57 protein-coding genes and 2 tRNA genes (1 of these 59 cut by a window edge) are annotated in these 54,829 nt (G+C 74.4%); 34 read left to right on the forward strand and 25 right to left on the reverse strand.

Annotated elements, in window-relative coordinates; genetic code table 11:
* The first annotated feature begins 201 nt into the window (after positions 1-201).
* Positions 202-792, forward strand: coding sequence for a QsdR family transcriptional regulator (locus ACI79S_RS16420; RefSeq protein WP_456594508.1), 591 nt, complete (start codon positions 202-204; stop codon positions 790-792).
* 87 nt (positions 793-879) lie between these two features.
* Positions 880-1,362: a DUF4262 domain-containing protein gene (locus ACI79S_RS16425; RefSeq protein WP_456594509.1), complete on the forward strand. Its 483-nt coding sequence runs from the start codon at positions 880-882 to the stop codon at positions 1,360-1,362.
* A 3-nt stretch (positions 1,363-1,365) separates the two neighbouring features.
* Here ACI79S_RS16425 and bcp read toward each other — a convergent pair whose 3' ends face one another.
* From bcp to ACI79S_RS16440, 3 genes are read right to left on the reverse strand one after another with little or no spacing between them, the layout of a single operon-like run.
* Positions 1,366-1,854, reverse strand: coding sequence for a thioredoxin-dependent thiol peroxidase (gene bcp / locus ACI79S_RS16430; RefSeq protein ID WP_456594510.1), 489 nt, complete (start codon positions 1,852-1,854; stop codon positions 1,366-1,368).
* Between the two features lie 52 nt (positions 1,855-1,906).
* Positions 1,907-2,311, reverse strand: a complete 405-nt coding sequence (locus ACI79S_RS16435) for a YjbQ family protein (RefSeq protein WP_456594511.1) — start codon at positions 2,309-2,311, stop codon at positions 1,907-1,909.
* Complete coding sequence (locus tag ACI79S_RS16440) at positions 2,308-3,129, reverse strand: potassium channel family protein (RefSeq protein ID WP_456594512.1); 822 nt, start codon at positions 3,127-3,129, stop codon at positions 2,308-2,310. Before ACI79S_RS16440 ends, ACI79S_RS16435 begins: the two co-directional genes overlap by 4 nt.
* A 75-nt stretch (positions 3,130-3,204) precedes the next feature.
* Between ACI79S_RS16440 and rph the strand changes: the two genes are divergently transcribed.
* Together rph and rdgB are read left to right on the forward strand one after the other, a co-directional pair.
* Positions 3,205-3,942, forward strand: a complete 738-nt coding sequence (gene rph / locus ACI79S_RS16445) for a ribonuclease PH (RefSeq protein ID WP_456594513.1) — start codon at positions 3,205-3,207, stop codon at positions 3,940-3,942.
* Positions 3,939-4,550 carry an RdgB/HAM1 family non-canonical purine NTP pyrophosphatase gene (gene rdgB, locus ACI79S_RS16450; protein ID WP_456594514.1) on the forward strand — a complete coding sequence of 204 codons (612 nt, stop codon included), beginning with the start codon at positions 3,939-3,941 and terminating at the stop codon, positions 4,548-4,550. The genes rph and rdgB overlap by 4 nt, the downstream gene beginning before the upstream one ends.
* Positions 4,551-4,563: 13 nt before the next feature.
* Here rdgB and ACI79S_RS16455 read toward each other — a convergent pair whose 3' ends face one another.
* Entirely contained in the window at positions 4,564-4,794 is a 231-nt protein-coding gene (locus ACI79S_RS16455) for a hypothetical protein (RefSeq protein ID WP_456594515.1), read from the reverse strand.
* A 125-nt stretch (positions 4,795-4,919) separates the two neighbouring features.
* Between ACI79S_RS16455 and ACI79S_RS16460 the strand changes: the two genes are divergently transcribed.
* Both ACI79S_RS16460 and ACI79S_RS16465 read left to right on the forward strand, forming a co-directional pair.
* Positions 4,920-5,294, forward strand: a complete 375-nt coding sequence (locus ACI79S_RS16460) for a hypothetical protein (RefSeq protein ID WP_456594516.1) — start codon at positions 4,920-4,922, stop codon at positions 5,292-5,294.
* A gap of 100 nt (positions 5,295-5,394) precedes the next feature.
* Positions 5,395-6,315, forward strand: coding sequence for a DUF6910 family protein (locus ACI79S_RS16465; protein WP_456594517.1), 921 nt, complete (start codon positions 5,395-5,397; stop codon positions 6,313-6,315).
* A gap of 48 nt (positions 6,316-6,363) precedes the next feature.
* On the opposite strand, the gene ACI79S_RS16470 is transcribed toward ACI79S_RS16465, so the two are convergent.
* Positions 6,364-6,444: transfer RNA gene (locus tag ACI79S_RS16470), tRNA-Leu, on the reverse strand.
* 89 nt (positions 6,445-6,533) lie between these two features.
* On the opposite strand from ACI79S_RS16470, the gene ACI79S_RS16475 reads away from it, so the two are divergent.
* Positions 6,534-6,827: a DUF3618 domain-containing protein gene (locus tag ACI79S_RS16475; protein WP_456587497.1), complete on the forward strand. Its 294-nt coding sequence runs from the start codon at positions 6,534-6,536 to the stop codon at positions 6,825-6,827.
* Positions 6,828-6,905: 78 nt separating this feature from the next.
* Here the strand turns inward: ACI79S_RS16475 and ACI79S_RS16480 are convergent, their stop codons facing one another.
* On the reverse strand, positions 6,906-7,529 hold the full coding sequence (locus tag ACI79S_RS16480; protein ID WP_456594518.1) for a TetR/AcrR family transcriptional regulator: 624 nt from the start codon (positions 7,527-7,529) through the stop codon (positions 6,906-6,908).
* Positions 7,530-7,655: 126 nt separating this feature from the next.
* Between ACI79S_RS16480 and ACI79S_RS16485 the strand changes: the two genes are divergently transcribed.
* Positions 7,656-8,765, forward strand: coding sequence for an EAL domain-containing protein (locus tag ACI79S_RS16485; RefSeq protein WP_456594519.1), 1,110 nt, complete (start codon positions 7,656-7,658; stop codon positions 8,763-8,765).
* 12 nt (positions 8,766-8,777) lie between these two features.
* Here ACI79S_RS16485 and ACI79S_RS16490 read toward each other — a convergent pair whose 3' ends face one another.
* On the reverse strand, positions 8,778-9,383 hold the full coding sequence (locus tag ACI79S_RS16490; protein ID WP_456594520.1) for a histidine phosphatase family protein: 606 nt from the start codon (positions 9,381-9,383) through the stop codon (positions 8,778-8,780).
* Between the two features lie 61 nt (positions 9,384-9,444).
* Here ACI79S_RS16490 and ACI79S_RS16495 point away from each other — a divergent pair, with 61 nt between their 5' ends.
* The 4 genes from ACI79S_RS16495 to ACI79S_RS16510 all read left to right on the forward strand — a co-directional run bounded on the left by ACI79S_RS16495 (position 9,445) and on the right by ACI79S_RS16510 (position 13,855).
* On the forward strand, positions 9,445-10,299 hold the full coding sequence (locus ACI79S_RS16495; protein ID WP_456594521.1) for an aldo/keto reductase: 855 nt from the start codon (positions 9,445-9,447) through the stop codon (positions 10,297-10,299).
* A gap of 115 nt (positions 10,300-10,414) precedes the next feature.
* Positions 10,415-11,578, forward strand: coding sequence for an acyl-CoA dehydrogenase family protein (locus ACI79S_RS16500; protein ID WP_456594522.1), 1,164 nt, complete (start codon positions 10,415-10,417; stop codon positions 11,576-11,578).
* 103 nt (positions 11,579-11,681) lie between these two features.
* Entirely contained in the window at positions 11,682-12,314 is a 633-nt protein-coding gene (locus ACI79S_RS16505; protein WP_456594523.1) for a PaaI family thioesterase, read from the forward strand.
* Positions 12,315-12,379: 65 nt separating this feature from the next.
* Positions 12,380-13,855, forward strand: a complete 1,476-nt coding sequence (locus ACI79S_RS16510; RefSeq protein WP_456594524.1) for an AAA family ATPase — start codon at positions 12,380-12,382, stop codon at positions 13,853-13,855.
* A 1-nt stretch (position 13,856) separates the two neighbouring features.
* On the opposite strand, the gene ACI79S_RS16515 is transcribed toward ACI79S_RS16510, so the two are convergent.
* The 4 genes from ACI79S_RS16515 to ACI79S_RS16530 all read right to left on the reverse strand — a co-directional run bounded on the left by ACI79S_RS16515 (position 13,857) and on the right by ACI79S_RS16530 (position 17,669).
* Entirely contained in the window at positions 13,857-14,975 is a 1,119-nt protein-coding gene (locus ACI79S_RS16515; protein WP_456594525.1) for an NAD-dependent epimerase/dehydratase family protein, read from the reverse strand.
* 48 nt (positions 14,976-15,023) lie between these two features.
* Entirely contained in the window at positions 15,024-16,388 is a 1,365-nt protein-coding gene (locus ACI79S_RS16520; RefSeq protein ID WP_456594526.1) for an MFS transporter, read from the reverse strand.
* 91 nt (positions 16,389-16,479) lie between these two features.
* A complete protein-coding gene (locus ACI79S_RS16525) occupies positions 16,480-16,716 on the reverse strand; it encodes a hypothetical protein (RefSeq protein ID WP_456594527.1) in 237 nt (78 codons plus the stop codon).
* 125 nt (positions 16,717-16,841) lie between these two features.
* Positions 16,842-17,669: an alpha/beta fold hydrolase gene (locus ACI79S_RS16530; protein ID WP_456594528.1), complete on the reverse strand. Its 828-nt coding sequence runs from the start codon at positions 17,667-17,669 to the stop codon at positions 16,842-16,844.
* A 158-nt stretch (positions 17,670-17,827) separates the two neighbouring features.
* On the opposite strand from ACI79S_RS16530, the gene idi reads away from it, so the two are divergent.
* From idi to ACI79S_RS16545, 3 genes are all read left to right on the forward strand, one after another.
* Positions 17,828-18,364: an isopentenyl-diphosphate Delta-isomerase gene (gene idi, locus ACI79S_RS16535; RefSeq protein ID WP_456594529.1), complete on the forward strand. Its 537-nt coding sequence runs from the start codon at positions 17,828-17,830 to the stop codon at positions 18,362-18,364.
* Positions 18,365-18,473: 109 nt separating this feature from the next.
* Positions 18,474-19,247, forward strand: a complete 774-nt coding sequence (locus tag ACI79S_RS16540) for an SDR family NAD(P)-dependent oxidoreductase (protein ID WP_456594530.1) — start codon at positions 18,474-18,476, stop codon at positions 19,245-19,247.
* A 21-nt stretch (positions 19,248-19,268) separates the two neighbouring features.
* Positions 19,269-19,532: a hypothetical protein gene (locus ACI79S_RS16545; RefSeq protein WP_456594531.1), complete on the forward strand. Its 264-nt coding sequence runs from the start codon at positions 19,269-19,271 to the stop codon at positions 19,530-19,532.
* A gap of 11 nt (positions 19,533-19,543) precedes the next feature.
* Here ACI79S_RS16545 and ACI79S_RS16550 read toward each other — a convergent pair whose 3' ends face one another.
* The 3 genes from ACI79S_RS16550 to ACI79S_RS16560 are packed head-to-tail and all read right to left on the reverse strand — an operon-like array spanning position 19,544 to position 23,702.
* The gene (locus ACI79S_RS16550) at positions 19,544-21,910 is read right to left on the reverse strand and encodes a SpoIIE family protein phosphatase (RefSeq protein ID WP_456594532.1); all 2,367 of its coding nucleotides are present in this window, start codon (positions 21,908-21,910) and stop codon (positions 19,544-19,546) included.
* On the reverse strand, positions 21,907-22,542 hold the full coding sequence (locus tag ACI79S_RS16555; RefSeq protein ID WP_456594533.1) for a biliverdin-producing heme oxygenase: 636 nt from the start codon (positions 22,540-22,542) through the stop codon (positions 21,907-21,909). The genes ACI79S_RS16550 and ACI79S_RS16555 overlap by 4 nt, the downstream gene beginning before the upstream one ends.
* Before the next feature lie 29 nt (positions 22,543-22,571).
* Positions 22,572-23,702 (reverse strand): PucR family transcriptional regulator, encoded by a 1,131-nt coding sequence (locus tag ACI79S_RS16560; protein ID WP_456594534.1) that lies wholly within the window; start codon positions 23,700-23,702, stop codon positions 22,572-22,574.
* A 128-nt stretch (positions 23,703-23,830) separates the two neighbouring features.
* Between ACI79S_RS16560 and ACI79S_RS16565 the strand changes: the two genes are divergently transcribed.
* Positions 23,831-24,760: a proline dehydrogenase family protein gene (locus tag ACI79S_RS16565; protein WP_456594535.1), complete on the forward strand. Its 930-nt coding sequence runs from the start codon at positions 23,831-23,833 to the stop codon at positions 24,758-24,760.
* A 17-nt stretch (positions 24,761-24,777) separates the two neighbouring features.
* The gene (pruA, locus tag ACI79S_RS16570; RefSeq protein ID WP_456594536.1) at positions 24,778-26,403 is read left to right on the forward strand and encodes an L-glutamate gamma-semialdehyde dehydrogenase; all 1,626 of its coding nucleotides are present in this window, start codon (positions 24,778-24,780) and stop codon (positions 26,401-26,403) included.
* A 16-nt stretch (positions 26,404-26,419) separates the two neighbouring features.
* Here pruA and ACI79S_RS16575 read toward each other — a convergent pair whose 3' ends face one another.
* Positions 26,420-26,968 carry a DUF488 domain-containing protein gene (locus ACI79S_RS16575; protein ID WP_456594537.1) on the reverse strand — a complete coding sequence of 183 codons (549 nt, stop codon included), beginning with the start codon at positions 26,966-26,968 and terminating at the stop codon, positions 26,420-26,422.
* A 256-nt stretch (positions 26,969-27,224) separates the two neighbouring features.
* Between ACI79S_RS16575 and ACI79S_RS16580 the strand changes: the two genes are divergently transcribed.
* Positions 27,225-28,376, forward strand: a complete 1,152-nt coding sequence (locus ACI79S_RS16580) for an MFS transporter (RefSeq protein ID WP_456594538.1) — start codon at positions 27,225-27,227, stop codon at positions 28,374-28,376.
* A gap of 2 nt (positions 28,377-28,378) precedes the next feature.
* On the opposite strand, the gene ACI79S_RS16585 is transcribed toward ACI79S_RS16580, so the two are convergent.
* The 4 genes from ACI79S_RS16585 to ACI79S_RS16600 all read right to left on the reverse strand — a co-directional run bounded on the left by ACI79S_RS16585 (position 28,379) and on the right by ACI79S_RS16600 (position 31,839).
* Complete coding sequence (locus tag ACI79S_RS16585) at positions 28,379-28,720, reverse strand: hypothetical protein (protein WP_456594539.1); 342 nt, start codon at positions 28,718-28,720, stop codon at positions 28,379-28,381.
* Positions 28,721-28,853: 133 nt separating this feature from the next.
* On the reverse strand, positions 28,854-29,696 hold the full coding sequence (locus ACI79S_RS16590; protein WP_456594540.1) for an ABC transporter permease subunit: 843 nt from the start codon (positions 29,694-29,696) through the stop codon (positions 28,854-28,856).
* Complete coding sequence (locus ACI79S_RS16595) at positions 29,693-30,619, reverse strand: ABC transporter ATP-binding protein (RefSeq protein ID WP_456594541.1); 927 nt, start codon at positions 30,617-30,619, stop codon at positions 29,693-29,695. Before ACI79S_RS16595 ends, ACI79S_RS16590 begins: the two co-directional genes overlap by 4 nt.
* Complete coding sequence (locus ACI79S_RS16600) at positions 30,616-31,839, reverse strand: NAD(P)-binding domain-containing protein (RefSeq protein ID WP_456594542.1); 1,224 nt, start codon at positions 31,837-31,839, stop codon at positions 30,616-30,618. Before ACI79S_RS16600 ends, ACI79S_RS16595 begins: the two co-directional genes overlap by 4 nt.
* Positions 31,840-31,979: 140 nt before the next feature.
* On the opposite strand from ACI79S_RS16600, the gene ACI79S_RS16605 reads away from it, so the two are divergent.
* From ACI79S_RS16605 to ACI79S_RS16630, 6 genes are all read left to right on the forward strand, one after another.
* Positions 31,980-33,284: a hypothetical protein gene (locus ACI79S_RS16605; protein ID WP_456594543.1), complete on the forward strand. Its 1,305-nt coding sequence runs from the start codon at positions 31,980-31,982 to the stop codon at positions 33,282-33,284.
* A 352-nt stretch (positions 33,285-33,636) separates the two neighbouring features.
* Positions 33,637-34,431: an ABC transporter ATP-binding protein gene (locus ACI79S_RS16610; protein WP_456594544.1), complete on the forward strand. Its 795-nt coding sequence runs from the start codon at positions 33,637-33,639 to the stop codon at positions 34,429-34,431.
* The gene (locus ACI79S_RS16615) at positions 34,428-35,297 is read left to right on the forward strand and encodes an ABC transporter ATP-binding protein (protein WP_456594545.1); all 870 of its coding nucleotides are present in this window, start codon (positions 34,428-34,430) and stop codon (positions 35,295-35,297) included. The genes ACI79S_RS16610 and ACI79S_RS16615 overlap by 4 nt, the downstream gene beginning before the upstream one ends.
* The gene (locus ACI79S_RS16620) at positions 35,294-36,184 is read left to right on the forward strand and encodes a branched-chain amino acid ABC transporter permease (protein WP_456594546.1); all 891 of its coding nucleotides are present in this window, start codon (positions 35,294-35,296) and stop codon (positions 36,182-36,184) included. Before ACI79S_RS16615 ends, ACI79S_RS16620 begins: the two co-directional genes overlap by 4 nt.
* Positions 36,177-37,415 (forward strand): branched-chain amino acid ABC transporter permease, encoded by a 1,239-nt coding sequence (locus ACI79S_RS16625; protein ID WP_456594547.1) that lies wholly within the window; start codon positions 36,177-36,179, stop codon positions 37,413-37,415. Before ACI79S_RS16620 ends, ACI79S_RS16625 begins: the two co-directional genes overlap by 8 nt.
* Entirely contained in the window at positions 37,412-38,653 is a 1,242-nt protein-coding gene (locus ACI79S_RS16630; RefSeq protein WP_456594548.1) for an ABC transporter substrate-binding protein, read from the forward strand. Before ACI79S_RS16625 ends, ACI79S_RS16630 begins: the two co-directional genes overlap by 4 nt.
* Positions 38,654-38,708: 55 nt before the next feature.
* On the opposite strand, the gene ACI79S_RS16635 is transcribed toward ACI79S_RS16630, so the two are convergent.
* The 3 genes from ACI79S_RS16635 to ACI79S_RS16645 form a co-directional block, all read right to left on the reverse strand.
* Complete coding sequence (locus ACI79S_RS16635; RefSeq protein ID WP_456594549.1) at positions 38,709-39,866, reverse strand: MFS transporter; 1,158 nt, start codon at positions 39,864-39,866, stop codon at positions 38,709-38,711.
* Between the two features lie 92 nt (positions 39,867-39,958).
* Positions 39,959-41,083 carry an alpha/beta fold hydrolase gene (locus tag ACI79S_RS16640; RefSeq protein WP_456594550.1) on the reverse strand — a complete coding sequence of 375 codons (1,125 nt, stop codon included), beginning with the start codon at positions 41,081-41,083 and terminating at the stop codon, positions 39,959-39,961.
* 223 nt (positions 41,084-41,306) lie between these two features.
* Positions 41,307-41,382: transfer RNA gene (locus tag ACI79S_RS16645), tRNA-Lys, on the reverse strand.
* Between the two features lie 201 nt (positions 41,383-41,583).
* Here ACI79S_RS16645 and ACI79S_RS16650 point away from each other — a divergent pair.
* From ACI79S_RS16650 to ACI79S_RS16665, 4 genes are all read left to right on the forward strand, one after another.
* On the forward strand, positions 41,584-42,753 hold the full coding sequence (locus tag ACI79S_RS16650; RefSeq protein ID WP_456594551.1) for a L,D-transpeptidase: 1,170 nt from the start codon (positions 41,584-41,586) through the stop codon (positions 42,751-42,753).
* A gap of 64 nt (positions 42,754-42,817) precedes the next feature.
* On the forward strand, positions 42,818-43,219 hold the full coding sequence (locus ACI79S_RS16655; RefSeq protein WP_456594552.1) for a hypothetical protein: 402 nt from the start codon (positions 42,818-42,820) through the stop codon (positions 43,217-43,219).
* Between the two features lie 69 nt (positions 43,220-43,288).
* Positions 43,289-44,368 carry an exo-alpha-sialidase gene (locus ACI79S_RS16660; RefSeq protein ID WP_456594553.1) on the forward strand — a complete coding sequence of 360 codons (1,080 nt, stop codon included), beginning with the start codon at positions 43,289-43,291 and terminating at the stop codon, positions 44,366-44,368.
* Positions 44,365-44,664, forward strand: a complete 300-nt coding sequence (locus tag ACI79S_RS16665) for a ubiquitin-like small modifier protein 1 (RefSeq protein WP_456594554.1) — start codon at positions 44,365-44,367, stop codon at positions 44,662-44,664. The genes ACI79S_RS16660 and ACI79S_RS16665 overlap by 4 nt, the downstream gene beginning before the upstream one ends.
* Before the next feature lie 53 nt (positions 44,665-44,717).
* Here ACI79S_RS16665 and ACI79S_RS16670 read toward each other — a convergent pair whose 3' ends face one another.
* Positions 44,718-44,960, reverse strand: coding sequence for a hypothetical protein (locus tag ACI79S_RS16670; RefSeq protein ID WP_456594555.1), 243 nt, complete (start codon positions 44,958-44,960; stop codon positions 44,718-44,720).
* A gap of 175 nt (positions 44,961-45,135) precedes the next feature.
* Entirely contained in the window at positions 45,136-46,926 is a 1,791-nt protein-coding gene (locus ACI79S_RS16675; RefSeq protein WP_456594556.1) for an AMP-dependent synthetase/ligase, read from the reverse strand.
* A gap of 128 nt (positions 46,927-47,054) precedes the next feature.
* On the opposite strand from ACI79S_RS16675, the gene ACI79S_RS16680 reads away from it, so the two are divergent.
* The 5 genes from ACI79S_RS16680 (at position 47,055) to ACI79S_RS16700 (ending at position 53,025) form a co-directional block, all read left to right on the forward strand.
* Entirely contained in the window at positions 47,055-48,197 is a 1,143-nt protein-coding gene (locus ACI79S_RS16680) for an acyl-CoA dehydrogenase family protein (protein WP_456594557.1), read from the forward strand.
* A gap of 33 nt (positions 48,198-48,230) precedes the next feature.
* Positions 48,231-49,445 (forward strand): acetyl-CoA C-acetyltransferase, encoded by a 1,215-nt coding sequence (locus ACI79S_RS16685; protein ID WP_456594558.1) that lies wholly within the window; start codon positions 48,231-48,233, stop codon positions 49,443-49,445.
* Between the two features lie 11 nt (positions 49,446-49,456).
* Positions 49,457-51,619, forward strand: a complete 2,163-nt coding sequence (locus tag ACI79S_RS16690; protein ID WP_456594559.1) for a 3-hydroxyacyl-CoA dehydrogenase NAD-binding domain-containing protein — start codon at positions 49,457-49,459, stop codon at positions 51,617-51,619.
* A 100-nt stretch (positions 51,620-51,719) separates the two neighbouring features.
* Positions 51,720-52,352 carry a TetR/AcrR family transcriptional regulator gene (locus ACI79S_RS16695; RefSeq protein ID WP_456594560.1) on the forward strand — a complete coding sequence of 211 codons (633 nt, stop codon included), beginning with the start codon at positions 51,720-51,722 and terminating at the stop codon, positions 52,350-52,352.
* A 37-nt stretch (positions 52,353-52,389) separates the two neighbouring features.
* Positions 52,390-53,025 carry a trimeric intracellular cation channel family protein gene (locus ACI79S_RS16700; protein ID WP_456594561.1) on the forward strand — a complete coding sequence of 212 codons (636 nt, stop codon included), beginning with the start codon at positions 52,390-52,392 and terminating at the stop codon, positions 53,023-53,025.
* 12 nt (positions 53,026-53,037) lie between these two features.
* On the opposite strand, the gene ACI79S_RS16705 is transcribed toward ACI79S_RS16700, so the two are convergent.
* Entirely contained in the window at positions 53,038-54,177 is a 1,140-nt protein-coding gene (locus tag ACI79S_RS16705; RefSeq protein WP_456594562.1) for an acyl-CoA dehydrogenase family protein, read from the reverse strand.
* Positions 54,178-54,280: 103 nt separating this feature from the next.
* On the opposite strand from ACI79S_RS16705, the gene ACI79S_RS16710 reads away from it, so the two are divergent.
* Positions 54,281-54,829: the 5' portion of a TetR/AcrR family transcriptional regulator gene (locus ACI79S_RS16710; protein ID WP_456594563.1), read on the forward strand. The gene runs 63 nt beyond the window's last position; only the first 549 of its 612 coding nucleotides appear in the window; its start codon is at positions 54,281-54,283; the stop codon falls past the right edge of the window.

Genomic DNA, 54,829 nt, shown 5'->3' on the forward strand with positions numbered 1-54,829 from the left:
GCGCAACGCGATCTTCCTGGTGCGCGGGCGCCCCAGCGACCAGCTGCCGAGGCCGGGGCTGGAGCTGGGCGGCGTCGGGGGGGGGGGGGGGGGGGGGGCGGGCCTCATCGCGCCGAACAGCCCGACACCGACGTCGCGTCCAGCTCGACAGGGGGGTCCGACGACGCCGGGGCCCGCCCCTCCTGCCCTACGCTGCCAGCTGTGAGCGGCCTTCCCGAGGAGATCGTGCGTCACGCCGCGCGGACGCTGATGAGCGGCCGCCGGCTGGACACCGGCACCCTCGCGGCGGAGCTGGGCATCTCGCGGGCGACGTTGTTCCGCCGGGCCGGCAACCGCGACGCGATCCTCGGGGAGGCCCTGGCCTTCCTCGGCCGGCGGACCCTGCTGGCGATCGAGCGCGAGCACGATGCCCGTCCCGCCGCCTCCGGGCCGTCCACCCGGCTGCGCTCGCTGGCCGTCAGCGAGGACTTCCGCTACGCACTCAGCGCCGCCCTCCCGATCCGCCGCCTGCTCGACGAGGAGCCGGCGACGGCGATCCGGGTGCTCACCGACCCGCAGGGACGGGTCCAGCCGCGGGTGGTCGAGGCCTACACCGAGCTGTTCCAGCGCGACGTCGACGAGCACGGGCTGGAGCCGCAGATCGCCGTTCCGCTGCTCGCGCTCGCCGTGGTCCGCCTCGGGGAGTCCTTCCTGTACTCCGACGTGCTGGCGGCGCGGGCGCCCGATCTCAAGGCGGCGACGACGGTGCTCGACGCGCTGGTCACCAGCGTCTTCGGCCTCGACGCCCGCTGAACCCCGGTCGTCCCCAGGCGCGCTGCCCGTCCACAGCCCGAGCCGGCTGTGCCCGGGATGTCGGTGGCCGGCCGCACGCTCAGTCGCATGACGACCGATCCGCAGACGCTTGCCTGGCTCGACCAGGAGGACAGCCGGCTCGCGCAGACGATCCGAGCCCACCGCGTCGCCGTGCAGTACGTCATGCGCGGCGAGGAGTCCGACGAGCCGCCGTTCGGCTACACCGTCGGCCTGTTCGGGGTGGGCCATCCGGAGCTCGTCGTCGTCGGGGTGGACCACGAGACCGCCTCGGCCATGCTGAACACCGTGGCCGACCTGGTCCTCGCCGGGCGGGACCTGGTGCCGGGCGAGCTCCTCGTCCTCGACCGGGATCGCCGGCTCGCCGTCGAGGCGCTGCCCAACCCGGCCGACGTGCTCTTCTCGGCCAACCGCTTCTACCAGCGACCGGACGAGTTCTCGGTGCCCGCCTACCAGCTCACCTGGACCCACGACGGGGGCATCTTCCCGTGGGACCCCGGCTATCCCTGCCCGCCAGCGTGCCAGCCCCGGCCGGGGACGTGGCGGGCGTGAGGGTCAGTCGAGGCCGAGGTCGCGGCGCAGCTTGGCGACGTGCCCGGTGGCCTTGACGTTGTAGGACGCACGCTCGACCCGGCCCTCGGCATCGATCACGAACGTCGACCGGATCACGCCGACGACCTCCTTGCCGTACAGCTTCTTGGTGCCGTAGGCGCCGTAGGCCCGCATCACCTGCTTGTCCGGGTCGGACACCAGCGTGATGTCCAGGTGCTCCTTCTCGCGGAAGCGGGCCAGCTTCTCCACCGGGTCGGGCGAGATCCCGATGATCTCCAGCCCGGCTTCGGCGAGGTCGCCGGCGGCGGCGGTGAAGTCGACGGCCTGGGTGGTGCAGCCGGGGGTCAGCGCCGCCGGGTAGCAGTACACGATCACGCGTCGGCCCCGGAAGGAGGAGAGCGACACCGGGTTCCCGTCGGCGTCGGGCAACGTGAAGTCCGGCGCCGGGTCGCCGGGGGCCAGGCGGACGGGGGCGGCGTCGGTCTCGCTCATGCCGCGCATCCTGCCGTGTCCCGGGGGAAGGCCTGCAAGGGGGCGGCGGGGCTCACCCGGGCAGGAAGGAGAAGCGAACCTGCCGCTGAGGGTTGTCGGTGTTGGTGTCCACCAGGCAGATGCGCTGCCAGGTCCCCAGCATCAGCCGTCCCTCGAGGACCGGCACGCTGGCGTGCGGTGGGACGAACGCCGGCAGCACGTGGTCCCGGCCGTGCCCCGGGCTGCCGTGCCGGTGGCGCCAGCGGTCGTCGCGGGGGAGCAGCTGGTCCAGCTGGGCCAGCAGGTCGTCGTCGCTGCCCGAGCCGGTCTCCAGGATGGCCAGGCCGGCGGTGGCGTGCGGGACGAAGACGTGCAGCAGGCCGTCACCCTCCGCCTGCACGAAGTCGGCGCAGTCGTCGGTGAGGTCGACGACGACGGGGACGCCCCCGGTCCGGACGGCACGCAGCTCCGATCTCATGGCGGTGATCCTGCCCGGTGCGCCGGCCCGGCGTGCGGTGGAAGGGTGCCGCGGGTCCCCGGGGCGCCGCCGGAGCCGTCGCCGCGCGGTTCCGCCGAGAGGAGCGACCGCAGCCGGGCGACCTCCTCGGTGAGCGCCTGGAGGTCACGCCGCGTCACTGCTTCGGACTCCTCGCCCACCTGCTGCACGCGCTCGACCAGCCAGGAGGCGAAGGTCGCGGTGATGACACCGAGCAGGGCGATGCCGGTGAGCATGAGACCGGCGGCGACCACCCGTCCCTCGGCGGTCACCGGGTAGCGGTCGCCGTACCCGACAGTGGTGACGGTCGCGAAGGCCCACCACAGCGCCTCGCCGAAGCCGTCGATGTTCGCCTCCGGGTCGTCCCGCTCGGCATCGAGCACGGCCAGGGCGGCGACGAGCATCAACAGCATCGTGGCGCCCACCACGAAGACGGCGACCCGGCCGCGCAGCGAGCGCCCGGCGTGCCGGTTCAGCGCGTTGAGCAGGGTCACCAGACGCAGCAACCGCAGCGGCCGGAGGAGGGGCAGGACGATGACGGCGAGGTCGAACAGGTGGGTCCGGACGAACGTGCGCCGATGCTCCGACAGGGTGAGGCGGACCCCGTAGTCGACGGCGAACCACAGCCAGGTGAGCCAGGTGACCCAGCGGCAGACGGCGGGCCACGGTGCGGCGAGGTCGGGCTCGAGGATCGGCCAGGCGTAGGCCGCCAGGAACAGCAGCGCGGCGGCGGTGAGGATCCAGTCGGTGGACCGCTCCCAGCGCTCCCGTCGCGGATCGGTCAGGGAGCTCGCCGCCATGCCCGCCGACGCTAACGGGGCACCGCTCCGGGCATGCGCCGTGGTGGCCCCGGACGGGCACTACTGTCGGTGGCCGTGACCCGCCCCGACGGCCGTACGGCCGAGCAGCTCCGCCCGGTGACGATCACCCGCAACTGGCTGGATCACGCCGAGGGCTCGGTCCTCGTCGAGTTCGGCCGCACCCGCGTCCTCTGTGCGGCCAGCGTCACCGAGGGTGTGCCGCGGTGGCGCAAGGGCTCGGGCCTGGGGTGGGTGACAGCCGAGTACTCGATGCTGCCGCGCGCCACGCACACCCGCAGCGACCGCGAGTCGGTGAAGGGGAAGATCGGTGGCCGCACCCACGAGATCAGCCGGCTGATCGGCCGTTCGCTGCGCGCCGCCGTCGACCTCGGCGCGCTGGGGGAGAACAGCATCGCCATCGACTGCGACGTCCTGCAGGCCGACGGCGGCACCCGCACCGCGGCCATCACCGGCGCCTACGTCGCGCTGGCCGACGCTGTCTCCTGGCTCGGCGCGCGGAAGCGGCTCGCCCGGCCGACCGCCATCGTCCAGTCGGTCGCCGCGGTCAGCGTCGGCATCATCGACGGCGAACCACGGCTGGACCTCGCCTACGAGGAGGACGTGCGGGCCGGCACCGACATGAACGTGGTCTGCACCGGCGACGGCGGGTTCGTCGAGGTGCAGGGAACGGCGGAGGGCGCGGTCTTCGACCGTGCCGCGCTGGACGCGCTGCTCGACCTGGCGGTCGCCGGCTGCGCCGAGCTCACCCGCCTGCAGGCCACGGCGCTGTCGCTCCAGCCGGTGGTCCGATGAGCACCCGGCTCCTGCTGGCCACCCGCAACGCCGGCAAGCTCGCCGAGCTGCGGCGCCTGCTCGCGAGCGCGGTGCCCGGTGTCGAGGTGGTCGGGCTGCGCGACGTGGAGGAGTACCCCGAGGCGCCCGAGACCGGGGCGACCTTCGCGGAGAACGCCCTGCTCAAGGCCCGCGAGGCGGTCCGGTACACCGGCCTGCCGGCGGTGGCCGACGACTCCGGGCTCGCGGTGGATGCGCTGAACGGCATGCCCGGGGTGCTCTCGGCGCGCTGGTCGGGCCGGCACGGCGACGACGACGCCAACACCGCGCTGCTGCTCGGGCAGCTCGCCGACGTGCCGGACGAGCGGCGGGGGGCGGCGTTCGTCTGCGCGGCCGCGCTGGTCACGCCGGAGGGCGCCGAGCGGGTGCTGGAGCGGGAGTGGCGCGGGCGGGTGATCCGCGAGAAGCGGGGGAGCAACGGCTTCGGCTACGACCCGGTCTTCGTCCCGGAGGGGCTCGAGCTCACCTCGGCCGAGCTGGAACCTGCCGAGAAGGATGCCCGCAGCCACCGGGGCCAGGCGTTCGTGGCCCTGGTGCCGGTGCTGGGCGAGGTGCTGGCCGGGCGCTGAGCAGCCCGTCGGGTCAGTCCCGGCGCAGCGCGAAGCCGAGCCAGGCGAGGGAGTCCTGCTCCTCGGGCTCGGCGTGCCGGCCCTGGCGGAGCAGCTGTCCCTCGTCGGCCACCCGCGCCGGAACCTCGAACTCCGGGGCGCGGTGCCGGCCACGGGCGGGCGCGGCGGCGGGGGAGTGGACGACGGCAGCGCGCACCATGGCGGCCGGCAGCCAGGTCGTGGTCGGGGTGGCGCTGGACGTCATGCCCTCCCATCGGCCGGCACGCCGCCGGGCGAGAGGGGCACCGGGGGGACGCCACCCGGCTGGGTGAACGGCCCGCCCGGGTTCTGTGGCGCGGCGCACTCCCGCCGCCTCAGTAGCCTCCGGGCATGGAGCTCGTCCGTCTTCTCCTCGTCGTCGTCCACCTCCTCGGCCTCTCCCTGATCATCGGGCCGTTCCTGTTCCAGGTGAGCCGCAAGGCCGGGTTCGACACGACGCTGATGAAGATCGGTGCGCTCACCCAGCTGGTGAGCGGCCTGGCGCTGGTCGGCATCCGGGAGGCCGACGACCTCCCCGTCGACCACGCCAAGATCGGCGTCAAGCTCGTCGTCACGGTCCTGGCCGTGGTCACGGTGTTCCTGGCCGCGCGCAAGCAGCAGGCCGCCGACGCCGGCCGGGCCGCCCCGAAGTCCCCGCTGCCGTTCTTCCACGCCACCGGGGCGCTGGCGATCCTGAACGTCTTCATCGCCGTCCTCTGGACCTGACCGGGGCATCCGCCTGGCGCGCCGCCGGCCGGGTGGTCGGTCGGACGGGCAGCTGCCGACCCGGCGCGTGAGCGTCCGCCGCCCGGGGCACACCGGAGCGATGCAGGTCTTCGTGGACGCCGCCCGGACGCTGAGCTTCGCCGACGGCACCCCGGTGACCGCGGCCTCGGGCGTGGCCCCGCTCGGGGACGGCTGGCTCGTGGTGCAGGACGACTCGACGATCGCCGCCTGGCGCCGTCCCGGCGAGGTGGTGGCGGTGCCGGTGCTCCCACCCGTCGAGGGGCTGCGCACCTTCCGCGAGTCCGACGGCACCAAGCACCTCAAGCCCGACCTCGAGGTCGCCTGCCCCGCCGAGGTGGACGGGGAGCCCGCCGTGCTCCTGCTGGGCTCGGGTTCCTCGCCCCGGCGGATGCACGCGGTCCTCGTGCGGCTCGAGGACGGGCAGCCGGTGGTGCGCTCGGCCGAGCTGACCCCGGTGTACCGGCGCGTGGCCGAGCGACTGGGGCTGCCGATGGACCACGTGAACCTCGAGGGCGCGAGCCGCCACGGGGACGTCGTCCGGTGGTTCAACCGGGGCAACCTCTCCGCCGGCGTCCGCTCGGCGAGCGTCGACGTGCCGCTGCACGACCTGGTCGCCGCGGTCCTGGGCCGGGCCGAGCCCGCCGCCGTCCCGGTGGACCGGCCCCGCGAGTACGAGCTGGGCGAGGTCGAGGGCGTGGGCCTGGCGGTCACCGACGCGGTCGCGCTGCCCGACGGCCGGGTGCTGCTGAGCGCCGCCGCCGAGGACACCCCGAACGCGGTCGACGACGGGCCGGTGGTCGCCACCGCGATCGCGCTGCTGGACGGCGACACGGTGCAGGAGGTTGCGCCCATCCCCGAGGTGGACGGCCACGTGCACAAGGTCGAGGGCCTGGCGCTCTGCGGCGTCGAGGACGGCGTGGTGCGCCTGCTGGCCGTCGTGGACGACGACGACCCGGACACTCCGTCGGCCGAGCTGGACCTGCGCGTCGACCTGGGGTGAGCGCCGGCCCCGGCCGCCGTGGCGCGGCGGCTCGGCGCACCCTCCGAGTGCGGGAGAGGGGAGTCGAACCCCTACGCCCGAAGGCACCAGATCCTAAGTCTGGCGTGGCTGCCGTTACACCACTCCCGCGTCCTCTCCGGAGTCTAGGAGCACCCGTGCGGGTGCCCGGGGAGGACCGTCACCGCGCTGACCTGCGCCGCGTCTGGCAGGCTGTCGCCGTGCCCCGCGACCCACGACAGATCCAGCTCGAGATCGATGCGGCCCGCGAGTCGCTGGCCGCCACGCTGGACCAGATCGCCTACCGCAGCAGCCCCACGCGCCTGAAGGCCCAGGGCAAGGACGCCGTGCAGCGCTTCCTGCAGACGCCGGCCGGCCAGGCCACGATGGGCGCCGTCGGGCTCCTGGTCACGCTGGTGGTGGTGCAGAAGGTCCGGCACCGCAAGGCCGCGGCGCCGGCCAAGCGGAACCGCAGGCCCGTCGTAGAGAAGAAGGTCCAGTACCGCACGCGCTGACGCTCCCACCCCGACACGAGACCGGCCCGTCCCCCCGGGGGGACGGGCCGGTCTCGTGTCGGCGGGTTGCTGCGCCGGTCAGGCGCTGGTCGCCCGGTGGCGCACCAGGGGCAGGACGACGGTCTGCAGCACCTCGTCGGCGAAGGCCTCGTCGACCGGGCGCTGGGTGAGCAGCCAGCGCTGCACGAGGAGCGCGCTGATGGTCTCGGCGGCGACCGAGGTGCGGAACGACGGGTCGATCTCGCCGCGTGCCTCGGCGTTCTGCCACACCTGCTCGAAGGACTGCTGCCACACGGCCAGCGGGCCCTTCTCGAACGCCTCGGCCAGCGCCGGGTGGCGCGGCACGGTCGACAGCAGCGAGAGGGTGGCCGCACCCGTCGGGCCGTTCACGACGCCGACGAGGGAGTGCATGATCTCGCGCAGGTCACCCTCGAGGGAACCGGTGTCGGGGCTGTGCGCCTCGGCGCGGTTGAGGTCGGAGATCGTGTCGACGACCAGATCCTGCTTGGTGCGCCAGCGGCGGTAGATCGTCGCCTTGCCGACGCCGGCCTCGGCGGCGACCGCGTCCATGGTCAGCGCGCCGTAGCCCACGTCGGCGAGCAACCGGAGGATCGCCGCGCGGATCACGCCGTCCCGGCTGGGATCGCGCGGTCGGCCGCCGCGACTCGGGCGGGCGGCTTCAGCGGTGGGGAGAGCGGCCATGGGCAAACCTTAGACATTCAAGTTGTGAAGGAGCTGGGAGTCCCCTGCGAGTACCCCCGGAAGAGCGTTCCGATACCGCCGCGCGCCTGTCCCGTGCGCTCGTGCGCGTGAGTCACGCTGTCCTCCGTGGGAACCATCTGCGGCGGCGTCTGCGGGTGCCGCCAGAACTGGGAGGTGCCCGGGCGGGCGAGCCGTGCGCTGCTGGCGACGTCGATCGGGCACGTGCTGCCGCACGTGGCCCGCACCGCGAAGGCGCTGGGCCTCACCGTCTGCTCGGCGCCCCAGCTGGTCGACGTCGTCGACGACCGGGGTGGCCGGGGCCTGGAGCGGCTGTTCCAGAAGCTGGCGCGGGAGCTGACCGCCGCCGAGACCGAGGCGGTGCGGGTCGCCACCGACCCGCCGGACGACGGCGCCGCGCTGACCGCCCGGCTGCTGACCGCGCCCACGCTGGCCGTGGAGTTGGCACGCCGCGGCGTCACGGTCGAGGTCGACGTCCTGGCCGAGGCCGAGTTCTGGTCGGTGTACCAGCCGATCGTCTCGCTGGCCGACCGCTCCGTCGTCGCGCACGAGGCGCTGCTGCGCGGGCTGGTCGACGGCCGTGAGGTCGGCGGCGGGGACCTGTTCTTCGTGGCCGAGTCCGCCGGCTGGCTGCACCGGCTGGACCGCATCGGCCGGGAGTCCGCCATCGCGGGCGCGGTGCCGTGGCTGGGCGAGGACGACCTGTTCATCAACTTCAACCCCGCCTCGATCTACCGGCCGCAGGTCTGCCTGGCCAGCACCGAGCAGGTCGCGCACGACGCCGGCATCGACCCGCGCCGACTGGTCTTCGAGGTCGTCGAGTCGCACGCCATCGCCGACCGCGGGCACCTGGTGTCGGTGCTCGAGCACTACCGCTCGCTGGGGTGGCGCGTCGCGCTCGACGACGTCGGCGCCGGCTGGAACAGCCTGTCGCTGCTCGCCGCGGTCCGGCCCGACGTGGTGAAGCTGGACAAGGGACTGGTGCAGGAACTGCCCGACGACGGTGCCCGCGTGGTGCTGAAGGCGGTGACCGACCTGGCCCACCAGCTGGGGGCGGTGGTCGTGGCCGAGGGGATCGAGACCGAACGGCTGGCCGAGGAGGTGACCGCGCTGGGGGCGGACATGGGCCAGGGCTGGTTGTTCGGCCGGCCGGTGCGCCCCGAGCCACCCGCCGAGGAGCCCGAGGGCCGCTGGCAGCCGGTGGCGCGGTCCCGCTGACGCCGTCGTCGGTCAGCCCAGGGCCCAGCCGGTGAGCACGGGGCGGCCGTGCTCGTGCCCCAGGACGCCGTACCGGCCGGCGGGCAGCGCGAACAGCGCCCCGGCCTCGGGGTCCAGCCCGAGCCAGCGGGCGGTCAGGACCCGCAGCACGTGGCCGTGGGCGACGAGTGCGACGTCGCCGTCGGGAAGGCGGTCGCGGACGCGGTCGAGGACCCGGTCGACCCGGGCGCCGACGTCGGCCAGCGTCTCGCCGGGCACGTCGGCGTCGGCCGTGCCGTCCCGCCAGATCGACCACACCCGGCCCAGCTCCTCGCTGATCTCGGCGGTGGTGCGGCCCTCGTAGCCGCCGTAGTCCAGCTCGACCAGGTCGCCGTCGACCGCCGTGGCGGTCAGGCCGGCCAGCTCGGCGGTCCGGCGGGCCCGCTGCAGCGGGCTCACCCGCACCTCGGCGAACCGGCGGCGGCCCAGCGCCTCGCGCAGGGAGCGCGCCTGCTCCTCGCCCTCGGGCAGCAGCGGCAGGTCGGTGGCCCCGGTGTGCTGGCCGCTGCGGCTCCACTCGGTCTGGCCGTGCCGCAGCACGACGAGCTCCCCCACCTGGCCACCGACGATCTCGCCCACGTCGTCCATCGAACACGCCCGTCCGGGAACACGCGCGGCGGTTGCCGCGCTGCCCAGCCACATGACGACTGCGGAACTGAGCGACACCTTCTCCATCGGCGGCGACCTCCCGGTGCACCGCCTCGGATACGGCGCGATGCAGCTGCCCGGCCCCGGCGTCTGGGGCGAGCCGGCCGACCGCGCCGCCGCCGTCCGGGTCGTCCAGGCCGCCGTGGAGCAGGGCGTGGACTTCATCGACACCGCCGACTCCTACGGCCCCTTCGTCAGCGAGCAGATCATCGCCGAGGCCCTGCACCCTTACCCGGAGGACCTGGTCATCGCGACCAAGGCCGGGCTGACCCGCCAGGGGCCCCACATCTGGACGCCGGTGGGCCGCCCCGCCTACCTCAAGCAGCAGGTCGAGCTCTCGCTGCGGCACCTGGGGGTCGAGCGCATCGACCTGATCCAGCTGCACCGCATCGACGCCGAGGTGCCCCTGGCCGACCAGCTGGGCGCGTTCAAGGAGCTGCAGGACGAGGGCAAGGTCCGGCACATCGGCGTCTCCGAGGTGTCGGTGGAGCAGCTGCGGGCCGCGCGCGAGATCACCGAGATCGTCAGCGTGCAGAACCTCTACAACCTGACCACCCGCCAGAGCCAGGACGTCCTGGACTACGCCACGGCCGAGGGCATCGCCTTCATCCCGTGGTTCCCGATCGCCACCGGCGACCTGGCCGCCCCGGACAGCCCGGTGGCGGACATCGCCCGCGAGCTCGATGCCACCCCCTCCCAGGTGGCGCTGGCCTGGCTGCTGCAGAAGTCGCCGGTCATCCTGCCGATCCCGGGCACCAAGTCGGTCGACCACCTCACGGAGAACCTGGGCGCTACCCGGCTGACGCTCTCCCCCGAGGACATGACCCGCCTGGACGCCCTCGCCTGAGCCGCCCTGCGCGAACCATGCGAACTCGTGGCCATCGCCGCCTGATGGCCACGAGTTCGCATGGTTCGGCGCGGCTGGACCCCCGGCGTGAGGGGCGGCTGAGGCACGCGTCACCATGGCCTGCGTGGACGCCGAGGACTTCCGCCAGGTCAAGGACGCCGTTCGCCAGCTGATCCGCGAATCGGTGGTGCCCCGCGAGGAGCAGATCGAGGACGAGGACCGCATCCCCGACGACCTGCGCGCGCAGGCCGCGGAGATGGGCCTGTTCGGGTACGCGCTGCCCGAGGACTACGGCGGGCTCGGCGTCACGATGAGCGAGGACGTCGAGCTCGCGATGGAGTTCGGCTACACGACGCCGGCCTTCCGCTCCCTCTTCGGCACCAACAACGGCATCTCCGGCCAGGTGATCGCCAAGTTCGGCAGCGAGGAGCAGAAGAAGAAGTACCTGCCGCGCCTGTCGGCCGGTGAGCTCATCGGCTCCTTCGCGCTCACCGAGGCCGAGGCCGGCTCCGACCCCTCGGCGCTGCGCACGTCCGCCCACCGCGACGGCGACTCCTGGGTCATCAACGGGAGCAAGCGCTACATCACCAACGCCCCGATCGCCGACCTGTTCGTCGTCTTCGCCCGCACCGACCCGGAGCAGAAGGGCGGCCGGGGCATCTCCAGCTTCGTCGTCGAGACGACGACGCCGGGCGTCACCGTCGGACCCAAGGACGCGAAGATGGGCCAGGCCGGTGCCTGGACCAGCGAGGTGTACTTCGACGACGTGCGGGTGCCCGCCGACGCGCTGATCGGCGAGGAGGGCCGCGGCTACGCGAAGGCCCTCACCGTGCTCTCCCGCGGCCGGCTGCACATCGCCGCGCTCTGCGTCGGCATGGCGCAGCGGGTGCTCGACGAGTCGGTCGCCTACGCCGCCACCGCCAAGCAGGGCGGGGCGCCGATCGGCCGCTTCCAGCTGGTGCAGGCGATGCTCGCCGACATGCACGCCGAGCTGCTGGCCAGCCGGAGCATGGTGCGCGACGTCGCGGCCCGCTACGACTCCGGTGAGGACACCTCCGTCGGCCCGTCGTCGGCCAAGCTCTTCTGCACCGAGATGGTGGGCCGGGCCGTCGACAAGGCCGTGCAGGTGCACGGCGGCATGGGCTACCTGCGGACGACGCCGGTCGAGCGCTTCTACCGCGATGCCCGGCTGTTCCGGCTCTACGAGGGCACCAGCGAGGTGCAGCGGGTCATCATCGGCGGCGCGCTGCTGCGCGAGGCCGGCATGGCACGTGGGTGAAGGCCCCCGTCCTCCCCACCCTTCGCAGCCTCAGGGCGGGACCCGGGACGAAGCCGTTCCAGCACCTCACGGGGCCGACGAGCGGGGGGTCCGTCGCGAGGCCGTGGCGGAGCTCGGCGAGGCGCTGCGCGCGCTCGTCGACGCCGCCGTCCGCACCGAGGTGCCGGTCGACCGGCTGAGCGAGGCGACCCGGGCCGCACGCGAGCTGACCGCCCTGCTCTCGGAGGACCTGCGCGAGGTGCACGAGATCGCCTCGGTGGACGACCCGGAGACCGGCCAGCGGTGGTACAGCCCGGTGTACGGACCGGGCAGCCCGGTGGCCCCACCCATGGTGGTCGAGGACTTCCCGGCGGAGGGCCGCTGCGTCGGCCGGGTGACCGTCGGGAAGTCGCTCGAGGGGCCGCCCGGGCTGGTGCACGGCGGGGTCGTGGCCACTCTCCTCGACCACGTGCTGGCGCGCTCGGCCCGCGGCGCCGGTCACGGCGGCCTGACGGCGACCCTGACCGTCACCTACCGCCGGCCGGTGCACCTGGGCGTGCCGCTGGTGGTGACCGGCCAGCTCGTGTCGGTCGACGGCCGACGGGCCACCGCGACCGCCCGGCTGGTGGCCGAGGACGACCCGGCGACCACGCTGGCCGAGGGGGAGGCGCTCCTGGTCGCTCTCCGTGCCGAGCGGGCGTCGGAGGTCTTCGCGAAGACCGGGCGGTCCGTCGCCGCCTGGACCACCCGCGGCTGAAACCGGTTCGGGAACCGTCCGGTACCCGGTAGCGTCCGCCCTCCACCGATGCACCAGGAGGGCACGTGCGGCGCACCTACGTCAGCTACAGCGGCTCCTACCAGCCGCTCACCGCGCCGACCGTCACGGCTCCCGGCGAGCTGCGGCCGGAGCTGGCCGACGTCGGCCGGCTCGCCCGGCGCGGCGTGCGGGCGATGGTCGGCGCCGCTCGCGCGGGGGAGCGGCCGCAGCTCTCCCGGGTGCTGGCCGCGCACCTGGGTGACGCGGCCGAGGGGCTGGACGTGGTGGAGGAGACCTGGCCCGGCTACGACCACGTCAACGTCCAGGCCGGGGTCGACGCCTGGCTGACCGGGCCGGGGCGGACGCACGAGCTGGTCGGCGTGGCCGGGTTCCAGCACACCCACTTCGGCCTCGGCGACCTCCTGGGTCCCGACGGCGAGCACCCGCACGGCCCCCGGCCCGGCAACCCGGCCACGGTCAACCTCGCCTGCGGCCCCGACGGCGAGGTCCGGGCCTGCCAGCGGTGCGCGGTCTACCTGGTCACCGACCCCGACGGCAGCCGCGCCGCGCTGCTGCTGCGGGGTGCGGCGCCCGAGTACGGCGTGCCGCAGGTGTCGGTGCAGCTGGTGGGCACCGACCCGGCCGGCGTGGCGCGCGCCGCCGCCGAGATCCGGGCCGCGAGCATCGAGCACAACGTGTTCCGCGGACAGGTGCTCTCCTTCGGCCAGGAGGTGTTCGGGCACGGGCAGACGTTGCTGCAGTTCCACCGCCGGCCGGAGCTGCGGGCCGACCAGCTGATCCTGGCGCCGGCCACCCTCGCCGAGATCCAGCGGCAGGTGGTGGACGTCGCCCGGCACAAGGAGCGCCTTCTCGCGGCCGGCCAGCACCTCAAGCGCGGGGTGCTGCTCTACGGCCCGCCCGGCGTCGGCAAGACCCACACCGTCCGGTACCTGGTGAGCAGCCTGCGCGACACCACGGTGATCCAGCTCACCGGCAATGCGCTGCACCTGATCGCCGAGGCGTGCTCGGTGGCGCGGGCGCTGGCGCCGGCCATGCTCGTCGTGGAGGACGTCGACCTCATCGCCGAGGACCGCGGCATGCACCCGGGCCAGCACCCGCTGCTGTTCCAGCTGCTCGACGAGATGGACGGGCTCGCCGAGGACGCCGACGTCGTCTTCGTGCTCACCAGGAACCGGGCCGACCTGCTGGAGCCGGCGCTGGCCGCACGCCCGGGCCGGGTGGACCAGGCGGTCGCGCTGGAGCTGCCCGACGCCGCGGCCCGCCGGGCGCTGTTCCACCTCTACCGCGGGGCGCTGGAGGTGGACACCGGCGGCCTGGACGACGTCATCGCCCGGACCGAGGGTGTGACGGCGTCCTTCCTGAAGGAGTTGCTCCGCCGGGCCGCGCTGGTCGCGGCGGCGCGGACCCCGGACGGCGGCGGGCTCGCGGTGTCGGCGGGTGACCTGACCGCGGCGCTGGACGAGCTGCTCGACACCCGCAACGCGATGACCCGCACGCTGCTGGGCAGCCTCCCCGGCTGAGTCAGTTGGCACGTGGCCCGGGCGCGTTGGCCGGGTCGCCGGCCGGGTCCAGCTCCGGGCCGCCCGCCGGGCGCAGCAACGGCCCGGGCGCGCCCACACCGGTGCCGAGCGCGGCCACGAACTGCCGCAGCACGTCGTCGCCGGCGTGGAACGGGGCCCAGTCGAGCAGCTTGCGCGCCCGGGCGGTGTTCAGCGCGGGCGCCTGCGTGCCGATGTCCAGCCAGCCGGGCTCGGTGGGCACCACGTGCGCGGTGAACGCTGCGTGCAGCCCGGCGCGCACCGCGAACGCGGGGGTGGGGATCCGTACCGAGCCGAGGGCGCGGGCCAGCGCGTCGGCGTCCATCAGCGGTTCGGCCGCCAGGTTGAACGGGCCGGGGGCGCGGCGGTCGAGCATCCGCTCGAGGGCGTCGGCGACGTCGTCGGCGTGCACGAAGGCGACGGCCAGCGCGGGCAGGGGGAGCGGGAGCAGCCGGGCGACCGCGCCGGGCAGCATGCGGGCGGCCCCGAAGAGCAGCGGCCCCAGGAAGTAGCGGCCGATCTCGCTGCCGGCCTCCGGCTGCAGGACGAGGGTGGGCCGGACGACGGTCAGCGTGGTGTCCGGGTGCCGGCCGAACACCTCGCGGACCACCCGCTCGGCCTCGGACTTGTCGCGGCTGTACTGCGCGCTCGGGATCCCGGTCGTCGGCCAGTCCTCCGTCACCCGCTGCCCTCGCGCGCCGGCGGCGTAGGCGCCGATGGAGCTCATGTGCACGAACTGGCCGACCCCGGCGGCCGCCGCCGCGCGGGCCACCCGCCGGGTGCCCGCCACGTTCACCTCGCGCAGGCGGTCGGGCTGCCGGCCCGGCTGCAGCGCCCAGGCCAGGTGCACCACCGCGTCGGCTCCCTCGACGAACTCGGCGATCTCCGCCTCGCTCGCTGCCTCCCCCAGGTCGGCGGAGTGCCAGCGCACGCCGTCGTACGGGGCCGTCGCCGGCGGCCGGCGCCGGGCCAGTCCGCGGACCTCGGCCACGCCGGCCCTCGGGTCGGTGAGCCGACGCAGGAGGGCGGTGCCGACGTTGCCGCTGGCTCCGGTGACGGCGACGGTGCGGCCGCGCAGCTGGCCGGGGGAGAGGTTCGGCATGTCCTGCCGCTACCCGACCGGCCCCGCGCCAACCGGCGCGCCCCGCGATCAGGCGGGCGAGCGGACGGGGTCCGGCGAGGTGGCGCCGTCGTCGAGCGATCGGCCACGCAGCTCGGGGAGGGCCCACGCCGCGATCGCGGCCAGGACGAAGAAGCCGGCGAAGGTGCCGAACACCAGGCCGGTGCCCCCGGCGTCGACCAGCAGCGGCACGCACAGGGGCGCGGCGATGGAGGCCAGCCGGCCGAAGCCCGCGGCCGCGCCGGCGCCGGTCGCCCGCAGCGCCGTCGGGTAGATCTCCGGCGTCACCGCGTAGAGGGCACCCCAGGCGCCGAGGTTGAAGAACGACAGCACCATCCCGGTCACGAGCACCGCGGTGTCGCCGTCGGCGGCCGCGAACAGCCCGGCGCCCAGCGCGGAGCCCAGGAGGAAGGTGGCCAGCGTCGGGCGGCGCCCCCACTTCTCGATCAGGTAGGCCGCCACCGCGTACCCGGGGAGCTGGGCGAGGGTGATGTAGAGGGTGTACTCGAACGACCTGACCAGCGAGAACCCCTCGTTGAACAGCAGCGTCGGCAGCCAGATGAAGGCGCCGTAGTACGAGAAGTTGATGCTGAACCAGACGATCCAGAGCGCGGCCGTCCGGCGGGCGGTGCCGGCCGCCCAGAGCGCACGGACCCCCGGCGGGGCGGCCGGCGGTGCGGGGGGCGGCGACGCGACCGGCGCCACGTCCGCGGCGCGCTCGAACCGGCGGACCGTGGCCTCCGCCTCGTCGGTGCGGCCGCGCAGCTCGAGGAAGCGCACCGACTCGGGCAGCCCGCGGCGGACGACGACGGCGTAGAGGGCGGGCACGGCCCCGATCGCCAGCGCCCAGCGCCAGCCGTCATCGCCGGCGGGGACGACGAAGTAGCCGATGAGCGCGGCCAGCGTCCAGCCCACCGCCCAGAACGCCTCCAGCAGCACGACCACCCGGCCGCGCACCCGCGCCGGGGCGAACTCGCTGACCAGGGTGGAGGCGACCGGCAGCTCGGCGCCCAGCCCCAGGCCGATGAGGAAGCGGAAGACCAGCAGCGCCCCGACCGACCACGACAGCGCCGCGGCACCCGTGGCCACCCCGAAGACGAGCAGGGTCAGGGCGAAGACCTGGCGGCGACCGAAGCGGTCGGCCAGCAGACCGCCGAGCGTGGCGCCCAGCGCCATGCCCACGAAGCCGATCGACCCGATCCACGAGACCTCGCTGTTCGACAACCCCCACTGCGCGACGAGCGCGGTCATCACGAACGAGATCAGGCCGACGTCCATGGCGTCCAGCGCCCACCCGATGCCCGAGCCGACCACCAGCCGGCCGTGCTCGCGGGTGACGGGCAGCCGGTCGAGGCGCTCGGCCCGGGTGGCGGTGGTCCTCGGTTCGGCGGTCATCGCGGAGGAAACTACCCCGGGGCGCACGCGATCCGGGGCGGGGCGCCGCCGGTGCGGGCCCCGCCCCGGATCAGGACGGTCGTCGGATCGCTCAGCTGCTCAGGCGCGCCTTGAGCATGGCCTTGCCCTGCTCGCCACCCTTGCGGCTCTCGTTCTGCGCCTTGCGGAAGAACTCCGCGAGCTCCTGGTCACCGGCGCGCTCGGCGTCCTGGATGTAGCGCTCCAGGCGCAGCGCGTTGCTGAGGCTGGCCTCGGTGAACCAGATGAGGTTGTAGTCCTTGTCGGCGGTGCCGGTGACCTCACCGGTTTCCGTGGTCGACGTGGTCATCAGGTCGTCCCCTTCTCTCGGTGTCGGGTATCGGACCCCCCCGGGCTACCCCTGCACCCGGGGCGCCGAACGGGCCGAGGCCGAGTTTCGGGCCGCGGATCCGGACGGTGGAGCGGGATCGGCGCTCAGCCGCGCACGTGGGCGGTGACCAGCTCGGCGGTCCGCTCCGCGGCGAGCTCCGGGATCCAGTGCGGCACGTCGTCGAGGACCTCCAGCCGGTACGGCGCCTCGACGAAGCGCGCGGTGTCCTCGGTCGCGGCCCGGCCGAGGAAGGCGTCCCCGGTGCTCCACACGTGCAGCGTCGGGACGCGCACCCTCCCGACCGGGTCGCGCCCGCTCCACGGCAGCGCCCGGTACCAGTTGAGGGCCGCCGTCAGGGCGCCCGGTTCACGCATCCGCTGCGCGTACCGGTCCACGGCGTCCTCGGGCAGCCCGCCGCGCCGGAGCACCCTGCGCAGCGCGGCGCCGTCGCCGGCGAGCAGCAGCCGCTCCGGCAGCACGGGCAGCTGGAACACCCCGACGTAGGTCGAGCGCAGCGCCTGGTCGCTGCGCACCATCGCGTGGGCCATGGCGCCCGGGTGCGGCACGGAGAGCGCGGTCAGCGTGCGCACCCGGTCGGGGTGCCAGGCGCCGAGCGCCCAGCCGACGATGCCGCCCCAGTCGTGGCCCACGACGTGCGCGGCCTCCAGCCCGGCGGCATCGAGCAGGGCGAGGACGTCGCCCACCGTCTCGCGCAGCCGGTAGTCGGCCCGCCCCCGCGGCCGGGCCCGGGGCGAGTACCCGCGCTGGTCGGGCGCCAGGGTGCGCAGGCCGTGCTGGTGCAGCGCCGGTGCCACCCGGTCCCAGGCGGTGGAGTCCTGCGGGAAGCCGTGCAGGAGGACGACGGGGTCGCCGTCGGTCGGTCCGGCGTCCCGGACGTCGAAGATGAGGCCGTCACGGCGGAAGCTGTCCACGGGCGTTGCTGTGCCCACGGGACGCGGCGCCATGCCTGCGGAGCCGGACACGGGGGTGCCTTCGAGCGGTGGGGGCGCGCAGGCGGGACCGCAACGGGGCACGGCGTCGTCCGGAGGACGGCGGTGCGAGTGGCCGCGGGCTCCCCAGGAGGACGACAATGTGCACCGTGGAGGAGCTGATCGTCCTGGTGGACGACGAGGGTCAGGCGATCGGCACGCTGCCCAAGCCGCAGGTGCACCACGGCGAGACGCCGCTGCACCGCGCGTTCTCCGCCTACCTCTTCGCCGACGACGGCCGGCTGCTGATCACCCGCCGGGCGGACGACAAGGCGACGTTCCCGGGGATGTGGACCAACACCGTCTGCGGCCACCCGGGCCCCGGTGAGGACGACGCCGCCGCGATCGCCCGACGGGCGGGCTTCGAGCTGGGGCTCGGCGTCTCCGACATCCGCCCCGCGCTGCCGGCCTACCGGTACCGCGCGGAGTTCCGCGGGGTGGTGGAGAACGAGGTGTGCCCGGTCTACGTCGGGCGGTTCACCGGCTCGCCGGCGCCGGAGCCCACCGAGGTCGGGGCCTGGGAGCTGCTGGACTGGGCTGCGTTCCGCCGCCGGCAGGAGACCGAGGGCGACGCGTGGTCCCCGTGGTGCCGTGAGCAGGCGCGGCTGATCGAGGAAGCGGGCCACCACCGCATCTGACCGCGCCCGGAAGGCCGTGGCCGGCCACCCGTGCGGCCCGACCTGCGCTGCCGGCGGTCTTCGGCGAGGCTGTCGGCGACGGACGCGCACCGACGACCGAGGAGCTGCTGTGGAGGCGTCGTTGAAGGGCCGGGTCGCGCTGGTGACCGGCGGGGCGAGCGGCCTCGGGCGGGCGACCGCCCTGGCGCTGGCCGAGTCCGGCGCGCACGTGGTGATCGCCGACATCGACGCCGCGGGCAGCGAGGAGACACTCTCCCGGGTCAGCGCCGCCGGCGGCTCGGCCGAGGTGGTCGGCCTGGACGTCACCCAGGACGACAGCCGGCGCGCCGTCGTCGCCGACCTGTTCGACCGGCACGGCGACGCGTTCGACGTGCTGGTCAACGTCGCGGGCATCGACCGGCCGGGCTACATCACCGACATCGACCTCGCCGACTACCAGCGGGTGCAGGCGGTCAACTGCGAGGGCCCCGTCTTCCTGACCAGCGAGTTCACGAAGCGGGTGCAGCACCTCCCCGAGGGGCGCACCGCCGACGTCGTGCACGTGGTGTCGCTCTCGGCGATCACCTCGGGCAGCGGGGCGATCGCCTACAACGGCTCCAAGGCGGGGTTCCTCAACGCGACCCGCTGCATCCAGCGGGAGCTGCGGGAGAAGGCCGTGCGGCTGGACGACGGCACCGAGCGGCCGTTCCCGTGCCGGGTGCAGAGCGTCATCCCCGCCGCGATGGACACCCCGATGATGGAGCAGTGGGGGATCCCCGGGCACCTGATGATGCCGCCGTCGGCGGTGGCCGAGGCCATCCGCACCCTGCTGCTCCTGCACCCCGCGGCGTTCGTCCCCGAGATGCAGATCGTGCCCCGGCTCGAACCGAACTTCCCGCGCTGACCGACCATGAGGAACTGCCGCATGAGCGCTCCGGACGACCCGACGCCCGACACCGCGATGGCGTCGGGCTCCGACGCGGGCAGCCCCGGCGGGCGGCTGGGCCCTGGTGACCTGGCGCCCGACGAGGAGCGCCTGCTGGCCGCGCTGGAGCAGGGCCGCACCGCCGCCCCCGAGGACCCCGTCGACGTCGTGCGCGCGGCCGAGGACGAGCGCCCGCTGCCCTCGGAAGGTGGCCCACCCGACGACGGGCTGACGCCCCGCTTCACCGCCCCGGGCGGCGGCTGAGCGGGGCCGTCTCAGCCCGGCGGGGACTGCAGCCGGACGGCGACGAGCGCGACGTCGTCCTCCCCGCCCTCGGGCAGGAGCCGGTCGATGAGCGCGTCGCACATTTCGGTGACCGGCAGGTGGCGCAGCCCGGCGAGCGCCCGGCCGAGCAGCTCGACACCGTCGTCGAAGACCTGGTCACGGCGCTCGACCAGCCCGTCGGTGTAGAGCAGCACCGTGGACCCGCGGGCGACCACCGTCTCGTGCTCGGTGCGGACCGAGGAGGGGTCCACGCCGAGGAGCAGGCCGGGGCGGTCGGGCACCAGCAGCTGCTGCGTGCCGTCGGGTGCGACCAGCAGCGGCGGGAGGTGCCCGGCGCTGGCCCAGCGCAGCCGCGTGCCGGCGTCGGCCGAGCCCGCCGGGCGGTCGAGCCGCCCGACCAGCACGGTGGCCAAGGCGCCGAGGTCCAGCCCCTCGATCGCCGCGTCCAGCCGGGAGAGCACCACCGCGGGCCCGGCCGCGTTGTCGTAGGCGATGCCGCGCAGCAGGCCGCGCAGCTGCGCCATCGTCGCCGCGGCCTCGGTGTCGTGGCCCACCACGTCGCCGATGACCAGCACCGTGGAGCCGTCGGGCTGCTCGAAGACGTCGTACCAGTCGCCCCCGACCTGGGCTTCCCGCGCGGCCGGGACGTAGCGCACCGCCACCTCCAGGTGGTCGGGCTCGGGCGGGTCCGACAGCAGGCTGCGCTGCAGCGTCTCGGCGGCGCGCACGATGCTGCGGGACCGCGCGTACAGGGCCTCCAGCAGATGGGTGCGCAGCTCGGCGGCCTCGCTGGTCTCCTGCGCGGTCCACGGTTCGGACCGGCCGCGGACGGTCTCGCGCCAGCGGTCGAAGGACTTGCGCGGGCTGAGCCGGACGTCGTCGCCCTCCCGCTCGGCGATCGCCTTGTTGTGCGGGTCGCCGCCCCAGTCGATGTGGTGCACCGCCTCACCGCGGAACCACAGGACGTACTGGCCCTCCGGCAGCGGCAGCACCAGCACCCCGCACGCCGGGTCGACCGCGCCGACCTCCGGCGCGGCGGTGGCGAGCGCGTCGGTGGCCACGACGTCCTCGCCGCGGGCGGCGGCCCAGGCGGCGATGCCGTCGGCCAGCCCCGGCCGCAGCGCGGCACCGGCGCTGCCCCGGGTGCCCTGCAGGTTCAGCACGACCCCGTCGGCGTCCAGCAGGTCCAGCAGGCTGGGGGAGCCCAGCACGGTCTCGGCGAGCGGGCGCTCCTCGTCCATCGCCGCGGCGGTCAGCCAGGCCAGGGTGGAGCGCACCTGCAGGGCCCGCTCGAAGTCGTCCTCCTGCGCCCGGTCGACCAGCCGCACCGAGAGCGTGGAGCCGAGGAACTCCGCCGCGGCCCGGGTCGCGTACGGCGGGGCGTGCGGACCGCTGTAGTGGTGGCAGGCGATGAGCCCCCACAGCCGTTCGCCGTTCAGCAGGGAGATCGACATCGAGGCGTGGACGCCCATGTTCTGCAGGTACTCGACGTGGATGGGGGAGACGCTGCGCAGGGTCGAGTAGGTGAGGTCCAGCGGGCGGCCGTTCACCGGGTGGTCGGCCGGCCGGAGGGGGACGGGCGTGTAGCCGACGTCGGAGATCAGCCGGATCCAGTTCTTCTCGTACAGGGCGCGCGCCTGCGCGGGGATGTCGCTGGCCGGGTAGTGCAGCCCCAGGAAGGAGTTGAGCCCCGGGGCCCTGGCCTCGGCCACCACCTCGCCGTTGTAGTCGGCGTCGTAGCGGTAGACCATCACCCGGTCGAAGCCGGTCAGCGCCCGCACGGCCCGGGCGGTGATGTCGTACAGCTCCTCCAGCGTGGAGGCCCGGTTGAGCTCGCCGACGGTGCCGCGCACGGCCTGGTAGGTGTTCGGGAAGGAGAACGGCCGCGGGCCGCGGGCCGGCTCCAGCTCGACGAGGAGGCTGGTGACCGGCGCCGGCTCCTCGGAGACGGCGACGGGCTCGCCGTCCGCCGCGCGGAGGGGCTCGGGGTCGATCACCGTCCGGTGCAGGAGGGCGTCCACGGGCACCGGCTCGCCGCCGACGTCGAGGACGACCTCGACCGGGTTCCGCTCGCGCAGGTCGCCGAAGGCGCTCGCCGAGCGGACCACCGCGGCGGCCGGCGCCGCGCCGATGACCTCGGCCAGCGGCCGGCCCAGCGCCTGCCGCCAGTCCACACCCGTGAGGTCGGCCAGGTTCTCCGACACCTGCTGCACGATCCAGTCGGGGTCCCGCACGGCGATCAGCACACCCCGCGGCTGGATGCTGCCCGGGACGTGGATGGGTTCGCGCTCGCAGTTGGTGAGGTCCACCGGGTCGCCCGGGCTCAGGAACCCGGCCCCGCGCTCGAGGTCGGTCACCCCTGGGTCGCCCGCTCCCGGGCAGCGGGCCGGCACCACTGGGCGAGCACGCGGAACGTCTCGCGCGCCGTGGCGACGACCCGGTCGGCGTCCCCGCCCGCGTCCACGTGCGCCCGTGTCACCCGGCGGTAGCCGGCCCACATCGCCCCCGTGTCCTGGCCGTAGGGCGAGAAGGCGCGGATGCGGACGCCGGCCAGGCGGGGCAGCGCCGCGAGGTGCCGGTCGATGAACGTGCCGCCGAGGGTCGAGCCCTCGAGCACGTAGAGCCGGCCCAGGGCCTCGTCGGTGCCGGTGACAGCCGGCAGCTCCGGCGCCCCGGCGGGCACCGGGGCGCCCAGCGCCGCGAGGTCCGCGGCGAACAGCGCCGCCCGGCGGCGGCGGACCCAGTCCACGGTCGCCGCGTCCGCGGGGTGGTGGGTGGCCCAGGTGTCGAGGCCCCGCTCGGCCGCCGTCCAGAAGCCGTGCATCAGGCCCAGGACGTGCGCCAGCCGCTCCCGGTCGAGCTCCGGGTCCAGCAGCTCCAGGGTGTCCTCGAGGAGTTGGTGCTCCTCGGCCGTGCCGGTGCGCAACGCGCGCAGCACGTCGTGCCCGCCGCGGGGATCCACCGGCGCAACCATCTCTCCCGCAGCCATCGCCTGCGAGCGTAGGTGACCGGCGGCGTTCACGGGCGGGCCGGCCGCGGACCGCCGGACAGCCGGGCCGCGCGCAGCCCGGCGTGCAGCAGCAGCCGGGCGTCGCCGTCGGCGAGGTCCAGACCGGTCAGCGCCGCGATCCGGCCCAGCCGGTAGTACAGCGTCTGCCGGTGGATGTGCAGCGACTCCGCCGTCCGGGAGGCGCTGCCGGCGCAGTCGAGGAAGGTCTCGGCCGTCGTGGTGAGCACCCGGTCGGCGAGCAGCGGCGCCAGCAGCGGGTCGGGGCCCGGCAGCGCCGTGACCGCCCGCCACCCGCCGAGCTCGCCCCAGTGGGCGACCGGGAAGAACCGGTCGACGGCCGCGGCGACCCGCGCCGCGGCCCGGGCCTCGCCCCACTGACCGGGCAGGTCCTCGGCGCCGCGGCGGGCCGACGAGATGCCGGCTGTGCTGCCCGCCGGGAGGGTGGCCAGCGTCGCGGCGGCGAGCGCGCCGGCCGGGCGGAGGTCCGTCGGCGCGGGGAGGGGGACCAGGACGGCGATGCCGTCGTCGACGACCGCGGCCACCGCACCGGCCGCCGGCAACTGCCGCTGCGGCAGCGGGCTGCCGTCCGCGGAGGTGAGGGCGACCAGCACCTGGGCTCCCTCACCGGTCAACCGGTCGCCGAGCCGTCGGGCGGCCTGCGCCTTGGCCGCCGGGCGGCCGGTCAGCGCGTCGGCGAGCTCCGGCCCCAGGTCGTCGGCCGGCCGGCCCGCCAGCACGCGACCTGCCGCGGCGGCCAGGTCCAGGGCTCGGCGCAGCGCCGGATCGGCGACGTCCCCGGGGTCGGTCCGGCCGTCGTCCAGGAGCCAGAGGTACCCCCGGGTGCGACCTTCGTGGCGGACGGGGATCACCAGCCGGGTGAGAACGCCGGCGGCGGGATCGGCCGGCGTCCGCAGCGGGTGGGTGGCCGACGCGATGCCGAAGTCCTCGAACCAGCGCCGGGTCTCGGGGGCCGAGCCGCGGGTGAGGATCGACCGGGTGCGGACGGCGTCCATGGGCTCGGCGCCGCTGTCGTCGTGCGCGCAGAAGGCCAGCAGCGTGAACGCGGCGTCCTCCAGGGTGGCGGGGGCACCGAGCACCCGCGACACCTCGTCGACCAGCTCCTGCAGCTCGTCCCGCACCGCCGTCCCTCCTCTCGTACAGCTGTATGAGAGCAGACCGGGAAATCCGGACATCTGTCCCCTGGTCGGGAGGGGGCTGCGTGCCTAGCGTTCGGGGTGCTGGCGTCGTCCGCTCCCGGGGAGGTCCCGTGCTGCTCTCCAAGGCCCTGCTGGCCGCCTCCCGACGGCCGGCCCTGCGCCGGGCGGTCACCGGAACGCCGGCCACCCGCCGGGTGGTCGACCGGTTCGTCGCCGGTGAATCGCTGGACGACGCGCTCGCCGCCGTCCGCGCCCTGTCGGCCGACGGGATCGCGGTCACCCTGGACCACCTGGGCGAGGACGTCACCTCCCGCGCCGAGGCCGAGCGCTCCCGCGACGCCTACCTGGCTGCCCTCGACGGGCTGGCCGGCCTCGGCCTGGGTGACCGCGCCGAGGTGACGGTGAAGCTGTCGGCGTTCGGCCGGGCGCTGAGCGGCGGCGACGAGATCGCCCTGGACCTGGTGCGCCCGGTGGTCGAGGCGGCCACCGTGATCGGCACGACGGTCACCCTCGACATGGAGGACTCCCGGACGGTCGACTCGACGCTCGCCGCCCTCGCCGAGCTGCGCAAGGAGCACCCCGCCACCGGTGTTGCCCTGCAGGCGATGCTGTTCCGCACCGAGGACGACGCCAAGGCCCTCGCCGTCACCGGCTCGCGCGTGCGCCTGGTGAAGGGGGCCTACGACGAGCCGCCCGCCGTCGCGCACCAGAGGAAGAAGGACGTCGACGCCGCCTACGCGCGCTGCCTGGAGATCCTCATGGCCGGCCCGGGGTACCCGATGGTCGGGTCGCACGACCCGGCGATGATCGCCCGCGCCCACGAGCTCGCGGCGCAGCACTCGCGGGCCGCGGACTCCTGGGAGGTGCAGATGCTCTACGGCATCCGCCCCGACGAGCAGCGCCGGTTGGCCGCCGCCGGCACCCGCGTCCGCGCCTACGTCCCCTACGGCGCCGACTGGTACGGCTACTTCATGCGCCGGCTGGCCGAGCGCCCCGCCAACGTCGCCTTCTTCCTCCGCTCCCTGGCCACCCGCTCCTGAACCCGAGAGGTCTCCTCATGGACGCCGTCACCCGAGTCCCGGCCCCGGCGAACGAGCCGGTGCTCACCTACGCCCCCGGCACGCCCGAGCGCGAGGAGCTGCAGCGGCGCCTCGCCGAGCTGGCCGCCGCGCCGGTGGAGCTGACCGGCACCATCGGCGGCCGGCAGCGCATGGCCGGCGGCAACCGGTTCGACGTCGTGCAGCCGCACCGGCACGCCGCCGTGCTGGGCACCTCCGCGCACAGCACGCACGGCGACGCGCAGGAGGCGATCCGCTGCGCCAAGGAGGCCGCGCCCGGGTGGCAGGACCTCTCCTTCGACGACCGCGCCGCGGTGTTCCTGAAGGCCGCCGACCTGCTGGCCGGGCCGTGGCGGCAGACGCTGAACGCCGCCACGATGCTGGGCCAGAGCAAGACCGCGCAGCAGGCCGAGATCGACAGCGCGTGCGAGCTCGTGGACTTCTGGCGCTTCAACGTGCACTTCGCCCGCGAGATCCTCGCCGAGCAGCCGCAGTCCTCGCCCGGCGTCTGGAACCGCACCGACCACCGCCCGCTCGAGGGCTTCGTCTACGCGGTCACGCCGTTCAACTTCACCGCGATCGCGGGCAACCTGCCGACGGCGCCGGCGCTCATGGGCAGCACCGTGGTGTGGAAGCCCGCGCCCACCCAGCAGTTCGCCGCGCATTTCCTCATGCGGCTGCTGGAGGAGGCGGGCCTGCCCCCGGGCGTGATCAACATGCTGCCGGGTGACGGGGTCGCCGTCTCCGAGGTGGCCCTGGTCGACCGCGACCTCGCCGGCATCCACTTCACCGGGTCCACGCCGGTGTTCCAGCACCTGTGGCGCACGGTCGGCGAGAACATCGCGGGCTACCGCGGTTACCCGCGGATCGTGGGGGAGACCGGCGGCAAGGACTTCGTCGTCGCCCACCCGTCGGCCGACGTCGACGTGCTGCGCACCGCGCTGGTCCGTGGTGCCTTCGAGTACCAGGGGCAGAAGTGCTCGGCGGCGTCCCGGGCCTACGTGCCCCGCTCGGTGTGGGCGCGGCTGAAGGACGACCTCGTGGCGACCACCGAGTCGCTGCCGATGGGCGACGTCACCGATTTCTCGAACTTCATGGGCGCGGTCATCGACCGGAGGTCCTTCTCGAAGCTCTCCGGGGTGCTGGACCGGGTGGACGACGACCCGGCGCTGTCGATCGTCGCCGGCGGCACCGCCGACGACTCCGAGGGCTTCTTCGTGCGGCCCACGATCATCGAGGGCACCGACCCGGGCCACGAGGTCTTCACCACCGAGTACTTCGGCCCGGTGCTGGCGGTCCACGTGTACGACGACGCCGACTACGACGCGGTGCTGACCCAGATGGAGTCGGCCGCGCCCTACGCGCTCACCGGTGCGGTCATCGCGCAGGACCGGGTGGCGATCGCCCATGCGCAGAAGTTCCTGCGGCACGCGGCGGGCAACTTCTACGTCAACGACAAGCCGACCGGCGCCGTCGTCGGGCAGCAGCCCTTCGGCGGGGGGCGGGCGTCGGGCACCAACGACAAGGCCGGGGCGAAGCAGAACCTGATGCGCTGGACGTCGAGCCGGTCGATCAAGGAGACGTTCGCGCCCCCGACCGACCACCGCTACCCGTACATGGGCTGAGGCCCGGCCGTGTTGATCAGGTGACCTGATCAACATCGCGAGCGGCGGGCCAGTGGACGCGGCCGTCGTCGCCCAGGAGCGCGCCGTCCGACGGGCGGTGGGGGCTCACCCTGCCGTCGGGCATGAGGTGCCCCACGGCCACACCCCGGCCCAGGACGGCGACGTCGGCGACCAGCCGCCGGTGGCAGCGCCACCACACGTACTCGCTGCACATCACCGCCACCGTGGCGTCCGCCGCCGCGGCGAGCACCTCGTCCAGCGCGGCAGCGAACTCCGGCGTCCGGGTGTACCCGGCGTAGGCGGCGAACTGCGCGACGGTCCACCACCCGTCGGCGACCGGCTCGCCGCGCGGCAACCGCCGGCGGCCGCCGAGGCGCTCCTCCCAGCGGTAGCCGATCCCCTCCTCGGGCAGCCACTGCGCGAGGGCCTCCCGCCGCACGTCGAGGTTGGTCCGGCTGCCGGGGAACCGGCGCACGTCGACGAGCAGCTCCACGCCCGCTCCGCCGAGGCGGGTGGCCAGCGCGGTGCGGTCGTCGGACCCGTGGCCCACGGTCAGCAGCGGCATGCCCTCCTCCCTACCCGGGCGCGGGGGGGGGGGGGGGGGGGGGGGGGGGGGGGGGGGGGGGGGGGGGGGGGGGGGGGGGGGGGGGGGGGGGCGGGGGGCCGGGGCCCGCGCCGGCGCCCCCCCCCGCCCCCCCCCCCCCCCCCCCCCCCCCCCCCCCCCCCCCCCCCCCCCCCCCCCCCCCCCCCCCCCCCGGCCCGGCATGCTCGTCGCGCACGGGAACGGTGGACGGAGCGGTGTGAGCGGGGAAGCAGTGGAGGTGCCGACCGCCTTGTGGCGGTCGCGCGGGGTCCGGTCGCTGGTCGGGGTCACGGCGCTGGGGTTCGTGAGCTACTTCCTCACGCTGGCCTCGCTGCCCGCGTACGCCGTGGCCGGCGGCGCCCCGGAGAGCACGGCCGGGGTGGTGACCGCGGTCTTCCTCGTCGTCACCATCGCGGTGCAGTCGGTCGTCCCCGCGTTCGTGAACCGCTTCGGCACCGGCCCGGTGTTCGTGGCGGGGCTGCTCGCGCTCGGGGTGCCGGCGCCCTTCTACGTCCTCGACGACGGCGTCGCCTGGATCTCGGCCCTGTCCGCCGTGCGCGGAGCCGGGTTCGCGGTCATCACCGTGCTCGGCGCCACCCTGTCGGCCCGGGTCGCCCCGCCGGAGCGGCGCGGGGAGTCCATCGGCCTGTACGGGCTGGCCATCGCGCTGCCCAACATGGCCGCGGTCCCCGCCGGGGTCGCCCTGGTGCTCGGCGGGCACGTCGGCGTGCTCTCCTGGCTGGCGGCGTCGCCGGTGCTCGGCCTGTTCTTCCTCCCCGCGCTGCTGCGGTCGGTGGTCAGCCGCGAGGAGCCCGCCTCCGCCGGCAACGCCCGTGCCGCCGTGCGCGCCGCGCTGGCCCCGTCGGTGGTGCTGCTCGTGGTGACGACGGCCGGCGGTGGGTTCGTGACGTTCCTGCCGATCGACCGCCCCGACGGGCTGGTGGCCACCGCCGCACTGCTGCTGTGGGGGCTGGCCGGTGCGGTGACGCGCTGGCGGGCCGGCGTGCTCGCCGACCGCCTGGGCACCGCGTTGCTGCTCCCGCTGTCGGTGCTGGTCGCCGGGGTGGGTCTCGCGGTGGCGGGTGCGGGGCTGTGGTGGGGCACGGCGTGGGTGCTGCTGGGCGCGGCGCTGTTCGGCGCCGGCTTCGGCGGGGTGCAGAACCTCACCCTGCTGCGGGCCTTCGCGCGCGCCGGGGAACGCGGGACGACGGCGGCGAGCGCGCTGTGGAACGCCTCCTTCGACGCGGGGACGGCGGCCGGGGCGCTGCTGCTCGGCTTCGCGTACGGCGCCGCCGGCCTGCCCTGGACCTTCGTGCTGTCGGCGGTCGCCCTGGCCGCGGTGCTCCCGCTGGCGCGGCTGGCCGCCCGCCCGGTGCCGGCCCGCGCCTGACGTCAGCGCTGCCGGGCGGCGGCGTGCAGCGAGCGGATGAAGAGGATCTCCTCCGCAGAGCGCCGCAGCCAGGTGCGCAGACCGTCGGGGTCGTCGCGGTTCGCGTCGCGGATCTGGCCGAGCCGCAGCTGACGGGTGCTGGCCTGCGCGCGTTGCGCCGTGGGCAGCGCCCGGCCCTCGGCGCGGGCGATCGCGGTGAGCCCGGCGCCCACGAACACCAGGTCGCGGATCTGGTCCAGGCCGGCGAGCAGCCGCTCGGCGGCGGCGTCGTCGCCCGCGGTCAGGGCGGTCAGGAGTTCGTCGGCGCGGCGGCGGCCCTCGGCGGCCGGGTCGGGCGTGGTCACCGCACCACTGTGCCCCGGCCGGGCGGGCCGGGGCACAGCGGGTGTGGACGACTGCACCGGTTCCGCATGCTTGACGGCCCCCTTCCGGGTACCGCCCCGAGCCTGCGAGGGGTGGGGGGAAGGGGATCCTCTCTCAGGCGTCGCGGCGGCGCAGCACCAGGTAGCCGGCCAGGAGCACGGCGGCCACCTCGGCGCAGAACACGGCGAAACCGGTCCAGGGCTCGAGCAGGTTCGGGTTGAACGACACCGGCGTGGCGACGACGGAGCCGGCGTTGCCCGGCATCAGCTTGGTCGCCCACTCGCCCCAGGCGCCCGGCAGGAGCACGACCATGTTGCCGACGACCAGCAGCAGGGCCAGCACGATCGACAGCGCCGCGGCGGTGTGCCGGACGAGCAGCCCGACGGCGGCGGCGAAGAGACCGATGCCGGCCATGTAGAGACCGCTGCCGAACAGGGAGCGGAGCACGCCGTCGTCGCTGAGGGCCAGGCCGATGCCCTCCTGCTCCAGGAACCAGTTGCCGCCCAGGTAGCCGAGCACGGCGGTGACCGTGCCGACGACGAACAGCGTGGCGGTGAGGACCAGCGCCTTCGCCGCGAGCACCCGCCCGCGGCGCGGCGTCGCGGTCAGCGTCGCGCGGATCATCCCGGTGCCGTACTCGCTGGTGACCACGAGCGCGCCGAGCACGATGGCGGTGATCTGCGCGACCGTCATGCCCCAGGTGATGAACGAGCCGGCGGCCTCGCCCGCTGTGCCGTCCGCGAGCTCCTCGGCGCTGACGGCGGAGACCAGCACGGTCAGCCCGGCCCCGAGCACCACCAGGGCGACGATCGACCAGGCGGTGGAGCGCACCGACCAGAACTTGATCCACTCCGCCTGCAGGGTGTGCGCGAAGCCGGGACGCCGGACGCCGGGCACGTGCCGGTTCGGGTCGAGGGCGACGGTGTCGGTCATGGGGGCGCTCGCGGTGCGGGTCATCGGGGGGCTCCGGCCGGGGTCTGCTCGCGCGCGGCGTACTCGACGCTCGCGGCGGTGAGGGTCATGAAGGCGTCCTCGAGGGAGGAGCTGACGAGGGTGAGCTCGTGCAGGAGGTGCCCCCGCCGGCCGACCAGCTCGCCGATGGCGGCGGCGTCGCGGCCCTGCACCCGCAGCTCGTCGTCGACGGCGGTGACGTCCAGGCCGTCGCGGCGCAGCAGCTCGGCCACCTCGGCCCGCTGGGGGCTGCGCACCCGCACGTAGGAGGCCGCGTGCTCGGCGATGAAGTCGGGCATCGAGCAGTCGGCCAGCACCCGGCCCCGCCCGATGACCACGAGGTGGTCGGCGGTGAGCGCCATCTCGCTCATCAGGTGGCTGGACAGGAAGACGGTGCGGCCCTCGGCGGCCAGCTGACGGGTCAGCGTGCGCACCCAGCGGATGCCCTCGGGGTCCAGGCCGTTGACCGGCTCGTCGAGCACGACGACGGGCGGGTCGCCCAGCAGGGCGACGGCGATGCCGAGGCGCTGGCCCATGCCGAGGGAGAAGCGGCCCACCCGCTGCCCGGCGACGTCGGTGAGGCCGACGAGGTCGAGCACCTCGTCGACGCGCCGGACCGGCAGCCCGTTGCTCGCCGCCATCCAGCGCAGGTGGTCGCGGGCGGAGCGCCCGGGGTGCAGGGCGCGGGCCTCCAGCAGCGCGCCGACCTGCCGCAGCGGCGCGGGGAAGTCGACGTAGCTGCGGCCGTGCACGGTGATGCTGCCGGCGGTGGGCCGGTCCAGACCGAGCAGCATGCGCATGGTCGTGGACTTGCCGGCGCCGTTGGGGCCGAGGAAGCCGGTGACCCGGCCCGGCTGCACGGTGAAGGAGATGCCGTCGACGGCGGTGCGGTCGCCGTACTTCTTGGTCAGACCCCGCGCCTCGATCATCGCGGGCCTCCGGGGAGCGATCGGGAAGTCATGCCCTGGAGCCTGGCGGCGGGACGGGCCCGGGAACATCGGGGAGCGCCCTGATCCGACCCCGAACCGTCCCCCAGGGGATCAGGCGGTGCGGGGGAGGGGGTCCCGGGGCGCAGCTCGCGGCGCAGGGCCCGGGCAGCGGCCTGGCCCGCGCGGTTCGCGCCGATCGTGCTCGCCGAGGGGCCGTAGCCGACCAGGTGCACCCGCGGCTCGCCGACGACCTGGGTGCCGTGCAGCCGGAAGCCCTCTCCGGGGCCGCGGAGCTGCAGGGGCGCGAGGTGCCCGACGGCCGCGCGGAAGCCGGTGGCCCACAGGATGACGTCGGCGCGGACGACGCGGCCCGGCTGCCCGTCGACGGGGTCCCAGGCCACGCCGTCGGCGGTGATCCGGTCGAACACCGGCAGCCGGTCGAGCACGCCCCGCTCGAGCCCGTCGCGGAGGTAGGGGGTGGAGGTCACCAGCCCGGTGAGCCCGACGACGCTGCCCGGGCGGCGGCCCTCCCGGACGGCCCGTTCGACCTCGGCGACGACGGCGCGGCCGGCGTCCTCGTCGAACGGACCCTCGCGCCAGACCGGTGGCCGGCGGGTGACCCAGGTCGTGGAGGTGACCCGGGAGATCTCGACCAGCAGCTGGGTGGCCGACGCGCCGCCGCCGACCACCACGACGTGCTGGCCGCGGAACTCCTCGGCGCTGCGGTAGTCGACGGTGTGCAGCTGGCGCCCGCGGAAGGTCTCCTGGCCGGGGTAGCGCGGGACGAACGGCCGGGTCCAGGTGCCGGTGGCGTTGACGACGGCGCGCGCGGTCCAGGTGCCCCGGTCGGTCTCCACGGCGAAGCGGCCGTCGTCGCCCCGGCGGACGGCGGTGACGCGCACCGGCCGCACCACGGGGAGGTCGAACCGGCGCTCGTACTCCGCGAAGTAGGTGGGCACCGACTCGACGGCGGGGGTGCGCTCGTCCGCCGGGCGGAACGGCAGGCCGGGCAGGTCGTGCACCCGGTGCGTCGTGCCGAGGGTGAGCGACGGCCAGCGGTGCCGCCAGGCGCCACCGGGGCCCGGCTCGCCGTCGAGCACCACGAACCCGGTGCCCCGCTCGAAGCCCTGGCGGGCCAGCGCCCAGGCGGTGGAGAGCCCGGCCTGCCCCGCGCCGATCACGACGACGTCGACGTCGTCCCGGTGGTGGGCGGTGGTCACGCCCACGACAACCGGCCGCCCTCGCTGCTGCTTCCCCCTCCGGCGCACCGGCGAACGACACCCGCCGGTATCCGTTCCACATAAACCGACCGGCCGGTATGGTGCGCCTGCTCACACCCACCGACGACGGGAGAGTGCACATGACCACGGCCGTGGCAGGCGACCGTTCCTCCGGTGCGCCGGCCGGCGATCCGGAGCCGTGGTTCGTCTCCGTCGAGATCCAGGTTCGGCCATCGGCCGCGCGGCCGGAGTTCGCGGCAGGCGAGCGGTTGGACGCGGCGGGCGTGGCCCTGCTCGAGCGGGCGCGGTTCCGGGGCCTGCGGACGGCGGTGCTGACGGCGGACCGGTGCTCCTACGGGGAGGAGCTCGACTGGCTGGTGGATCGCTGGGTCGACTGCGACACCGGTGACGCCCGGGCCGTCGCGGCCGCGGTGCGCTCGCTGCCCGGGGAGGTCGCCGTCCTCACCGGCTCGGCGCCCGGCGCCGTCCGGCCGGCGGCCGTCGCCGCCCGGGCGCTGGGGCTGCGGGGCCCGCACCCGAGGTCGCCCGTGGTGACCGGGGACGCGGTGGCCCTGCGCACGGCTCTCGCCGCGGCGGGCGTCGCCGACGGGCGGTGGGCGGAGGTGCGCGCCGGCGACCCGGAGCTCACGTCGCCGGTGGGGTACCCCTGCACCGTCGAGCCGGTGGACGGTGCCGGTGCGCGGCTCGGTCCGGTGCACGACGACGGCGAGCTGCGGGTCCTCGCCGCCCGGGCCTGCTGCCCGCGCGGTGGGCGGTCGGCGCCCCGGCTGGTGATCGGTGAGCACGTGGCGGGGGACCGGTACGCCGCCGACGGGCACGTGGACCGGGGCGTCCCGACCGTGCACGCGTGGAGCGAGGTGCTCACCACGCCGCCGCCGCACTCCGCCGGCCTGCTGCTCACCGCGACCGCGCGGCCGCCGTCGGCGGAGGCCGTCGCCTTCGTCGGCGCCGTGCTCGCCGCGGCCGGCTACGACCTGGGCCCCTTCCACCTGGAGTTCGTGCTCGGCCCGTCGGGACCGCGGCTGGCCGGGCTGGTCCCGCGGCTCGCCGACGCGGGGTCCCACGCCTGCGTGGACCAGGTGAGCGGGATCGACGGCGCGGACCTCGCGGTGGCCCGCCTTCTCGGCCGGCAGGGACCGGCGCGCCAGCGGGCGGCCGCGGCCAGCACGCAGCTCTTCCTCGGCTCGCACGCCGCCGGGCGGGTTCGCGCGGTCTCCGGTCTGCCGGACGTGGGCTGCATCCCGGGGCTCGTCGTCGCGGAGGTGTTCGCCGACGTGGGCGGCACCGCGGAGCCCGCGACCTGCGGCCGGGCGCACCTCGGCCACGTCGTGACCGTCGGGGACACGCCCGAGCAGTCGCGCCGCCGGGCGGCGGCCGCGCTCGACGCGATCCGCGTGGAGATCGAGGAGCTGCAGCCGGTCTAGCCGGTCTAGCCGGTCTAGCCGGTCGGTCCGCGTCCACCGCCCTCGCCCGGCCTGGACGGCGGGCCGGAACGGTGGCCCCGGCTTCCTGACCGGCCGTTGGCGCGGGCTGTCGGGCAGCGTCCGAGGATGCCTGGGCGGAGTCCGGGCAACCCGTGATCGATCCGTGATCTTTGTGGCACCCGTCACAGGGTGTTTCATGCCTAGAGTCCCGGCCTGTGTGCCAGATCACTTTCCCGCCGCCTCTCCTCCCGCGGTCGCGTTCCCGAGCGGGCGGCCCGGTGACGGACGCTCGCCCGCCGCTCGGCCGGCCCCGCCCGCTCCCGCACGGCCGGGCCGCGGCAGGGGGCCGCCCGTGCTGAGCATCGACGCCCTGCACGTCACCTACGGCGGGGCCGTCCAGGCCGTGCGCGGGGTGACCATGGAGGTGCCCGACGGCAGGGTGGTCGCCGTCCTGGGCAGCAACGGCGCCGGGAAGACGACGTTGCTGCGGACCATCTCGGGCACGCTGCGCCTGCACCGCGGCCGGGTGGAGTCGGGGAGCGTGCGGTTCGACGGGGCCGACCTCGTGTCCAAGGACCCGGCCCAGGCCGTCCGGCTCGGGCTGGTGCAGGTGCCCGAGGGGCGGCGCATCTTCGGCCGGCTGACGGTGGAGGAGAACCTGCGGGCCGGCGGCATGGGGAACAGGGACAAGGCGGCCAAGGCCAAGGCGCAGGACCGCGTCTACGACCTGTTCCCGGTGCTCAAGGAGCGCAGCTCGCAGCGGGGCGCGCTGCTCTCCGGCGGCGAGCAGCAGATGCTCGCCATCGGGCGGGCGCTGATGGCCAGCCCGAAGCTGCTCCTGCTCGACGAGCCGTCGCTCGGGTTGGCGCCGCGCATCATCGGCCAGATCGGCGAGGTGATCGGCGAGATCAACCGCCAGGGGACCTCCGTGCTGCTGGTCGAGCAGAACGCGACGATGGCGCTCGGGGTCGCCGATCTCGCCTACGTGCTCGACGTCGGGGAGGTCTCCCTCTCCGGTGACGCGCGGCAGCTGGCCCAGACCGACGAGGTGCAGCGGCTGTACCTGGGCCACGACGGGGGTGGCGACGACGCGGCCCCGGCCCGGCGCGTGAGCTCCGGCAAGAAGCTCTCCCGGTGGACGGCATGACCGCGGCACCCGACGTCGGGTCGGGGACCCGGTCGGACATCCCGCCGGTCGAGGTCGACGGCGTCAGCGTCCGCTTCGGGGCGATCAACGCCCTGTCGGACGTCTCGTTCACCGTCGCCCCCGGCACGATCCACGCGATCATCGGGCCCAACGGCGCGGGCAAGTCGACGATGTTCAACGTCCTGTCCGGGGTCTACCGGGCCAACGAGGGCCAGGTGCGCTTCGGCGAGCACCGGCTGGACCAGATGCGGCCGTACAAGATCGCCGGCATCGGTGTGGCCCGCGCGTTCCAGAACATCGCGCTGTCGGGCACCCAGTCGGTGGCGGAGAACCTGATGCTCGGCCGCCACCACCTGACCAAGGCCGGCTTCCTGGCGGCCGGCCTGCGGCTCCCGCGGGCCACCCGCGAGGGCAAGGTGCACGGCGCGCGCGTCGCCGAGATCGCCGAGTTCATGGACCTCGGCGAGAAGCTGCACACGCCCGTCGGGGTGCTCTCCTACGGCGACCAGAAGCGGGTGGAGGTGGCCCGGGCCCTGTGCACCGAGCCGCGGCTGCTGCTCCTGGACGAGCCGGTCGCCGGCATGAACGCCGAGGAGACCGATCGCATGGCCGAGGCGATCCTCGAGATCCGTGCGGCGCTGGGCATCTCCGTCGTCCTGGTCGAGCACGACATGGGGATGGTCATGTCCCTGGCCGATTGCGTCACCGTGCTCGACTTCGGCCGGCGCATCGCCGACGGCACGCCGGCGCAGGTGCAGTCCGACCCCGAGGTCATCCGTGCCTACCTCGGCTCCGGTGACGAGGAGAGCCCCTCGGAAGCCGCCGCCCACCACCACTCCTCCGACGACCCTGGGGCGACCTCGTGACCCAGTTCCTCTCCCTGCTCCTCAACGGGATCTCCCTCGGCGCCCTGTACGCCCTGATCGCCCTCGGCTTCGTGATCATCTTCAAGGCCAGCGAGGTGGTCAGCTTCACCCACGGGTCCCTGCTGCTGCTGGGCGCCTACTCCATCGCGCGGCTGTCCGACACGATCGGCTTCCTGCCGGCCGTGCTCGTGGGGATCCTGATCACGGCCGTGGCGGCGATCGTCATCGAGCGCCTGATCATCAACCGGTTGCGCGGGGCCGCGGTGATCAGCCTGGCCATCGTGACCATCGGCGTCGACATCATCCTGCTCACCGAGCTCATCCGCCGGCTCGGCTCCGACATCCTCAACGTGCCGCACCCGTGGGGCGGGGAGTCGTTCCGGATCGGTGACGTCGGGCTCGCGCAGAACCGGCTGATCGCGTTCGTCGTGGCCGCCGTCCTCATCGCGCTCTTCTTCGTGGCGTTCAAGTACTCGAACTGGGGCATCGCGATGCGGGCCTCGGCGGAGGACGGCGAGACGGCGGCCCTGATGGGCATCCGGCAGGGGCGGGTCTCCGCGCTGGCCTGGGTGGTCGCCGGTGTGCTCGCCGCGGTCGCGGCGCTGTTCCTGGTCGGTTCACCGACCCCGGGCGTCACCCCGACCGCCTACGCCGTCGCGCTGCGGGCGTTCCCGGCGGCGATCCTCGGGGGCCTGGACTCCACCGGCGGCGCTCTCGTGGGCGGCCTGCTGATCGGCATCGCCGAGGCCATGGCCGCCGGCTACCAGGACCAGCTGCTCTTCCTCGGCCGCGGGTTCAGCGCCGTCGTCCCCTTCATCGTGATGATCGCGGTCCTCATGTTCCGTCCGTCCGGCCTGTTCGGGACGAAGGAGCTGACCCGTGTCTGAGTCGACGATGACGGCGGCGACCGGGGCGCACCCCTCGGGGGTCGGCCCGACGGCGTCGGCCGGCTCCGGCCGGTCCGGGGCGCGGTCCTGGCTGCGCCCCCTGCTGCTGGTCGCGTTCCTCCTGGTGATGCTGGCGCTGCCGCTGTACGTGGAGGAGTTCTGGCTGCGCACCGGGTTCGCCGCCTTCGGCGCGATCGTGGGCGCGATCGGCCTGAACCTGCTGGTGGGCAACAGCGGCCAGCTCTCCCTCGCCCACGCCTTCTTCCTCGCGGTCGGGGCGGTCAGCTACGTCTACGTCTCGGGTGAGCCGGGCGGACTCGGTGTGGCCGAGCTCGGCGGGCTGGGCCTCCCCCCGGTCGTCGGGATGATCGTGGGCGTCCTCCTCGCGGGGCTCGCCGGGCTGCTCTTCAGCCCGCTCGCCGCCCGGCTGCGCGGCATCTACCTCGGCGTCGCGTCGCTGGCGCTGGTGTTCATCGGCATCCACGTGCTCAACAGCTGGACCGAGGTCACCGGTGGCTTCAACGGGCGGGCGGCACCGGACTTCTCGCTGTTCGGCTTCACCTTCGCCAACCGGGATCCCGAGCTCTACGTGCTCGGCGTGCCGTTCCGGGAGGCCGAGCGGTTGTGGTACCTCGGGCTCGCCCTGGCCCTGGGGGCCTACCTGTTCGCCCGCAACCTGCTGCGCAGCCGGCCGGGCCGGGCCCTGCAGACGCTGCGGGACAGCGAGGTCGCGGCGTCGGTGATGGGCGTCAACGTCCAGGGCTACAAGGCGCGGATCTTCCTCGCCAGCTCGATGTACGCCGGGCTGGCCGGGGTGATGTACGCGCTCTCCATCGGCAGCATCGCGCCGGAGTCCTTCGGCCTGGAGCTGTCCATCCTCTACCTCGCCATGATCGTCCTGGGCGGGCTCGGCTCGGTGAACGGAGCCGTGCTCGGGGCGATCTTCGTGAGCGCGTTGCCGCTGGTCTTCCAGCGGTACGCCGACCTGATCCCCTTCGTGGGCCGGGACGAGGGGCTGGCTGCCGGTGAGGCGGCCCGGTTCCTGTTCGGCGCGGCCATCGTGCTGGTGATCCTCTTCGAGCCCGCCGGCCTCGCCGGTATCGCCCGCCGCATCTCCGGCCGGGTCCGCCGCCGACCGGGCGGACGGATCACCCAGCACCCACCCGACACGCCCAGCCGTTCCAGCGAGCCCACCCCCTCCGACCCACCAGCCCAAGGGAGCACCACGTGAGACTCAGCAAGCGTTCGACCGGCGCCACGATGCTGGCCGCCACCTTCGTCCTGGCCGCCACCGGCTGCAGCACCAAGGCGCCGGAGAGCTCCGGGGGCGGTGGCGGGGCCGCTGCCGGCGACGTCGCCACCGACGTCGGGGTCGAGGGGGAGACGATCAACCTCGGTGTGCTCACCGACCTGACCGGTGTCTTCGCCGCGCTGGGCAACGACATCACCAACGCCAACAGCCTGTTCTGGGAGAACAACCAGGTCTGCGACACCTACGACGTCCAGCTCGAGATCCAGGACACCGGGTACGTCCCGCAGCAGGGCGTCGCGCTCTACAGCGGGATGCAGGACAACATCCTGGCGATGCAGCAGACGATCGGGTCGCCGATCAACACCGCGCTGGCACCGGAGTACGAGTCCGACCAGATCGTGAACTTCCCCTCCGCCTGGTCGAAGACGCTGACCGAGATCCCGGGGACGGGGGTGGTGGGCGCCACCTACGACGTCGAGATCGCCAACGGCTACGACTACCTGTTCCGCGAGGGCCTGCTGAACGAGGGGGACACGGTCGGCCACATCTACTTCGAGGGCGAGTACGGCGCCAACGGGCTGGAGGGCACCCGGGCCGTCGCCGAGGAGACGGGCCTGGAGGTGATCGAGGCGCAGATCAAGGCGACCGACCAGGACATGAGCGCGCAGATCACCCAGTTCCGGTCGGCCGGGGTCGACCTGATCGCGCTCACCGTGGCCCCGGGGCAGACGGCCTCGGTCGCGACGGTCGCCGCGGCGCAGGGGCTGGACGTCCCCATCCTGGGCAGCAACCCGGTCTTCGCGCCGGGGCTGCTCCAGGGTCCGGCCGCCGAGTGGCTGAAGACCCACCTCTACGTGGCCTCGCCGGTGTCCTCCTTCGACGCCCACCCGGAGCTGCTCCAGCAGTACCAGGAGGCCTACCCCGACGCCGTTCCGAGCCTCGGTGTCGTCGTCGGCTTCGGCATGAGCGAGATCATGAAGCAGGTGCTCGACCAGGCGTGCGAGGACGGCGACCTCACCCGTGAGGGCGTCCTCAACGCGTTCAACGAGCTCGAGGAGGTCGACACCGGCGGCCTCGTCGTCCCGATCCGCGGCTTCGAGGTCGGTCAGTCCCCGAGCCTGGAGAGCTTCATCCTCCAGCCGGCCGACGTGCCCGGGGGCGCCTCCGTCCTGGAGGAGGCCTTCGAGGGCGAGTTCGCGGCGGGGATCGCCGGCTGACCCTCGGCGCCACCGACGGCGCCCCCTTCCTCGCGGAGGGGGCGCCGTCGCGCGCTCACAGCCGTCGCGCTCGGGCGACCGGGAGGAGGCGGAGGGCGAGCAGCGCGGTGACCGCGGCCGCCACGGTCAGCGGCAGGGCCGCCGACGTCGCCCGCGCGGCCACAGCCATGACGAACGGCGCGGCGAAGCCGACGTAGGCGCAGGCCAGGAACAGCGAGGTCAGGGCGCCCAGCCGGGCCGGTGGGGCCAGTCGCGCGGTCAGCGTCAGCCCGGCGGCCAGGCACAGCCCGCCGCCGGCACCCAGCAGCGGGGCGGCGGCGACCAACCAGGGCAGCGCGCCCGTCTCGGCGAACGACGCGGCGCAGCCGAACCCGAGCGTGCCGAGCACGGTGCCGGCGACGGCCGTCCACCGCCCCAGCCGGCGCTGCAGCCCGGCGACGACCGTGCCGGCGCCCAGTGTCACGCCGGCCAGCACGCCGGTGACCGCGACGCCGCCGTAGGGCAGCTCCACCAGCAGCGGGACGGCGTTGATGACCGTGGACGGGAACGCGTAGACGCACACCGCGACCGGGGCCAGCACGGTCGCCACCAGGGCGCCGTCCCCCGGCCGGATCAGCGGCGCGGCCGGTGCCCTCTCGGTCCCGGTGGGGCGAGCGTCGAGCAGCTCGACCGTCTCCGGCAGCCGGAGGGCGAAGGCCAGACCCACCGCGACGAGCACGGTGTGCAGGAGGTACGGAAGCACGGTCGGCGCCGGGGCGTACTGGCCGAGCAGCCCGCTGGTCAGCGGACCCAGCGAGAACCCGGCGGTCATGGCGAAGGCGGCCCGCCGTCCACCCGCCCCTTCCCCGGAGGCCACCGACAGCTCGCCCACCCACGCGCTGCCGACGCTGAAGACGATGCCGCTGACGACGCCCTGCAGGAACCGGGCGCCGAACAGCAGCGCCAGCGAGTCGCCCGCCGCCGCGAAGGCGAGCGACGCCAGTGCGGAGAGGACGATGCCGGGGATCGCGACCCGGCGGCGGCCCAGCCGGTCGGACAGCGGACCGGCCAGCAGGAGGGCGGGGACGAGCCCGGCGGCGTAGCAGCCGAAGAGCGCGGTGAGCACCTCGGCCGAGAGGCCCAGCCGCTCCTGGTAGACCAGCAGCAGCGGGGTGGGGACGTTGGTGCCCGCTGCCACCGCGAAGAGCGCGAACACGGCGCGCTTCCAGATCACCGGCGAACCCTACGGCTCACCGCCGTCCGACCCGCATCCGGCGCGAGCGGAGGAACTCGGCTGCCGACGACCGGCGCTGCGCGGATCGCGCTTCAGGCGGGGAGCCGCCGGTCGAGTTCCCGCACGAGCTCGACGAACCGGTCGGGGTCCTCGAAGTGGAATCCGTGGCCGGTGTCCACCCGCTCGATGGTGCACTGCGCGATCGGCTCGCCGGCCCGGGCGGCGTCGTCGTCGGTCATGGCGCCCTCGAGGATGCCGTCGTCGGTGATCCGCCAGTTCGCGTGCACGAGGATCGCCGGTTGCCCGATCGCGGCCAGGGTCGCGGCCTGGTCGAAGCCGGCCTGCCAGTGGCAGGTGTAGAAGGCGTCGGCGAACGCGGGGTCGAACCGGTGCAGGTGCGCGAATCCCTCGTTGATGACGGGTGGCAGGAACGGGATCCTCAGTCGTTCGCCGGGGTGCCGCCGGCGGTATCTCTGCGCGTACCCGACGAGGCGGTCGCGGCCCCTGCCGAAGTAGCCGGTCCAGGTGTTGTGGGCCATGTAGTAGCTCACGAAGTCGTCCTCGTCGTCCTGGTGGAGGAAGTCGTGCGCAGGGCGGAAGAGGTCGACGAAGGCGAAGTGCTGCGCCATCCGGTCGGGGTCGGAGGAGAAGAACGGCGGGTCCTCGAAGAGGATCCCGCGCACGAGGTCGGGACGGTTCGCCGCCAGCCACGCCGCGAGCAGCCCGCCGGAGGAGTGGCCGCTGAGCAGGACCGGCCCCCCGATGACCCGGTCGACGAAGCGGGCGAGGTCGCGGCCGATGGTGTGCACGTCGTACCCGCCGGGGGTGCGGTCGGACCCGCCGTGGCCCACGACGTCGACCGCGTGGACGTGGAACTGCTCCGCGAGGGCGGGCAGGACCCGTGCGTAGCTCTCCCAGGCCGAGCCCTGGCCGTGCAGCAGGAGCAGCGGCGGGCCGGCGTCCGGCCCCTCGGCGACGTTGAGCCCCGGACCGTCGGGCAGGTCGTGCCGGGTCACCCGGATGCCGGACCGCAGGGCCCACCTGCGATCCCGGGCGTCGTACGTCACGTTGTTCCACCGGTAGACGCCGTAGACCGTCGCGAGCGCCGCGGCGAGTCCGGGGGCGACCGCCCGGGCCACGTGGCCGGCTCGTCGCGCGCGCGGTCCTGCCCGGCGCCGGCCGGCCGGAACTCCTCGATTGACCTGGTCACCGGGCATGTCGGCCACGCTAGCCCGCGCCGGAGGGGCGGCGAAGGGGCCGGCGCGGCTCCTCCCAGGCTCTGGCGGGAGAGCGAGTGCGCCACCGGGTACCGCGTCGCTCCCGGGCGCGAGGCGAACCGCTCGCGACCTGCGCAGACCCTCGGCGGGCGGAGGGCGGGAAGGCCTCGGGAACGACGAAGCGGCGATACCCGGAGGCATCGCCGCTGGTCAGTGCTGGTCGTGGTGCGCCATCAGGGACTCGAACCCCGAACCCGCTGATTAAGAGTCAGCTGCTCTGCCAATTGAGCTAATGGCGCGGTGTGCCCGGCTGCCGGGCACGAGAGAGAACGATACCAGCGCCGGGCGGCTGCCCGGTGGCGGGGGCAGGTGCTCTTCGCCACGCCGGTGTCCAACACCACGCTCCGCTGTCGTCCCCGCGTGGACACTGGAGGGGAGTGCTCCTGTCCGGACCCGGGTGGGACAGAAGGGGGTCGGACGAGGTGCGACGGACAGCCACGATGATCGCGACCGGGGCGCTGGTCGCCCTGGCCGGCTGCGGCGGCCCGGGCGTCGGTGAGAACGGCGGGGCCGGTGCGCCGACCGCCGCGCCCGAGCCGGCGACGGTCGAGCTCGCGGTCGCCGACGGGGCGGTGGACGTCTCGCCCGTGGTCCCGCTCGAGGTCTCCGTGAGCGGTGGCGAGCTCGTCGAGGTCGCCGTCACCGACGCGGCCGGCACCTCCGTGCCGGGCTCCGTCGTCGAGGAGGAGCCGGACGACGGCACCGTCGTCTGGGAGCCGGCGACGCCGCTGGCCTACGGCACCGGCTACACGCTGACCGCGACGGCCACCAACGCGGACGAGGAGCCGACGCGGGCCACCTCCGGGTTCACCACCGTGGACCCGGAGACGGTCGTGACGCCCGGGGTCGGCCCCCTGGACGGCCAGACCGTCGGCGTCGGCATGCCGATCCGCGTCTACTTCGCCGAGCCGGTGACCGACAAGGCCGCCGTCGAGCGCAACCTCGTGGTCACGAGCACGGCGCCCACCGACGGTGTCTGGAGCTGGTTCGGCGACAGCGAGGTGCACTTCCGCCCGTCGGCGTACTGGCCCGAGAACATCGACGTCACCCTCGACGCGAACCTGTACGGCGTCGACTTCGGCGACGGCGTCTGGGGGGAGAAGGACCGCAGCGTCAGCTTCTCCATCGGCGAGCGGCACGTCTCGGTCGCCGACGCCGCGACGCACACGATGGAGGTCTACGACGGCGACGAACTGGTGCAGACCTTCCCGATGAGCGCCGGCGGCCCCGAGTTCCCCAGCCGGAACGGCCCGCACGTGGTCACCGAGCTCAACCGCAACCGGGTCATGGACTCCAGCACCTACGGCACACCGGTCGACAGCCCGAACGGCTACCGCACGCCGGTCGAGTACGCGGTCCGGCTCAACGACAACGGGGAGTTCGTGCACGCCGCACCGTGGTCGATCGCCCAGCAGGGCAACGAGAACGTCTCCCACGGCTGCATCAACCTCTCCACCGAACGGGCCGCGTGGTTCTTCCACTTCTCCCAGCCCGGCGACGTCGTCGAGATCCAGAACTCGATCGGCCCGACGCTCTCGGCCGCAGACGGCGCCATCTACGACTGGGCGATCCCGTGGGAGGAGTGGCGGGCCGGTAGCGCGCTGACGTAGCGCCCCGCGTTTCCCCGAAACCCCCCGGGGGCACCACGACGACGCGTCCGAGGAGGGGGTCGTCGTGGAGCCGTGGCAGATCGTGGTGCTGGTCGTCGTCGTGCTGCTCGTGCTGGCGGGAGTGGCGTTCGCGCTCACCCGGCGGTCGCGGACGACCGGGGCGCGCAAGCGGGCGGAGCAGCGCGAGGAGGCCCGCGACCACCTGCGGGAGGCCGAGATCCGCAGCGCCCGCGCCGAGAAGGAGCAGGCCCTCGCCGAGGAGCAGGCGGCCCGCGCCCGCCGGGAGTTCGCCGAGGTGCAGGAGCGGGCCGCGCTCGCCGAGCAGGAGGCCCGGCAGCGGGCGGCCCGCGCCGACGAGGACCGCGCCGCCGCCGAGCAGCTGCGCGCGCAGGCGCAGCGCCTCGCGCCCGACGTCGTCTCGGACGGGCAGCAGCCGCACCCGGAGGGTGGCGCCACGCGCCGCTGAGCACCGACCGCTCAGTTCCCGCCCCTTCGACGGTCCTATCCCCGAGGACCGTCGAACCGGAGGGATGCCATGACCGACCTGCTGGCCATCGGGACACGCAAGGGGCTGTGGCTGGCCCGCAGTGACGACGACCGGCGGACGTGGAACCTGGACGGCCCGCACCTGCTGGCCCAGGAGGTGGCGGCGGTGTCGGTGGACACCCGCCGCCCCGCGCCGCGGCTGCTGGCAGGGGTCCAGTACGGCCACTGGGGGCCCACCGTCACCTGGTCGGACGACCTGGGGGGCAGCTGGCAGGAGACCGACCACGGGGCCATCCGCTTCCCCGAGGACACCGGCGCTGCGCTCGGCCGGGTGTGGCAGCTGCGGCCGGACTCCGGCGACCGCCCCGACCTGGTCTGGGCCGGCTGCGAGCCGCAGTCGCTGTGGCGCAGCACCGACGGCGGCTGCAGCTTCTCGCTGGTGCGCGGGCTGTGGGACCACCCCCACCGGCCCACCTGGGAGCCCGGGGCGGGCGGCGGCGCGGTGCACACCGTGCTGCCCGACCCCGGCACCGACCGGGTGACCGTCGCGATGAGCACCGGCGGCGTCTACGTCAGCGACGACGGCGCGACCGGGTGGACGCCGCACAACCGGGGGATCAGCGCGGTCTTCCTGCCCGAGCCGCCGGAGTACGGGCAGTGCGTGCACAAGGTCGCCGTCGATGCGGGGAACCCCGCGCGCATGTACGCGCAGAACCACTTCGGGGTCTTCCGCACCGACGACGGCGGCGGGTCGTGGACCTCCATCGCCGACGGGCTGCCGGCCGACTTCGGCTTCCCGATCGCCGCCTCGCCCACCGTGCCCGGCACCGCCTGGGTCGTCCCGCTGGTCGCCGACGTGCAGCGCGTGCCACCGGACGGCCGGCTCCGCGTGCACCGCACCCGCGACGCCGGCGCCAGCTGGACCGAGGTCGGCGCCGGGCTGCCCGACGGCTCCTGGACCGCGGTGCTGCGCGACGCGTTCTGCACCGACGACCACGAGACCACCGGCCTCTACGTCGGCACCCGCGACGGCTGCGTCTACGCCAGCGCCGACGAAGGGGAGTCGTTCACCCTGGTGGCCGAGCACCTGCCCGACGTGCTCGTCGTGCGGGTGGCCCGGCTGCCGTGACGGGGGGCGGCGTGCACGTGGAGGTGGTGCTGCCCGGCTCGCTGGCCGACCTCGCCGGGGGCAGCCGGCACCTGCAGGTCGACCCGGCAGGCGCCACGCTCGCCGCGGTGCTGGACGCCGTGGCCGCCCGGCACCCGGTGCTCGGCCGGCGGATCCGGGACGAGGCCGGCGCGGTGCGGCGGTTCGTCAACGTCTACGTCGACGGTGAGGACGTGCGCTGGCAGGGCGGCCTGGCGACGGCGGTCCGCGACGGCGCGGTCGTGCAGGTGCTGCCCTCGGTCGCGGGCGGCTGTTGAAGGACCCCTGCCCCCCACCCCCGCAAGCTCGTGGCGGGACCCTGCAGGGGGCCTCAGAGGGCGGCGAGGGCGGCGCAGTTCGGGCAGAGCTGCGCCTCGTCGTAGCCCTCCGGCGGCCAGGGCAGCTGCTCGTCGATGGAGACGTAGGCGCCGCACAGCGCCTTGCGGCTCTGCCCGTTCACCCGGCCGATCGTCGCGTGCGCCGGACCGATCTGCCGGGGGGTGAGCCCCTCGGCGCCGAAGGAGCCGACCATGACGACCGCGTGTGCCGTGCCGTACGCGTAGACGCTCGTCATGCGCCCAGAGTCCGAGCCCGCCGCCGGTTGCGCCACCACCTCCGGGCACGTGTCGGCCGCACCCGTCACACCGGTCCCACCCGTTCCGAATCGGCCGGGCGGGCGGCCTTGGCGGGCCTCCGGACGCCCGCGTGCCCCCGGTCCGCGGGGACCGGGGGCACGTGGGCAGGCCGGCTCAGGAGGCGTAGATCTTCTCCACCTCCGCGGCGAACTCCTTCATGACCACCGAGCGCTTGAGCTTCAGCGAGGGCGTCAACTGACCGCCCTCCACGGTCCACTCGACCGGCAGGACCGCGAAGGACCTGATCGACTCGGCCCTCGACACCTGCTTGTTCGCCGCGTCCACGGCCGCCTGGATCTCGGCCATGACCTCCGGGTCGTCGACCAGCTCGGCCAGCGGCGTGCCGGTGGGGCGTCCCTTCGACTCCAGCCACCCGGGCAGCGCCTCGGCGTCCAGGGTGATCAGGCAGCCGATGAACGGCCGGTTGTCGCCGACCACGATGCACTGGCTGACCAGCGGGTGGGCGCGGATCTTGTCCTCGAGCACGGCGGGCGAGACGTTCTTCCCTCCGGAGGTCACGATCAGCTCCTTGATCCGGCCGGTGATCGTCACGTAGCCCTCGTCGTCGATCACGCCGACGTCGCCGGTGGCGAACCAGCCGTCGCGCATCGACTCGGCGGTGGCCTCCGGGTTGTGCCAGTAGCCGCGGAACACCTGCGGTCCGCGGACGAGGATCTCGCCGAGGTCGTCGATGCGCACCGCCGAACCCGGGGCGGGCCGGCCGACGGTGCCGACCTTGAGGGCATCGGGTCCGCTGACCGTGGCCGGCCCGGTGGTCTCGGTGAGCCCGTACCCCTCGAGGATGGTGACGCCGATGCCGCGGAAGAAGTGGCCGAGGCGCTCGCCCAGCGGCGCGCCGCCGGAGAGGGCGTACTCCACCTGGCCGCCCATCGCCGCCCGCAGCTTGCCGTAGACGAGCCGGTCGAACAGCGCGTGCTGCAGCTTCACCCCGAGCGCGGGACCGCCGGCGTCCTGCCCCTTCGACCAGGCGACGGCGACCCGCTCGGCCCGGTCGAAGATCGCGCCCTTGCCGCCGGCGTGCGCCTTCTGCCGGGCGCCGTTGTAGACCTTCTCGAAGACGCGGGGGACGGCGACGAGGAAGGTCGGCCGGAAGCTGCCCAGGTCGGCCAGCAGCGAGGCGAGGTCGGGGGTGTGCCCGAGGCGCGCGCCGTTCTGGATGCAGCTGACCTCGATGATCCGCGCGAAGACGTGCGCCAGCGGCAGGAAGAGCAGCGAGCTCGCGTCCTCGGCGCGCATCGCCGGGATCACCGCGGGGGCGAGCTCCGCGACGTAGAGCAGGTTGCCGTGGGTGAGCTCGCAGCCCTTGGGCCGCCCGGTGGTCCCCGACGTGTAGATGATCGTGGCGAGCGTGTCGGTGGTGAGCGTGGCGCGGCGCGCGGCCAGTTCCTCCTCCGGCACCTCACCGGCGCGGGCGGCGACGGCGGCCAGGTCGCCGGCGTCGACGGTCCACACCTCACGCAGGTCGGGCAGGTCGGCCCGCACCGACTCCACCAGGGCCCGGTGCGCGACGGTCTCGACGACGACGGCGACCGCCCCGGAGTCCGACAGGATCCACTGGGCCTGCTCGGCCGAGGAGGTCTCGTAGATCGGGACGCCGACCCCGCCGGCGGTCCAGACGGCGTAGTCGGCCAGCGTCCACTCGTAGCTGGTCCGGCCGAGGATGCCGACCCGGTCGCCCGGTCCGACGCCGGCCGCGATCATCCCGCGGGCCAGCGCTGCGACCTGCTCGGCGAACTCGCGGCTGGTGACCGGCACCCAGGTGCCGCCGACGTTGCGGCTGAGGGCGACGCGGTCGGGGTTCTCGCGGGCGTGGGTGGTCACCGCGTCGGGCAGTGCGGCGGTGGCCGGGATGTCGAAGGTGGTGGGGCTGGAGTACTCCTGCACGGGTGGGCTCCTCGGGATGACGACACGACACTGTGACGTGGCTCGCGAACATACAGAACGAGTGGTCTGTATGTTCAGGTTTCCGGCGCGGTGACCGCCGGAGATCGGCGAACTTCCCGGAGGTCGGTGTGCAGTCAGCGCTCTACGAGGCCGAGCACGAGTCGTTCCGCGCGATGCTGCGCGACTTCCTCGCCAAGGAGGTCACCCCGCACCACGACGAGTGGGAGGAGGCCGGCGTCGTCGACCGCTCGGTCTGGCTGCGGGCCGGCGAGCAGGGCCTGCTGGGCATGGACGTGCCCGAGGAGTTCGGCGGAGGCGGGGTCAAGGACTTCCGCTACAACGCGATCCTCTCCGCCGAGGTCAGCCGGGCCGGGGCCAGCGGCCTCGGCTTCACGCTGCAGAACGACGTCGTCGCGCCGTACCTGATCGGGCTCACCACCGACGAGCAGAAGCGGCGCTGGCTGCCCGGGCTCGTCAGCGGCGAGATCATCACCGCGATCGCCATGACCGAGCCGGGCGCGGGGTCGGACCTGCAGGGCCTGCGCACCACGGCCCGCCGGGACGGCGAGGAGTGGGTGCTCAACGGGTCGAAGACCTTCATCACCAACGGCATCAACGCCGACCTGGTCATCGTCGTCGCCCGCACCGATCCCGACGCCGGCGCCCGTGGCTTCTCGCTGCTCGTGGTCGAGCGGGGCATGCCGGGCTTCGAGCGCGGCCGGAACCTGGACAAGATCGGGCTCAAGGCGCAGGACACCGCCGAACTGTTCTTCGAGGACGTGCGCGTGCCGGCGGCCAACCTGCTCGGCACCGAGGGGCACGGCTTCTTCCACCTCATGGAGAACCTGCCGCAGGAGCGCCTCTCCATCGCCGCGGGCGCCGTCGCCTCGGCCCGCATCGTGCTCGACCTGACGGTCCAGTACTGCAAGGACCGGACGGCGTTCGGCAAGCCGATCGGTTCCTTCCAGAACACCCGCTTCGAGCTCGCCGAGATGCACACCGAGGTGTCGATCGCCGAGACCTACCTCGAGAAGGCGATCCTCGAGCACAACGCCGGTCGGTTCACCGTCGAGGACGCGGCGATGGCCAAGTGGTGGACGACGGAGCTGCAGAAGCGCGTCGTCGACCGCTGCCTGCAGCTGCACGGCGGCTACGGCTACATGCTCGAGTACCCGGTGGCCAAGGCCTTCCTCGACTCGCGCATCCAGACGATCTACGGCGGGACGACCGAGATCATGAAGGAGATCGTCGGCCGCTCCCTCGGCGTCTGAACCACATCCCCGCACGCACCCGAGAGGACGAGCATGAGCACCGAGGCGTTCATCTACGACGCCGTGCGCACCCCGCGCGGCAAGGGCAAGAAGACCGGTGGGCTGCACTCGGTCAAGCCGATCAGCCTGACCACCGGCCTGGTCGACGCCGTCCGCGAGCGCAACCCGCAGCTGGACCCGGCGCTGGTGGACGACATCGTGCTGGGGGTCGTCTCGCCGGTGGGGGAGCAGGGGGCGGTGATCGCCCGCACCGCCGCGCTGGCGGCGGGCCTGCCGGACACGGTGGCCGGCGTGCAGATCAACCGGTTCTGCGCCAGCGGCCTGGAGGCGGTCAACCTGGCCGCCCAGAAGGTCCGGTCCGGCTTCGAGGACCTGGTGTTCGCCGGCGGCGTCGAGTCGATGTCCCGGGTGCCGATGGGTTCCGACGGCGGCGCCTGGCCGATGGACCCCGAGACCGCGGCGCGCACCGGCTTCGTGCCGCAGGGCATCGGCGCGGACCTGATCGCCACCCTGGCCGGCTGGAGTCGGGAGGACGTCGACGCCTACGCCGCCGAGTCCCACGCCCGCGCGGCCAAGGCGTGGTCCAACGGGTACTTCGACCGCTCGGTGGTCCCGGTGACGGACCGGAACGGCACCGTCGTCCTCGACGCCGACGAGCTCGTCCGCCCCGGGACGACGGTGGAGTCGCTGGCCTCGCTGCCCTCGGCGTTCGCCGGCATCGGCGACATGGGCGGGTTCGACGCGGTGGCGGTGCAGAAGTACCACTGGGTCGAGCGGATCGACCACGTGCACACCGCCGGCAACTCCAGCGGCATCGTCGACGGCGCCGCGCTGGTCGTCGTCGGCACGGAGGAGGCCGGCAGCCGCCACGGGCTGACCCCGCGGGCGCGCATCGTGAGCACCGCCGTCTCCGGGGCCGACCCGGTGATCATGCTGACCGGCCCGGCGCCGGCCACGCACAAGGCGCTGGCGAAGGCCGGCCTGACCGTCGACGACATCGACCTGGTGGAGATGAACGAGGCGTTCGCCGCCGTCGTGCTGCGGTTCATGGCCGACACCGGCTTCGCCCACGAGCAGGTCAACGTCAACGGCGGCGCCATCTCGATGGGGCACCCGCTGGGCGCCACCGGCGCGATGATCCTGGGCTCGCTCGTCGACGAGCTCGAGCGGCGCGACCTGCGCTACGGCCTGGCCACCCTGTGCGTCGGCGGCGGGATGGGCATCGCCACCGTCGTCGAGCGAGTCTGAGGAGATCTTCCGTGAGTGACAGCACCATCCGCTGGGAGGCCGACGCCGACGGCGTCGTCGTCCTCACCCTCGACGACCCCGCGTCGTCGGCGAACACCATGAACGACGCGTACGTGCGGTCGATGGGCGAGACGATCGACCGGCTCGAGCGCGAGAAGAGCTCGATCCGCGGGGTCGTCCTGACCAGCGCGAAGAAGACCTTCTTCGCCGGCGGAAACCTCGGCAGCCTGATCCAGGCGACGCCGGAGACCCGCGATCAGGTCCTCGCGCAGGTGACGCTGGTCAAGAGCCAGCTGCGCCGGCTGGAGACCCTGGGCATCCCGGTCGCCGCCGCGATCAACGGGGCTGCGCTCGGCGGCGGCCTGGAGATCGCGCTGGCCTGCCACCACCGCGTCGTCCTCGACGACCCGCGGGTCAAGCTGGGCTTCCCGGAGGTGACCCTCGGCCTGCTCCCCGGTGGGGGCGGGATCGTCCGCTCGGTCCGCCTCCTCGGCCTGACGACGGCGCTGCTCGAACTGCTGCTGCAGGGCCAGCAGGTGCGGCCGGACAAGGCCGTGAAGCTGGGGCTGGTGCACGAGCTGGCGGGCCCCGACGAGCTCCTGGCCAAGGCCCGCGCCTGGGTGCTCGCGAACGAGGGCGCCGCGCAGCCGTGGGACACGAAGGGCTACAAGGTCCCGGGCGGCACCCCGTCGTCGCCGTCGCTGGCCAGCACGCTGCCCGCGTTCCCGGCGAACCTGACCAAGCAGCTCAAGGGCGCGCCGTACCCGGCTCCCTACGCGATCCTCTCGGCCGCGGTGGAGAGCCTGCAGGTCGACGTCGACACCGCGTTCACCGTCGAGGGGCGCTACTTCGTCGACCTCGTCGTCGGGCAGGTCTCGACCAACATGATCCAGGCGCTGTGGTTCGACCTGAACCGGATCAACGGCGGCGGGTCGCGGCCGGCGGTCGAGGAACGGTTCACCGCCGCCAAGGTCGGCGTGCTGGGTGCCGGGATGATGGGCGCCGGCATCGCGCACGCGTTCGCCAAGGCCGGCGTCGACGTCGTCCTCAAGGACGTGAGCACCGAGGCTGCCGAGAAGGGCAAGGGGCACGTCGCCGGGCTGGTCGCCAAGCAGGTGTCGCGCGGGCGCATGAGCCAGGAGCAGGCCGACGCCTTCCTCGCCCGCATCACCGCCACCGGCGAGGCCGCGGACCTCGCCGGCTGCGACGTGGTCGTCGAGGCGGTCTTCGAGGACACCGCGCTCAAGCACCGGGTGCTGAGCGAGGCGGAGGCGAACGCCGCGCCGGGTGCGCTGCTGGCCTCCAACACCTCGACCCTGCCGATCACCAGCCTGGCCGAGGGCGTGCAGCGGCAGGCCGACGTCGTGGGCATGCACTTCTTCTCGCCGGTGGACAAGATGCCGCTGGTCGAGCTGATCGTGGGGGAGAAGACGTCCGACGTCGCGCTCGCCCGCGCCTACGACGCCGTGCGGCAGATCGGCAAGACGCCGATCGTCGTCTCCGACAGCCGGGGCTTCTTCACCAGCCGGGTCTTCGGCACGCTGGTCATGGAGGGCGCCGCCCTGCTGGCCGAGGGGCTGGCGCCGATGAGCGTGGAGCGTGCCGCGCTGCAGGCCGGCTTCCCGGCCGGACCGCTGACCCTGCTCGACGAGGTCACCCTCACGCTGCCGCTGAAGATCCGCGACGAGGCGGCGAAGGCGGGGGCGTCCGACGACCACCCGGGGGTGGCGGTGCTGCGCACGATGGTCGAGCACGGCCGGACCGGGAAGTCCTCGGGGCAGGGCTTCTTCGACTGGCAGCCCGAGAAGCGGGTGTGGCCGGGGCTGGCCGAGCTGTTCCCGGCCCGCGACCCGCAGGACCCGGCCGCGGTGCCCTTCGCCGACGCCCAGGAGCGGCTGCTGTTCGCCATGGCGGTGGAGACGGCGCGCTGCCTCGAGGAGCAGGTGCTGCGCACCGTCGAGGACGCCAACATCGGCTCGATCATGGGCATCGGTTTCCCCCCGCTGTACGGCGGCGTGCTGCAGTACGTCGACCAGTACGCGGGCGGGGTGGCCGGCTTCGTGGCCCGCGCCGACGAGCTGGCCGACGCCTACGGCGAGCGGTTCCGGCCGCCGGCGATCCTGCTGGAGCGGGCGGTGCCGGCCGGCAGCCTGCGGGCCGCCGCGGCGGTCTGAGCACGACGACGGGGGAGCGGGGCGCCGCCGGTGCGCGGCGCCCCGCTCCCGCCGTCCTTCCGACGAGGCAGCGCATGGCGCAGGGGAGCGAGGAGCCGAGGTGACCGCAGCCCCGACGGTGCGCCGCACGCAGGCCGAACGGCGGGCCAGCACCCGCGAGGCGCTGGTGCGCGCCACGGTGGGGGCGCTGGTCGAGCTCGGCTACGCGCGCACCACGACCCAGGAGGTGCAGCGCCGGGCCGGCGTCTCCCGCGGCGCGCTGACCCACCAGTTCACGACCAAGGCCGAGCTCGTGCTGGCCGCCGTCGACCACCTCTACGAGGAGTTCAGCGCCAGCGTCCGCCGGGCCGCGGCCGACCTGCCGGCGGACTCGGCAGCGCGCGTCCGGCGCGGCGTCGAGCTGATCTGGGAACGGTTCCACGGGGAGCTGTTCGTCGCGGCGATGGAGCTGTGGGGCGCGGCCCGGACCGATCCGGAGCTGCGCGCCGCGCTGCTCCCGCACGAGCGCCGGCTCGGGGCGCAGCTGCGGATGCTGGCGATGGAGGTGTTCGGGGAGCAGGTGGCGCGGCACCCTCAGGCCGAGGCGGTCTACCAGGTGCTGCTCACCTCGATGCGGGGCCAGGCGCTCACCTACGCCCTGCAACCCGACGCCCCACGCACCGGCCCGCACGTCGAGCACTGGCAGTCGATCGTGGAGGCCTTCACGTCCCAGGGGGACCGCCTGAGAAGCTGACGCCCTCGACGGGAGCTGCAGCGAGGGGCGGGGATCCATGGCCACGACGGCCCTGCTGGTGCTCGACCTGGTCGGCACCTTCGCCTTCGCCCTCAACGGCGCCCTCACCGCGCTGCGCACCACCCGGCTCGACATCGTCGGCGTGGTCACCCTCGGCATGATCACCGCGCTCGGGGGCGGCACCATCCGCGACGTCTTCCTCGACAGCCTGCCGCCGGCCACCTTCCTCGACTGGCGCTACCTCGCGGTGGCCGCCGGCGGGGGTCTGATCGCCTTCGTCGCGGGGCCCTACCTGGAGCGGCTCAACGGGGCGATCAACGTGCTCGACGCCGCCGGCCTCAGCCTCTTCGCGGTCACCGGCGCGCTGAAGGCGCTCGACCTCGGCTTCGGCCCCGCGCAGGCGGTGATCGTCGGCACGATCACCGGCGTCGGCGGCGGCACCCTCCGGGACGTGCTGATCCGGCAGGTCCCCTCGGTGCTCACCAGCGGGCTCTACGCCGTCCCCGCGCTGGTCGGGGCGACGGCCGTGGTGGTGGCGGAGCTGCTCGGCACCCGCGGCCCGGTCGCCTCGATCAGCGCCGCCGCGCTGTGCTTCACCATCCGGATGGTCGGGGTGCACTTCGACGTGCACGCACCGTTCCCCCCGGTGCGCGCACGTCGAAAGCACGAGTGACCTGCGCTCGCCTCAGGCGAGCAGCAGCTTGGCGACGATCTCGGTCATGATCTCGTTGGTCCCGCCGCCGATGCCCAGGATGCGGCTGTCCCGGTAGTGCCGCTCGACCTCCGACTCCCGCATGTACCCCAGCCCGCCGAACAGCTGGACGGCGTTGTCGACGACGAAGTCGCAGGCCTCCACCGCGGTGTTCTTCGCCATCGCCACCCGGGCGAAGACGTCCCTCCCCGCCTGCCAGTCGTCGATCACCGCGCGGGTGTAGCTGCGGGCCACGTCGGTGCGGCGGGCCATCTCGGCCACCCGGTGCTGCACCACCTGGCGGCGGGCCAGCGGCCGGCCGAAGGTCTCCCGCTGCCGCACCCAGTCGACGGTGAGGTCCAGGCAGCGCTGCGCGGTGGCGTAGGCCTGGACGGCGAGGCTCAGCCGCTCGGCGGCGAACTGGCCCATGATGGCGTAGAAGCCCTGGTTCTCCTCGCCGATCAGATTGGCCACCGGCACCCGCACGTCGGCGAACGACACCTCGGCGGTGTCGGAGCACAGCCAGCCCATCTTCTCCAGCGGGGCGCCGACGGTGAGGCCGGGCATCCCGCGCTCCAGCAGGAGCAGCGAGACGCCGCCGGCGCCGGCACCGCCGGTGCGCACCGCGACGGTGAAGAAGTCGGCGCGGGTGGCCGAGGTGATGTAGAGCTTCGCGCCGCTGACGACGTAGTCGTCGCCGTCGCGCACGGCCCGGGTGGTCAGCCCCGCGACGTCGGAGCCGCCCCCGGGCTCGGTGACCGCCAGCGAGACGATCTTCTCGCCGGCCAGCACGGGCCGGGCGACCCGGTCGACGAGCGCGGGGTTCCCCGCCTCGATCAGGTGCGGCAGCCCGATGCCATGGGTGAACAGCGCGGCGACGAGCCCGCTGGAGCCGCCGGCCTGGATGAGCTCCTCGGCGATCACCCACGTGTCGATCGGCGTCCCACCCTGGCCGCCGGCCGCCTCGGGGAAGCCGACCCCGAGCAGTCCCGCCCGCGCCGCCTTCCGGTGCAGCTCGCGGGGGAGCGCGCCGGCCCTCTCCCAGTCCGCGATGTGGGGGACCACCTCGGCCTCGGCGAACCTGCGGGCCGAGGCTCGCAGGGCCTGGCGTTCGTCGGTGTCCCAGCTGCTCACGGTGCTCCTCGGGTGGAAGAAGTGATCGCGACGACATCTTGATCTGCACCGTTCATCTTGTAAAGTGCCGTTCCAGATCAGGTCGGCTACCGGTGGAGGCGTCGTGGTGGAGCGGCTGTACGCCGGGATGAGCGCCGATCAGCGCTCCAGCCGGCGGTCCGAGCAGTTCCTCGCGGCCGGGCTCGCGGTCTTCGCCGAGCGCGGCTGGGCGGCGAGCACGGTGCAGGACGTCTGCCGCACCGCGGGGCTGAGCCCGCGCTACTTCTACGAGCTCTTCGGGAGCCGGGAGGACCTCTTCCGCGCCGTCACCGACCGCATCGACGAGGAGGTGCGGCGCACGGTGCGCGACGCCCTCGACAGGGAGGCGGGGAGCGCCCGCGCCCGGGCGCGGGCGGTGCTGCGCGCGCTCGCCGACTACTTCACCGCCGATCCGCGCGCCGTCCGCGTCGCCCTCATGGAGTCCCTGGCCACCGAGGAGTTCCGGGTCCGGCGCGGGGAGCTGCTCGGGTCCATGAGCGCGCTGGCCGCTCGGCTGATGCGCGCGCTGACCCCGACCGAGCCCGACGAGCGGCGGCTGGAGCTCAGCGCCGTCGCCCTCACCGGCGCGCTGGTGGAGCTGCTGATCGCCGGAGTCGGCGGGACGGTGCCCAGC

This window comes from Blastococcus sp. SYSU DS1024 (genome assembly GCF_054050795.1).

Excerpts from the sequence above, each read along its gene's own strand:
- ACI79S_RS16425 (WP_456594509.1), top strand. The coding sequence starts at position 880 with ATGACGACCGATCCGCAGACGCTTGCCTGGCTCGACCAGGAGGACAGC.
- bcp (WP_456594510.1), bottom strand. The coding sequence starts at position 1,854 with ATGAGCGAGACCGACGCCGCCCCCGTCCGCCTGGCCCCCGGCGACCCG.
- ACI79S_RS16435 (WP_456594511.1), bottom strand. The coding sequence starts at position 2,311 with ATGAGATCGGAGCTGCGTGCCGTCCGGACCGGGGGCGTCCCCGTCGTC.
- ACI79S_RS16440 (WP_456594512.1), bottom strand. The coding sequence starts at position 3,129 with ATGGCGGCGAGCTCCCTGACCGATCCGCGACGGGAGCGCTGGGAGCGG.
- rdgB (WP_456594514.1), top strand. The coding sequence starts at position 3,939 with ATGAGCACCCGGCTCCTGCTGGCCACCCGCAACGCCGGCAAGCTCGCC.
- ACI79S_RS16455 (WP_456594515.1), bottom strand. The coding sequence starts at position 4,794 with ATGACGTCCAGCGCCACCCCGACCACGACCTGGCTGCCGGCCGCCATG.
- ACI79S_RS16460 (WP_456594516.1), top strand. The coding sequence starts at position 4,920 with ATGGAGCTCGTCCGTCTTCTCCTCGTCGTCGTCCACCTCCTCGGCCTC.
- ACI79S_RS16465 (WP_456594517.1), top strand. The coding sequence starts at position 5,395 with ATGCAGGTCTTCGTGGACGCCGCCCGGACGCTGAGCTTCGCCGACGGC.
- ACI79S_RS16480 (WP_456594518.1), bottom strand. The coding sequence starts at position 7,529 with ATGGCCGCTCTCCCCACCGCTGAAGCCGCCCGCCCGAGTCGCGGCGGC.
- ACI79S_RS16495 (WP_456594521.1), top strand. The coding sequence starts at position 9,445 with ATGACGACTGCGGAACTGAGCGACACCTTCTCCATCGGCGGCGACCTC.
- ACI79S_RS16500 (WP_456594522.1), top strand. The coding sequence starts at position 10,415 with ATGGCCTGCGTGGACGCCGAGGACTTCCGCCAGGTCAAGGACGCCGTT.
- ACI79S_RS16515 (WP_456594525.1), bottom strand. The coding sequence starts at position 14,975 with ATGCCGAACCTCTCCCCCGGCCAGCTGCGCGGCCGCACCGTCGCCGTC.
- ACI79S_RS16520 (WP_456594526.1), bottom strand. The coding sequence starts at position 16,388 with ATGACCGCCGAACCGAGGACCACCGCCACCCGGGCCGAGCGCCTCGAC.
- ACI79S_RS16525 (WP_456594527.1), bottom strand. The coding sequence starts at position 16,716 with ATGACCACGTCGACCACGGAAACCGGTGAGGTCACCGGCACCGCCGAC.
- idi (WP_456594529.1), top strand. The coding sequence starts at position 17,828 with ATGTGCACCGTGGAGGAGCTGATCGTCCTGGTGGACGACGAGGGTCAG.
- ACI79S_RS16545 (WP_456594531.1), top strand. The coding sequence starts at position 19,269 with ATGAGCGCTCCGGACGACCCGACGCCCGACACCGCGATGGCGTCGGGC.
- ACI79S_RS16555 (WP_456594533.1), bottom strand. The coding sequence starts at position 22,542 with ATGGCTGCGGGAGAGATGGTTGCGCCGGTGGATCCCCGCGGCGGGCAC.
- pruA (WP_456594536.1), top strand. The coding sequence starts at position 24,778 with ATGGACGCCGTCACCCGAGTCCCGGCCCCGGCGAACGAGCCGGTGCTC.
- ACI79S_RS16575 (WP_456594537.1), bottom strand. The coding sequence starts at position 26,968 with ATGCCGCTGCTGACCGTGGGCCACGGGTCCGACGACCGCACCGCGCTG.
- ACI79S_RS16590 (WP_456594540.1), bottom strand. The coding sequence starts at position 29,696 with ATGACCCGCACCGCGAGCGCCCCCATGACCGACACCGTCGCCCTCGAC.
- ACI79S_RS16595 (WP_456594541.1), bottom strand. The coding sequence starts at position 30,619 with ATGATCGAGGCGCGGGGTCTGACCAAGAAGTACGGCGACCGCACCGCC.
- ACI79S_RS16605 (WP_456594543.1), top strand. The coding sequence starts at position 31,980 with ATGACCACGGCCGTGGCAGGCGACCGTTCCTCCGGTGCGCCGGCCGGC.
- ACI79S_RS16615 (WP_456594545.1), top strand. The coding sequence starts at position 34,428 with ATGACCGCGGCACCCGACGTCGGGTCGGGGACCCGGTCGGACATCCCG.
- ACI79S_RS16640 (WP_456594550.1), bottom strand. The coding sequence starts at position 41,083 with ATGCCCGGTGACCAGGTCAATCGAGGAGTTCCGGCCGGCCGGCGCCGG.
- ACI79S_RS16650 (WP_456594551.1), top strand. The coding sequence starts at position 41,584 with ATGATCGCGACCGGGGCGCTGGTCGCCCTGGCCGGCTGCGGCGGCCCG.
- ACI79S_RS16660 (WP_456594553.1), top strand. The coding sequence starts at position 43,289 with ATGACCGACCTGCTGGCCATCGGGACACGCAAGGGGCTGTGGCTGGCC.
- ACI79S_RS16670 (WP_456594555.1), bottom strand. The coding sequence starts at position 44,960 with ATGACGAGCGTCTACGCGTACGGCACGGCACACGCGGTCGTCATGGTC.
- ACI79S_RS16685 (WP_456594558.1), top strand. The coding sequence starts at position 48,231 with ATGAGCACCGAGGCGTTCATCTACGACGCCGTGCGCACCCCGCGCGGC.
- ACI79S_RS16700 (WP_456594561.1), top strand. The coding sequence starts at position 52,390 with ATGGCCACGACGGCCCTGCTGGTGCTCGACCTGGTCGGCACCTTCGCC.